46 protein-coding genes and 1 pseudogene (1 of these 47 running past the window's edge) are annotated in these 57,671 nt (G+C 46.5%); 20 read left to right on the plus strand and 27 right to left on the minus strand.

The window, feature by feature from the left end; all coding sequences use genetic code 11:
• A pseudogene (locus tag M1L23_RS00830) lies at positions 1-434 on the plus strand (IS256 family transposase); the annotation flags it as partial.
• Between the two features lie 264 nt (positions 435-698).
• Here the strand turns inward: M1L23_RS00830 and M1L23_RS00835 are convergent.
• The 6 genes from M1L23_RS00835 to M1L23_RS00865 all read right to left on the minus strand — a co-directional run bounded on the left by M1L23_RS00835 (position 699) and on the right by M1L23_RS00865 (position 9,093).
• Positions 699-2,900 (minus strand): TonB-dependent receptor domain-containing protein, encoded by a 2,202-nt coding sequence (locus M1L23_RS00835; protein ID WP_252625065.1) that lies wholly within the window; start codon positions 2,898-2,900, stop codon positions 699-701.
• A gap of 14 nt (positions 2,901-2,914) precedes the next feature.
• Positions 2,915-4,996 (minus strand): cytochrome D1 domain-containing protein, encoded by a 2,082-nt coding sequence (locus M1L23_RS00840; RefSeq protein WP_274707205.1) that lies wholly within the window; start codon positions 4,994-4,996, stop codon positions 2,915-2,917.
• A gap of 125 nt (positions 4,997-5,121) precedes the next feature.
• Positions 5,122-6,078, minus strand: coding sequence for a hypothetical protein (locus tag M1L23_RS00850; RefSeq protein WP_252625066.1), 957 nt, complete (start codon positions 6,076-6,078; stop codon positions 5,122-5,124).
• Complete coding sequence (locus M1L23_RS00855) at positions 6,078-6,464, minus strand: PadR family transcriptional regulator (protein WP_252625067.1); 387 nt, start codon at positions 6,462-6,464, stop codon at positions 6,078-6,080. The genes M1L23_RS00850 and M1L23_RS00855 overlap by 1 nt, the downstream gene beginning before the upstream one ends.
• A 575-nt stretch (positions 6,465-7,039) precedes the next feature.
• Positions 7,040-8,395, minus strand: a complete 1,356-nt coding sequence (mgtE, locus tag M1L23_RS00860) for a magnesium transporter (RefSeq protein ID WP_252625068.1) — start codon at positions 8,393-8,395, stop codon at positions 7,040-7,042.
• Positions 8,396-8,412: 17 nt separating this feature from the next.
• Positions 8,413-9,093, minus strand: coding sequence for a hypothetical protein (locus tag M1L23_RS00865; RefSeq protein ID WP_252625069.1), 681 nt, complete (start codon positions 9,091-9,093; stop codon positions 8,413-8,415).
• A gap of 377 nt (positions 9,094-9,470) precedes the next feature.
• Between M1L23_RS00865 and M1L23_RS00870 the strand changes: the two genes are divergently transcribed.
• From M1L23_RS00870 to M1L23_RS00885, 4 genes are all read left to right on the plus strand, one after another.
• On the plus strand, positions 9,471-9,740 hold the full coding sequence (locus M1L23_RS00870; protein ID WP_252625070.1) for a hypothetical protein: 270 nt from the start codon (positions 9,471-9,473) through the stop codon (positions 9,738-9,740).
• Positions 9,737-10,714, plus strand: coding sequence for a c-type cytochrome (locus M1L23_RS00875; protein WP_252625071.1), 978 nt, complete (start codon positions 9,737-9,739; stop codon positions 10,712-10,714). Before M1L23_RS00870 ends, M1L23_RS00875 begins: the two co-directional genes overlap by 4 nt.
• A complete protein-coding gene (locus M1L23_RS00880) occupies positions 10,711-12,381 on the plus strand; it encodes a cbb3-type cytochrome c oxidase subunit I (RefSeq protein WP_252625072.1) in 1,671 nt (556 codons plus the stop codon). The genes M1L23_RS00875 and M1L23_RS00880 overlap by 4 nt, the downstream gene beginning before the upstream one ends.
• Before the next feature lie 165 nt (positions 12,382-12,546).
• Positions 12,547-14,109: a sensor domain-containing diguanylate cyclase gene (locus tag M1L23_RS00885; protein ID WP_252625073.1), complete on the plus strand. Its 1,563-nt coding sequence runs from the start codon at positions 12,547-12,549 to the stop codon at positions 14,107-14,109.
• Positions 14,110-14,111: 2 nt separating this feature from the next.
• Here M1L23_RS00885 and zapE read toward each other — a convergent pair whose 3' ends face one another.
• Positions 14,112-15,254 (minus strand): cell division protein ZapE, encoded by a 1,143-nt coding sequence (zapE, locus tag M1L23_RS00890; protein ID WP_252625075.1) that lies wholly within the window; start codon positions 15,252-15,254, stop codon positions 14,112-14,114.
• A 179-nt stretch (positions 15,255-15,433) separates the two neighbouring features.
• Here zapE and M1L23_RS00895 point away from each other — a divergent pair, with 179 nt between their 5' ends.
• Positions 15,434-16,930, plus strand: coding sequence for an MDR family MFS transporter (locus M1L23_RS00895; RefSeq protein WP_252625077.1), 1,497 nt, complete (start codon positions 15,434-15,436; stop codon positions 16,928-16,930).
• On the opposite strand, the gene M1L23_RS00900 is transcribed toward M1L23_RS00895, so the two are convergent.
• The 6 genes from M1L23_RS00900 to M1L23_RS00925 all read right to left on the minus strand — a co-directional run bounded on the left by M1L23_RS00900 (position 16,927) and on the right by M1L23_RS00925 (position 22,724).
• Positions 16,927-18,141 carry a multidrug effflux MFS transporter gene (locus tag M1L23_RS00900; protein WP_338021824.1) on the minus strand — a complete coding sequence of 405 codons (1,215 nt, stop codon included), beginning with the start codon at positions 18,139-18,141 and terminating at the stop codon, positions 16,927-16,929. The genes M1L23_RS00895 and M1L23_RS00900 overlap by 4 nt on opposite strands.
• Before the next feature lie 109 nt (positions 18,142-18,250).
• Positions 18,251-19,000, minus strand: coding sequence for an outer membrane protein OmpK (locus M1L23_RS00905; RefSeq protein WP_252625081.1), 750 nt, complete (start codon positions 18,998-19,000; stop codon positions 18,251-18,253).
• Positions 19,001-19,003: 3 nt separating this feature from the next.
• A complete protein-coding gene (locus tag M1L23_RS00910) occupies positions 19,004-20,287 on the minus strand; it encodes a GGDEF domain-containing protein (protein WP_252625084.1) in 1,284 nt (427 codons plus the stop codon).
• Between the two features lie 256 nt (positions 20,288-20,543).
• Complete coding sequence (locus tag M1L23_RS00915; protein ID WP_252625088.1) at positions 20,544-21,695, minus strand: cytochrome P450; 1,152 nt, start codon at positions 21,693-21,695, stop codon at positions 20,544-20,546.
• Positions 21,696-21,737: 42 nt separating this feature from the next.
• Entirely contained in the window at positions 21,738-22,418 is a 681-nt protein-coding gene (locus tag M1L23_RS00920) for a dienelactone hydrolase family protein (protein ID WP_252625089.1), read from the minus strand.
• Positions 22,419-22,502: 84 nt separating this feature from the next.
• Complete coding sequence (locus tag M1L23_RS00925) at positions 22,503-22,724, minus strand: hypothetical protein (RefSeq protein WP_252625090.1); 222 nt, start codon at positions 22,722-22,724, stop codon at positions 22,503-22,505.
• An 86-nt stretch (positions 22,725-22,810) separates the two neighbouring features.
• Between M1L23_RS00925 and M1L23_RS00930 the strand changes: the two genes are divergently transcribed.
• Positions 22,811-23,251, plus strand: coding sequence for an RrF2 family transcriptional regulator (locus M1L23_RS00930; RefSeq protein WP_252625091.1), 441 nt, complete (start codon positions 22,811-22,813; stop codon positions 23,249-23,251).
• On the opposite strand, the gene wrbA is transcribed toward M1L23_RS00930, so the two are convergent.
• The gene (gene wrbA / locus M1L23_RS00935) at positions 23,235-23,834 is read right to left on the minus strand and encodes an NAD(P)H:quinone oxidoreductase (protein WP_252625093.1); all 600 of its coding nucleotides are present in this window, start codon (positions 23,832-23,834) and stop codon (positions 23,235-23,237) included. The two genes, M1L23_RS00930 and wrbA, sit on opposite strands and share 17 nt — an antisense overlap.
• A gap of 32 nt (positions 23,835-23,866) precedes the next feature.
• Positions 23,867-24,985 carry a GNAT family N-acetyltransferase/peptidase C39 family protein gene (locus M1L23_RS00940; protein WP_252625095.1) on the minus strand — a complete coding sequence of 373 codons (1,119 nt, stop codon included), beginning with the start codon at positions 24,983-24,985 and terminating at the stop codon, positions 23,867-23,869.
• Positions 24,986-25,153: 168 nt separating this feature from the next.
• Here M1L23_RS00940 and purM point away from each other — a divergent pair, with 168 nt between their 5' ends.
• Together purM and purN are read left to right on the plus strand one after the other, a co-directional pair.
• On the plus strand, positions 25,154-26,194 hold the full coding sequence (gene purM, locus M1L23_RS00945) for a phosphoribosylformylglycinamidine cyclo-ligase (RefSeq protein WP_252625100.1): 1,041 nt from the start codon (positions 25,154-25,156) through the stop codon (positions 26,192-26,194).
• On the plus strand, positions 26,194-26,859 hold the full coding sequence (gene purN, locus M1L23_RS00950; protein WP_252625102.1) for a phosphoribosylglycinamide formyltransferase: 666 nt from the start codon (positions 26,194-26,196) through the stop codon (positions 26,857-26,859). The genes purM and purN overlap by 1 nt, the downstream gene beginning before the upstream one ends.
• 14 nt (positions 26,860-26,873) lie before the next feature.
• Here the strand turns inward: purN and M1L23_RS00955 are convergent, their stop codons facing one another.
• A complete protein-coding gene (locus M1L23_RS00955; protein ID WP_252625103.1) occupies positions 26,874-27,656 on the minus strand; it encodes a DUF3108 domain-containing protein in 783 nt (260 codons plus the stop codon).
• A 180-nt stretch (positions 27,657-27,836) separates the two neighbouring features.
• On the opposite strand from M1L23_RS00955, the gene fadE reads away from it, so the two are divergent.
• Positions 27,837-30,266: an acyl-CoA dehydrogenase FadE gene (gene fadE, locus M1L23_RS00960; protein ID WP_252625107.1), complete on the plus strand. Its 2,430-nt coding sequence runs from the start codon at positions 27,837-27,839 to the stop codon at positions 30,264-30,266.
• Positions 30,267-30,346: 80 nt separating this feature from the next.
• Here the strand turns inward: fadE and M1L23_RS00965 are convergent, their stop codons facing one another.
• Together M1L23_RS00965 and M1L23_RS00970 are read right to left on the minus strand one after the other, a co-directional pair.
• Positions 30,347-30,913: a thioesterase family protein gene (locus tag M1L23_RS00965; RefSeq protein ID WP_252625108.1), complete on the minus strand. Its 567-nt coding sequence runs from the start codon at positions 30,911-30,913 to the stop codon at positions 30,347-30,349.
• On the minus strand, positions 30,910-31,842 hold the full coding sequence (locus tag M1L23_RS00970) for an isopenicillin N synthase family dioxygenase (RefSeq protein WP_252625110.1): 933 nt from the start codon (positions 31,840-31,842) through the stop codon (positions 30,910-30,912). The genes M1L23_RS00965 and M1L23_RS00970 overlap by 4 nt, the downstream gene beginning before the upstream one ends.
• A gap of 365 nt (positions 31,843-32,207) precedes the next feature.
• Between M1L23_RS00970 and M1L23_RS14930 the strand changes: the two genes are divergently transcribed.
• Positions 32,208-36,278, plus strand: coding sequence for a S8 family serine peptidase (locus tag M1L23_RS14930; RefSeq protein ID WP_274707206.1), 4,071 nt, complete (start codon positions 32,208-32,210; stop codon positions 36,276-36,278).
• Positions 36,279-36,348: 70 nt separating this feature from the next.
• On the plus strand, positions 36,349-36,810 hold the full coding sequence (locus M1L23_RS00985) for a hypothetical protein (RefSeq protein WP_252625112.1): 462 nt from the start codon (positions 36,349-36,351) through the stop codon (positions 36,808-36,810).
• A gap of 6 nt (positions 36,811-36,816) precedes the next feature.
• Here M1L23_RS00985 and M1L23_RS00990 read toward each other — a convergent pair whose 3' ends face one another.
• Positions 36,817-39,918, minus strand: coding sequence for an efflux RND transporter permease subunit (locus tag M1L23_RS00990; RefSeq protein WP_252625114.1), 3,102 nt, complete (start codon positions 39,916-39,918; stop codon positions 36,817-36,819).
• Positions 39,915-41,276 (minus strand): efflux RND transporter periplasmic adaptor subunit, encoded by a 1,362-nt coding sequence (locus M1L23_RS00995; RefSeq protein ID WP_252625115.1) that lies wholly within the window; start codon positions 41,274-41,276, stop codon positions 39,915-39,917. The genes M1L23_RS00990 and M1L23_RS00995 overlap by 4 nt, the downstream gene beginning before the upstream one ends.
• Before the next feature lie 216 nt (positions 41,277-41,492).
• Between M1L23_RS00995 and M1L23_RS01000 the strand changes: the two genes are divergently transcribed.
• Complete coding sequence (locus M1L23_RS01000) at positions 41,493-41,864, plus strand: hypothetical protein (protein WP_252625116.1); 372 nt, start codon at positions 41,493-41,495, stop codon at positions 41,862-41,864.
• Between the two features lie 11 nt (positions 41,865-41,875).
• On the opposite strand, the gene rrtA is transcribed toward M1L23_RS01000, so the two are convergent.
• Together rrtA and M1L23_RS01010 are read right to left on the minus strand one after the other, a co-directional pair.
• Positions 41,876-42,469 carry a rhombosortase gene (rrtA, locus tag M1L23_RS01005; protein ID WP_252625117.1) on the minus strand — a complete coding sequence of 198 codons (594 nt, stop codon included), beginning with the start codon at positions 42,467-42,469 and terminating at the stop codon, positions 41,876-41,878.
• A gap of 3 nt (positions 42,470-42,472) precedes the next feature.
• Complete coding sequence (locus M1L23_RS01010) at positions 42,473-44,917, minus strand: alpha/beta hydrolase family protein (RefSeq protein WP_252625118.1); 2,445 nt, start codon at positions 44,915-44,917, stop codon at positions 42,473-42,475.
• A gap of 228 nt (positions 44,918-45,145) precedes the next feature.
• On the opposite strand from M1L23_RS01010, the gene M1L23_RS01015 reads away from it, so the two are divergent.
• The 5 genes from M1L23_RS01015 (at position 45,146) to M1L23_RS01035 (ending at position 50,112) form a co-directional block, all read left to right on the plus strand.
• A complete protein-coding gene (locus M1L23_RS01015; RefSeq protein ID WP_252625119.1) occupies positions 45,146-45,736 on the plus strand; it encodes a hypothetical protein in 591 nt (196 codons plus the stop codon).
• Positions 45,737-45,852: 116 nt separating this feature from the next.
• Entirely contained in the window at positions 45,853-47,427 is a 1,575-nt protein-coding gene (locus M1L23_RS01020; RefSeq protein ID WP_252625121.1) for an AbgT family transporter, read from the plus strand.
• Between the two features lie 119 nt (positions 47,428-47,546).
• Positions 47,547-48,734, plus strand: a complete 1,188-nt coding sequence (gene argE / locus M1L23_RS01025) for an acetylornithine deacetylase (protein WP_252625128.1) — start codon at positions 47,547-47,549, stop codon at positions 48,732-48,734.
• Positions 48,731-49,336 (plus strand): ribonuclease HII, encoded by a 606-nt coding sequence (gene rnhB, locus M1L23_RS01030; RefSeq protein ID WP_252625130.1) that lies wholly within the window; start codon positions 48,731-48,733, stop codon positions 49,334-49,336. The genes argE and rnhB overlap by 4 nt, the downstream gene beginning before the upstream one ends.
• Complete coding sequence (locus tag M1L23_RS01035) at positions 49,333-50,112, plus strand: SDR family oxidoreductase (protein WP_252625132.1); 780 nt, start codon at positions 49,333-49,335, stop codon at positions 50,110-50,112. Before rnhB ends, M1L23_RS01035 begins: the two co-directional genes overlap by 4 nt.
• Positions 50,113-50,196: 84 nt before the next feature.
• Here the strand turns inward: M1L23_RS01035 and M1L23_RS01040 are convergent, their stop codons facing one another.
• From M1L23_RS01040 to M1L23_RS01060, 5 genes are all read right to left on the minus strand, one after another.
• The gene (locus tag M1L23_RS01040) at positions 50,197-51,786 is read right to left on the minus strand and encodes a dihydrolipoyllysine-residue acetyltransferase (protein WP_252625134.1); all 1,590 of its coding nucleotides are present in this window, start codon (positions 51,784-51,786) and stop codon (positions 50,197-50,199) included.
• A gap of 11 nt (positions 51,787-51,797) precedes the next feature.
• Positions 51,798-52,775, minus strand: coding sequence for a transketolase C-terminal domain-containing protein (locus M1L23_RS01045; RefSeq protein ID WP_252625135.1), 978 nt, complete (start codon positions 52,773-52,775; stop codon positions 51,798-51,800).
• Positions 52,775-53,959, minus strand: a complete 1,185-nt coding sequence (locus M1L23_RS01050) for a thiamine pyrophosphate-dependent dehydrogenase E1 component subunit alpha (protein ID WP_252625136.1) — start codon at positions 53,957-53,959, stop codon at positions 52,775-52,777. The genes M1L23_RS01045 and M1L23_RS01050 overlap by 1 nt, the downstream gene beginning before the upstream one ends.
• A gap of 159 nt (positions 53,960-54,118) precedes the next feature.
• Positions 54,119-55,168, minus strand: a complete 1,050-nt coding sequence (gene astE / locus M1L23_RS01055) for a succinylglutamate desuccinylase (protein WP_252625137.1) — start codon at positions 55,166-55,168, stop codon at positions 54,119-54,121.
• A 21-nt stretch (positions 55,169-55,189) separates the two neighbouring features.
• A complete protein-coding gene (locus M1L23_RS01060; RefSeq protein WP_252625138.1) occupies positions 55,190-55,918 on the minus strand; it encodes a DUF599 domain-containing protein in 729 nt (242 codons plus the stop codon).
• A gap of 160 nt (positions 55,919-56,078) precedes the next feature.
• Here M1L23_RS01060 and M1L23_RS01065 point away from each other — a divergent pair, with 160 nt between their 5' ends.
• Together M1L23_RS01065 and M1L23_RS01070 are read left to right on the plus strand one after the other, a co-directional pair.
• Positions 56,079-57,224 carry a patatin-like phospholipase family protein gene (locus tag M1L23_RS01065; protein ID WP_252625139.1) on the plus strand — a complete coding sequence of 382 codons (1,146 nt, stop codon included), beginning with the start codon at positions 56,079-56,081 and terminating at the stop codon, positions 57,222-57,224.
• 145 nt (positions 57,225-57,369) lie between these two features.
• Positions 57,370-57,671, plus strand: partial view of a GGDEF domain-containing protein gene (locus M1L23_RS01070; RefSeq protein WP_252625140.1) — the 5' end (the start) only. 607 nt of this gene lie beyond the right edge of the window; only the first 302 of its 909 coding nucleotides appear in the window; the start codon lies at positions 57,370-57,372; its stop codon lies beyond the right edge, outside the window.

The following is a 57,671-nucleotide window of genomic DNA, read 5'->3' on the forward strand; positions in this document are numbered from 1 at the left end:
ATTCTGGTGTTGTACAGAATAAGTCAGTGTACCTAGCGCTTGGCATCAACACTGACGGTGAAAAAGAGCTGCTCGGGCTGTGGATGGCTCAAACTGAAGGCGCTAAATTCTGGCTATCGGTAATGAACGAGCTGAAAAACCGTGGTGTAGACGATATCTTCATTGCCTGTTGCGATGGCCTTAAAGGCTTCCCAGAAGCCATTGAGGCGGTTTACCCGAAGACTCAAGTGCAACTGTGCATTGTGCACCAAATTCGCCACTCTCTGCGGTACGTAAACTGGAAACAGCGCAAGACTATTGCCGCTGATTTAAAACTCATTTATGGCGCGGCTACTCGCGCTGAAGCCGAGCAGGCACTAGAAAATTTCGCCTCGACATGGGACTCTGAGCATCCCACCATCAGCCGCTCATGGCGGGCNACCCATACGCAACTGGAAGCCAGCGATGGCACAGTTCGAGATTATATATCAGGATCGGATTTAACAGTGAAACCAGCCATTTACACAAAATCTTTTACAGTCTCAAAGATCCACTTTAACTGTAGTGGCATACCTATTTTTTTAGAATTAACGTAACAACTACAACATTTATATCGGGTATTTATCTATACGATCTGATGTCTTATCGCAACGGCATCGCCTACGGTGCGAATAGATTCACCCCGTACACTGGAAACGTCAAGCCCCGTCTAACTGTTCTTAAAACCGCGCGCTAATACCCAGCGCTACACTTCTACCTGGCTCGGCTAACAAGGGAATGTTTGGATCTGTTTCGTTCAGATCAATCACACTACTATTACGCCAGTAAGCTTTGTTAGCTAAATTATATAGGCCAACATTAATGTGCATGCGATCGGTTACATACCAGCGGCTAATAAGGTCGAAGCTGGCATAGCCGGGGGTAGCAAACAATGTGGCACCGTCGGCTGCTAACAGCTGTTGCTGTGCTTTGGCAACATTGGCTATGAACCGTGTTTCCCAAGCCATGGAGGGGCTAAAATAGGCCAATTCTATATTAGCGCTAGCAGGAGAAACGGAGCTTAAAGGTTGTCCCGTTTCATGGTCTTTGCTTTTTAACCATGACAGCTTTAACTGCGTATCTACATTCGCATGCAGGGAATGCTTGAAACGAAGTTCGCTACCTTTAATGGTGACTCGGTCGCGATTAATAGACTGAAATAATGATTCGCCTGTTTCAGGATTTCGCCCTAAAGGTGCACGGCTTTGAATGAAGTTTTTGTACTTGTTATAAAAAACAACCGCTTCAATGCTGGTAGAAGCGTGCCGCCACCGAAGTCCTGTTTCAAAGGTTTGCCCTGTTTCCGACTTTAAATCGGGATTAGAAATGGCCCGCACATTAAATTGCGGATAGTACAAACCTATATTCACGTCTGAAAAAGGCGGCGCTCGATGCCCTTTAGCATATTGAGCAAACCATTCGGCTTGGCTGCCTAAGGGCATAAGTAAGCCAAGCTTAGGTAACCAAGAATTGGTGGTTAAGGCCGTTTGCTCCGCATTTGGGAAGCGTTCATCAAACAATTGGTCGGCTTGTGGCGAAAGTTCATAATGCTCAAAACGTATTCCCGGGCTAATAACCAAGCCCCCCCGCCATAGTTCAATTTCATTGTGCAAATAAACGCTTGCTTCATTTATTTTAGTTTTGGGGAAATCACGCAGGGGAAATTGTTCACCAAGCAATACTTTATTATATTGTTGCGTAGCTAAATTAAGCTCTTCTCCATCACGTAAGTCGTTTACTTGGCTGGTTATCCATTCAAAACCATAACCAATTCGCTGACGTAAGTTAAACAGCTGCCCCTGCGACTCAAAGTCTGCGCTGACACCAATAGCTCGGTGGTTATAATTGAATGCGCGCCAGATATGAACTGGCTTAGCCGCGGCAAGCCGCTCTTCATAGGTGTCTTGTTGAGTATCGGTTTGCTGCAACCAAGTGCGCACGGTGCCACGGTTAATAAAGCCGAAGCTTGGCACATTCCAATCAAGCACGGCACGCTTTTGCTTTACTTCATCGTTGCCAAAAAGTCCGGTAGTTGTGCCTAACCTGCCAGTGCCTAATATAGCCTGTATGTCGGTTTCATAGGCTTCAAACAATTCGTTCAAGGTCAGCCGAATGTCGCCATAGTCGCTATGATAAGTGGTTCTTAACAACCACGATTTACTGTCACTTTCTTGTCGATCAATGGGTTGGGCCTTGCTTAAGCCCGCGACACTGGTTTCTTGTTTTTGTTGGTAGACACCTGCCAACAGTGTTGAAAAACGCCCAGCACGAAATGCATGTGCCACATTTGTCACATAACGTTCACTGTCACTGTTATAAGTAAATTGAATTCGGCTAGGGGTATCTTCTTGGCGTAATAGGTCGTCGACATTTAAGAGTTGAATAGCAGCAACGCCGCCCAAAGCTTTGCTGCCATATAAGGTAGACGCAGGGCCGCGGAGGAATTCAATATTGCTCACTAAACCAAGCTCAAGTAATCCGCGACCTGCGTTGCTGTAGCTGCCCACTGAAAAACTATCGGGAACAGGTATGTTATCCACCACAGTGACGCTGCGGTTACCACCTATACCCCGAATACGAAAGCTGCCATAACCAAAACGACTGCTGGCTTTGTCCACTTCAATACCCGGTTGATAACGTGCAATATCGGCGATATCTAACATGATGTATCGATGCAGCTCTTCCTCATCGATAACCGTTACCGTCCCTGCTATTGCCGATAATGCTCTGGGTTGTCGGTGAGCCACCACCGTGATCACTTCAACCCATTCTTGTTCAGCGGTTATTGTTTCGCTGTTTTCATGCTCTAAAGTAAAAGCGTGCGCTGTAGCCAGCGCACAATAACTTAGTACTACTGCACTTGGCAGCCAAGTATATTTCATTATAAACCCGTAAATTAATATATTTCATTACGCGTATTATAGTTATTAAACTTACCCGTTGGGGTAATAATTTTCGGGTCTTTAATCACATGTTTTAAGGTACGGGTTTTATCGTCAACTATAACAATGGCAGACTGTTCATTCATGCCGCTCCAAACGGAAAACCAAACTTCGTCACCTGCTTGGTTATATTCCGGCTGAACAATCCGTTTAGGGCCTGGCCCTAAGTCGGCCCATTCAGCTATGGGAAGTATTTTATAGCCTGCTTCTAAATTATTAATGTCAAACACAGCCACTGACTGGCTCTTAGACTCTTCTGGATGTAAGGGAGTATCAACCCATAAATTCACTGATTTAGGATGCGTTTTTACAAACAGTGAGCCACCACCTTGACCTTCAAGTATGCGTACCACTTTAAAGGCATGCTCAGGGTGTTTTTCTGGGTCGGTGCCTATTAAGGTAATGTTGGCATTACCCAAGGCACTTGTGGCCCAAACTGGCCCATATACCGGATCAACAAAGTTCGCTCCGCGGCCAGGGTGAGGAATACGCTCTACGGGTATTAATGCCGACAAGGTTCTTTTAAGTGAGTCTACTACTGCAATACGGTCACTTTCATTAGCCGCTGTTAAGAAGTAGCGACCAGAACTGTCCCAGCCACCATCGTGTAAATATGGCGCTGCTGAAATAGTCGTTTCAACCAAGTTGTCGATATCAGCGTAGTTCACCAATTTAATCAACCCTGTTTCTTTTATGTTTACAATAAACTCAGGGTGCATGTGTGACCCAACAATAGCGGCTACTCTCGGCTCTGGATGGTATTCTTGGGTGTCTACTGTCATACCACGCGTGGACACTATTCTTTTTGGCTCTAAAGTTAGGCCGTCCATTAATACATAATGTGGTGGCCAATAGGCGCCTGCAATAGCTATTTGGTCTTCATAACCTTTATAACGTGAGTTTTCGACCGAGCGTGCTTCTAGGCCAATTTTTATCGTTGCCACTACATCTGGTTTTTCTAAAAACAGGTCAATTAGGTCAATTTTTCCATCGCGGCCTATTGTAGTAAAATAGCGACCTGAACTAGACGCCCGTGAAATATGCACCGCATAACCTGTAGAAACATAGTTCAGTACTTTTTTACTGTCACCATCAATAATTGCCACTTCACCCGCATCGCGTAGTGTTACGGCAAACATGTTATCGATATTGTAATTATGCTGTGGACGAGTTGGCCGGTCTTCCGGCTTAATTAACACTGTCCAAGTATTCATCATGTCTGCCATACCCCATTCAGGCGGTGTTGGCGGCTCGTGTTGCAGAAAGCGAGCCATAATGTCTACTTGGTCATCGGTTAGTTCACCGGAAGTACCCCAGTTTGGCATACCACCTGGCGAGCCAAACTTAATCAGTGCCTTTAAATAATCAGTGCCTTTTTGTTGGGTAATATCGGTAGTTAATGGTAGCCCTGTGGCACCTTTACGCAGCACTCCATGACAACCTGCACAACGCTGAAAATAGGTTTCTTGCGCGTAGGAAAATTCATCTTCTGTTAACGACGGTGCCCCCGGAGAAATAACCTGCCGAGCGGTTTGAATTGGCGAGCCACCGCCTTGGTAATTAACTTCGGCAGCTGTTGCTCCTGCGTGTGGCTGGCCTGCGGCTCGGTCTTCTTTGCCTGATCCAGTGCGAATGTTAGTTACATCGTTAGTAGTAACAGAGCCATAGCTATTGCCCCAGGAACTTAAAACATAATTAGCAATACCAGCAATAACATCGTCACTTAAATACTGCATTGGCGGCATAATTGAATTGTAGGCCACTCCATTCACTTCAATGGGCCCGCGTTTACCGTTTATAATGGTGTCAATGACATATATAGGATTACCAGCTAGGTTCGGGTTTTGTGCTAATGGCGGAAACGCACCAGGCAACCCCCTACCTGTAGCTTGGTGGCACGCTTGACAGTGTGCCGTATAGTTTTTTTGTCCTTCCGCCGTATTTGCTTGTACCGAGCTACTAAATATAAGTGGACTTAAAGTAACTGCATAAAATAAAAGTCCATAAAACGATCGGTGTTTTAACGCTTTTCTCATGGCCTACCCCTTAGTTTAATGGCTTACATAAACCAAAATAATTCACAAGCTATTATGCTACTGGCACTAATAATATAATGAGTTGTAAACTAACTAACTATATCTCTAAGTGGGCATGTCTATACTTAATGGGTATAGCTTAGTTTTCGCAAACGCCATATATCACGCACCACCTCCCAAATAGTAATGATGGCAATAACAACAAATACTATCATTGCAGTACGTTCTATTTGCAGCAAAGTAAATACTTTCTGTAATGAAAATGCAGACTCTTGCAATAGGGGCGTTATTGTCGCAATAAATACCGCTAGGGCTGCAAAAAACGAATTTACCACCACATTCATTATCAATCGGGTTTTATTCCACAGACGGCTACGTAGTTGCCAAAGAGAACTGCCAATGCCAAACATAATAACTGGCGTACTCCATTGTAAAATAAGCATTAATTGGTCGCTCAGGAGCAAATTAATACTGGCCAGCTGCTCGGTCGGCATAAACTGCGGGTACCAAATAACCACCAACAAAAATATATAAGTGGCTAAGTCTGTAAATATGTCCTGTAACTTAATATGCTGCCAAGTTTGCCCTGCCGCAGGTAATTGTTCCGGTAGCCAGTTTTTGGTATTACAGCTTTTCGGCTCGGGCTGCTTCCGAGATATCAACCAATAACTTAGTGTAATCGCGGTAAAGGCAAAATACGCATCTTCCATAAAGCCGCGGGCAAGGTTAAATAAATAACCCACTAAACCCATGTTAGCACTGCCTAACCATGCCATAGAGCTAGTAATAACCTGTAGCACAAATAGCACACCTAATACCATAAACAGGGTATTTATATAAAGACTCATATAAGCCGAGCTAATTAACGGCAGCGGTGGCACAAACTGCTGCGCCACGGTGCGCGGATGGCCCAGTTGCTTTAATACTACAGACACTGCACTGGCTGTTAGCTCGCCTTGCTGTGCACTCATCGAATCGAGCTGGTCCATAATATTGGCATTTAGCTCGCGGCCAATTTCTTCACGCTTTTGTTCTGGCAGTTCACGCTGTACTGCCGCAATATATCGTTTTACAAGTTCCATTATGGGTTCCCCTCTGGCTTATTTGAGGCTTCTGAAAAATTGTTTATGTCGTCAACTAAGTCACCTAACACATTCGTCAGTGCGCCATTTAGCTGCTGCCATTCTTTGATCAGCGGTGTTAGTAGTGCTGTGCCTAAAGTGGAAAGCTGATAATAACGACGCTCTCGGCCTTCACTTTGTTGCCATTCACTATCGAGCAAACCTTGGTCGGCTAAACGGCGAATAAGCGGGTACAAGGTTCCTTCGTCAATATCAATACCGCCCTGCTGAAGCTGTTGGCGTAATGAATAGCCATAATGCGGCTGTTTTAGCGACCCTAATACCGCCAGTACTAGCACGCCGCGGCGCAGTTCTAAGCGCATTTTGTCTAATTGTGCTGTTGTCATTTCATTGCCCTTATACTATGCGCGTAAGTGTTTTTTCAGCTTTCTAGCGAGTAAATGCCACTCGGCAACCTAAAACGCTGAATATTAGAAACAAAAACGCCCGCATGGGCGGGCGTTGTAATTAACCAGTTACTGAAAAATAAGTTGCCGCAATTTATCAACCCATCGAGCCATAACCTCGTAGCCTGTATTTCATATCCGTATTAAGCATTAGCTAGTTACAAGCGCAGGCTTTCTTGCCATTTTCAAGAAGCCATTCGGTATAATTTCCCTGCTGACAACTGTTTTTTATTCGTAAACATTCTGACGAGTTGCGGGAGTATTCTTGGCCCGTAATCGCCCTTAATACCTTATCGGCTGTGCGTTCTGAAAAACTTTGCGAAGTGCAGCCTGATATAAGTATTAGCACCAAAATTGATATGTACTTCATTTATGCTCCCTCATTTAGAATCCCTCAATTATTTTAGTAAGTACTTTTTATGCCCCCGCTTAATGCTTATGCTTGAAAAAGGCCTTGTGTGATCGACATACATTTAGAGTTCTATTTACCGATAAAGTTTTTGCATAACCTAAATTTATCCAGCCACTGGTAAATCAAGCAGCCAAGTAGCAATACTAAAATAAATAATAACGCCAGCACCGTCGGCAATGGAAGTAATAAGCGGCGCACTCGCCGACGCTGGGTCCATATTAAAACGGCTTAGTACAAAGGGTAACGACATACCAATAACACTACCTACAATAACGATTATTTGCATGGTTAATGCCACTACAATGGCTATTTCCATGCCTCCGCGCCATACACCAAGTACCGATACTGCTGCCGCCATAGTTAAACCAAGTAAACCCGCAACAATAAACTCGCGGCCAAGCATGCTGGCCCAGTCTTTTAAATGTACTTCACCGGTACCTAACGCGCGTACCATAAGTGTTGCCGACTGCGAGCCAGCGTTACCGCCACTGTCTACCAATAAGGGCAAAAAGAACACTAATGCTATATAGGCCGATATGGTGTCTTCAAAATATGCTATTCCAGCCCCGGAAAATATATTACCGAACACTAATAACACCAGCCAAAACACTCGTTTTTGATATAACATTCGAATACTGGCTTCTTTTATATTCCCTACCAAACTACCCACAGCACCGGTTTTATGGAAGTCTTCACTGGCTTCTTCCGCGGCAATGTCCATGGCATCGTCGTGGGTAATAATGCCGAGCATTTTGCCGTCGTTATTAACCACCGGCAAAGCAATTAAATCGTATTTTGAAATAAGTTGAGCGGCTATTTCTGGTGGCGCTTCAGCACGAACTGAAATAGGCTTTTTGGTCATTAAGTCGGTAACTTTAGCGCTGGATTCGGCAACAATTAGGTCGCGTAATGAAATAGTACCTATTAATTGATTGGTATCATTCACAATATACGCTTGATAAATAATTTCTTTATCGGCTGCTGTTTCTTGCAACAATGCAATCGCTTGCACCGCCGTTAAGGCTGCGCCCAGTTGCACATAATCAGAGGTCATGACCGAGCCCGCTTCATTTTCTTTATATGAAGCTAAACGCCAAATGTCTTCCCGTTCAGCTAAGGCTATTTGCGACATCACAATCGACTGTTCTGCTGGCGTTAGGGTATTAAACAAGTCGGCCCGCTCGTCGGGCAGCATATTCAAAAACAATTCAACAAAAGGCTCGGAAGTCATGGCCGAGGCAACTTCCGACTGCTTCGCAAGCGTTAAATGGCTGAATATTTTCACCCGTTCGTTAATACCCATCAACTGCAATAGGTCACACACTTCATGGGCGCTAAATTCAGCTATGGCAGCACCAATGTCGGCACGATGATGCTGTGTTAGTAAACTACTCATTACTATCTGGTCTGCACTATTAAGTAGTTGCCGTAAAACTGTGTGTAAGTCATTTCCGTTCATAAACCAAAGCCCTCCACTTAACGTACGCTGAAATAATATACAAAGCCTGCAGAAACAAAGCTTTCACGGCCCTTTTCATGAAACTTATTACCGTAGCTTACATCGAGCTGTAAGCGATTAGGTTGCACTTCAATGAAGTAACCTAATTGATAATATGACCGCCCCGCCGCTTCTCGAAATAGCTCGGCAAAAACCCATTGCGACTGAACCAGTTGCCATTGCGCGGCCATGCTACTAGTCCAATTGTCTTGCGCCTGTGGGTGCAGCAAACGCCCCGCGTTAACGTGTATTAGCAGTTGATCGTCGAACCAGCTTTTAGTTAAAGCAAAATTAAAATGGGTGTCACCAGCCAAAGAGCTACCAGCGAAAAACTCATGCCCTACTTCTACAGTAAGACCATAATGGTTGGGTTCGAGGGGTTTAAGTTCGGTTTTTGCTGAAAATGCGTACTGGGTAGGTTCGCTATGGCCTGTTTTAGCTGCGCCTAACGACCATTCTACGCCTGCGATATTACAGGCAGGAAGCAGCCAAAATGCTGGCTCACCGTTTTCCCGCTGCCACCAGCTTTCCACTTGACAGTGATCAACAATAGTCGCGTCGTCGGTAACCAATGGGCGTGCCGCGTGGGCATTATTTCCAAGTAAACAAGCAACAACTGCTACCAGTACACCAATTAATACAACACAATAATTTCGCATATACCCTGCTACGTTTACTTTTAAAACACCCTTACTTTATTAAAGCCTTACACTTTACAAGGCTTTTGTTCATAAGCCTTAGCATATTAAAGTGCGCTATAAATTTGTCTAATTTGGCTTGCAAAGCACGTGGTACTAACAAATAAAGAAGAGATACCTCAATAGTAATATAAGCTTAACTGGCAAGCCAATTAAACCGCTTCTGCTGGTGCTTTTGCCCTCATTGTCGTTTTATTTACATAAGTATATGGCGCTACCGCTATTTTTTACTTCATTGCTAAATTCCGCTTTGTACACTATTTAAACGTTATTACAAAGATAATGCAGTTCCTTGTAAGAACATGATCCATGTCATTTTCATAAACGAGGGCCACATAATGCAACGGTTAACCGATTTTATTATCGCTTTCCTTTCCTCTGGGGCAGCGGTGTTGCTTTCACTACCATTTTGGCGCGACAACGAATATTTTGCCGAGTCTGACCTGTATTGGCAGATATATTTTATTCTTGGCTTTATTTTGGGCGTGTACGTTATTTATGTCTTCATTGGCAGTCTACGCATGCTGTTTATTCATGCTAACGACGAAGCGCAAGCCGCCCAATGCCAAGACCATCAATGTCAAAATAAGCAGGAGGGTGAGTCATGACTTGCACAACGTCCGACGACAAAAGCTGTGAAACACCACGCCGCCATGGGGCTTTATGGGTGTTAAGCCTGATGGTAGTTATTTTCGTACTACTTTCTTACTTTTCTTTTATTGATGAACGCGGCCAAGTTGTACCAGACCAAATTAGCTATAAAAGCTTTTCAGCAGATGAAGGCAAGCGAATTTTTCAAGCCTATAACTGCATGGGTTGTCACACTATTGTAGGTAACGGTGCTTATTTTGCGCCCGACTTAACAGAACAATATAAGTATACGGGCCCGGCATGGTTAGAAGCCTTTTTACCAGCCGCGGCAAGTTGGCCAACCGCAGCTGCTGTGCGCGTTCATTTAGCCACCCCAGAACAACTAGCACTTGCTGGTGTTAGCTCGTTTGAAGAGTACCTAGAAAAATATCCAGGGGCAGCTGAGCGCATAGACCGGCGCGCGGGCAAAATATCGCACATGCCTAACCTTGCATTTCGAGAGGGTGAAGTAGCGAAGTTGATTGCCTTTATGAAATACAGTTCAGCAATGAATAAAGAAGGCTGGCCGCCTGAAGTAAGAACCGGCAGTTTAGAAAACCGTTTAGCCCTTGCCTACGGCCCTGCCGTACTGCCTATGGCCGCAGCTGTTACCAGCGTGGCAGCTACTACCAATACAACCAACTTAGTGGCCTTGGGTGAACGCCTTACGGCTGAATATGGCTGCAATGCTTGCCATGCTACCGACACCAGCAGACGCATTGGCCCTGGCTGGGGTGATTTATTTAACAGCATGGTTGAATTAGCCGACGGCAGCACAGTTAAGGCCGACAAAACCTATTTAACTGAAGCTATTTTAAACCCGAATACCCAGCTAGTTGCAGGCTACCCTGCAGGGTTAATGCCCGCTTATAACAACCTAATAAAACCAGATGAGCTCGAAGCCATGGTGGCTTATTTAGCTTCATTATCTAATGTGGGGAACGAGCTATGAAAATCACTTATGAATCGCAACGGTTAAGCCTACGTTTCTTTTTGTTAATGCTTATTTTATTTGCTGGCCAAGTGGCCTACGGAATGCTGCTAGCAGTACAACAAGTTGATCCAACTATACTTGCTGGCACGTTAAGCTTTAACGTGGTGCGGGCGTCTCACTTAAGTCTTGGTATTTTATGGATTATTTGTGGCTTTATTGGTGCCACTGTGTTTGTTGCACCGCTGCTTTCAAAGCGTGAAATAGCTTCGCAGTGGTTGGTTAAGTTACTTTTTTACGCCCTTATTATTCTCGCAATTTGGAATATAAGTACGCAAACATTGGCCATGCAAGGTATTGCGGGTTGGTGGAAAGGCCAACCTTGGCTGCAAAATGGATTGGAATACCTTGAAGGAGGCCGTGTTTTCGGTATTGGGGTACTGGTGGGTTTTCTCATTTTCGCTTTTGTTGTATTGCGTACCTTCCCGAACTTTAGAAAGTGGAACGAAATTCATTGGGGACTTGGGCTAGGAATTAGTGCCTTAGCTGTTGTTTGGGTGTTTGGTCTTTTTTATATATCAAGAATAGATCTACAAGAATACTTCCGCTGGTATGTGGTGCATTACTGGGTGGAAGGCGTGTGGGAGGTTATTCACATAAGTTTAGTGGGTGTGTTAATTGTCATTATGTTTAAAGCCTCGGTACGAGCCGTAGGCTTTGCAGTGTTCTGGGGAATTTCATTTGTTTGGCTGTCCGGCTTAATTGGTAATGCGCACCACTATTTCTGGATAGGAACCCCTGAGTTTTGGCAGTTTTGGGGTTCGTTCTTTAGTGCTCTAGAACCATTACCCCTAATATTTTGTTTCTGGCATATTTATTTAGACGCCCATGTAAATAAACGCCCATTAGACAACGCCCCTGCTTTTTACTTCTTACTTGGCTCCACCATATTAGAGCTGGTAGGTGCTGGTATTTTAGGCTTTACCATGACCTTTGCTCTCACTAACGCTTGGTCGCACGGCACTTGGATTACTGCCGGCCATGGCCATTTAGCGTTATTTGGCACCTTCGGCATGCTGGGTATAGGGGCGGCCTATTGGGCGGTTGCCGCTATTCGTAATGTGCCCGACTTCGACCAACGCATTGGTCGTTTCGGCTTCTGGCTACTATTTATTGGTATGCTCGGCATGGCCATGAGTTTTGCTTTTGGTGGTGTTGCTCATTCATTTGTGGCGCGGGTGCTCGGCTTAGAATGGACCAGCGGTGACATTGGCCCTGCTATGTCAACGTTTAAGCTAATTTTACCCATATTTGGTTTTGTCTTTACCGTGGGTGCTTTGGTTATTGTGTACGACCTACTCACCCTTGGTACGCATAAAGCGCAGCCTTTCGAAGTGCCTAGTGCTACCGGCTGGCGTAAAGCAATGACAGGCTTTGAAGCAGGCACTTGGTTGCTATTCATGTGCTTTTTTGGCTTAGTGATTACCTTTGGTTTGCTAGCATTTAACTTACCGATAGTCCGCGAAGAAGGCGACCCTACCTTGCCGTACCTGTTGTCTGCCGTTGGCTATACGGGCCTGTTTGCCGCTACCATAGCTTTTGTAGCTCGCTTTACGGCCTCATTAGATTCACGCTTACGCACCACATACCCTGAAATTGCCACTCCCGACTTGGCAGTAGAAACCTAATAACCCAAGGCCAAGGACGGCCTTTAAATAACTGTACTAAAGTTAAACTTTTAACTCCCTTAATTGGCATAATTACTGTTATACTTAAAGCTAATCATTTAAATCGCTAGCTATGGCATTGCGTGAATTTCTTGCTTAAACGTACGACAGGATTATTGATCTCTCATGTTTTATCGCTGGCTAAAAAAACAAAAGGTTCGTAGCCTTATTCTTTCCCTTGGGGTTGCCAGTGTATTCATTACTTTAGGCAACAGCTTTTATGCCTCTTACGAAGTACAACGCGACCTCTTAATAGAAAACACCCTTGAAGCGAACAGGGTTTATGCCGCAAAGTTAGCTGACGTGGCCAATGCATTTATTAAAACCAGCCAAAGCCACCTTGCTTATAGTGCTGCTTTACTAAGTGCGCACATGAACAACCCCGAGCTACTAAATAGCGAAACCCTTCGTTTACATACCCAGTCGAATCAATTTAACTCCGTTGTAATAGTTAATACAGAAGGGGTTATTATTAGCTCGTCGCCACGCGCTATGGCTCTTGACGGCTTAAAAATTTCGACTGAAAATGCGCGGCAATCGCTAAATGCCAAGCGGCTTTTGGTTGCCAACCCTTTTGTTTCCCCCGCGGGTAACTACCTTGTTAGTTTGTCGCAGCCAATTTTTTCTCCCCATGGCGATTATTTGGGCTACATTAGTGCTGCCATTTATTTAGAACAAGACAATATTCTCAGGTCATTACTCGCTACCCACGACTACAAAGATGGCTCTTACTTGTATGTTGTTGATCGCAACCGAACCTTAATTTATCACCCCAATGCCGAGCGTATTGGCGAAGTAGTTACCATTAATAAGGCCGTGAACCAAGTTGTTCAGGGCATAGAAGGCACGCAGACCATTTTCAACTCAAAAGGCATCGAAATGCTGGCTGGGTTTGCCCCCGTAACTCAAGCAGGTTGGGGCGTAGTGGCACAGCGGCCACTAGAAGCAACCCTAGCACCACTCAATGGCCATATTAGTCGTATCGTTATTAAAAGCTTGCCTCTAGTGTTGGTTACTTTGCTCGGTATTTGGTTTGCTAGCACCTTAATTGCCCGGCCACTGCGGCACCTTGCTAAAAAAACCAGCCCTATTGATCCTGCACCTGTTCAAAACATGAACCATGTTCAGGCTTGGTATTATGAAGCTCAGCAACTTAAACAAGCCATTATGAACAGCATGGACGTGCTTAACGAGCGCATAACACAACTACATAGTGACAGCCAAACCGACCCTATGACAGGCTTACTCAACCGGCGTGGTATGCAACAGGTACTTGAACAACACGCAGCAAACAACATACCTTTTGCTGTACTTATGCTCGACATTGATCACTTCAAACAAATTAACGACACTTACGGCCATGATATGGGCGATAAAATAATTTGTTTGTTTGCCAACATACTCAAGGAATTTGAACGCCCAAACGACGCTTTATGCCGAAGTGGTGGTGAAGAATTTATAGCTTTACTACCTCATACCACACAGCAGCAAGCGTTCGAACTTGCAGAACAATTTCGCACCCATTTTAGCCAATATAAAATGCCAACCAACGTACAAGTTACCGTGTCCATAGGCGTGGCATATTGGCCCGGCTTACCTATGCCAATTCACAAAGTGCTAAAGAAAGTAGACGAAGCCCTATACCAAGCTAAACAAGAAGGCCGAGATAGAACTGTACAAGTTAATTAGAACTACTGGCTTGGTTTGAAACGCTGTAACTGCATTTCTTGCAAGCGGCTTAAGGTACGTTGAAATGGGAAGGACAATGCCCCTTCCGTATACAATTCTGTAAGTGCTACGGCCGCATTTATATATAAGGGCACATTGCGGTCGTAACACTCGTCTACTAAAGCAATAAAGCGGCGCACACCGTCGTCGTGCCGTGACAATAAGGGTAGCACTCGGTCGCCCGCCACCACCTGCACAACGCCGTCTTCGGTACCCCTAGCAATAGCGTTTCCTTGTGCCGCTGCCGTTAACTTAGGCACTTGATCAAGCAGGATATAGTTAAATTGATCACAAAGCTCAATAAAGTCTGCCGCGGCTAGCGGTTGCTCGCACAAGTCATGGTAATTACACCATAAAATATGTTCTGTGCGCTTAATAACTGCAATATTGCGGTGGCCTAATACTAACTGTTGAGGCCTATTTGCTTGTTCCCCTACTTGTTCGGTAAGGCTATTAAATACCTGCTTTAGTGCATTTGGCTGCTGCACCCAATAACGCTGGTAAGCCTTGCCGGGGTGTAATCGGTGGTCTTGGCCACCGTCAACATTAATAACTTGCAAATGTTGCTTTAGCGCTGCTATAGCGGGTAGCAGCCGTTCACGGTTAAAGCCGTTTTCATAAAGTTCGTCGGGGTGTTGGTTCGACGTGGCCACCAATACTAAACCCTGCACAAATAGCTCTTGTAACAAGCCGCTGATCAAAATAGCGTCGCCTATATCGCTTACAAACAGCTCATCGAAACAAAGCACGCGCACTTCGTTGGCCAATTCTTGGGCTAATAGGCTAAGTGGGTTTTCTTGGCCGGTCAGTTGAAATAAACGTTGGTGCACCCAGCGCATAAAGTGGTGAAAGTGCTGCCGCCGAGCCGGAATAGTTAAGCTGGCATAAAAGCGGTCCATTAGCCAGGTTTTGCCGCGCCCTACCGGGCCATATAAATAAACGCCCTGGGGCATGCCGGTATTATTTTCGAGCTGCTGATAGCAGTGCTCAAGGCTTGCTACTGCGGCGTGCTGAGCGGCATCGGTTTGAAAGCCATGAGCCAACGCTTGTTCATAGGCTTGCGCTGGGCTTAAGGCTTTTATTAATGTTGAATGGGACTTTAGCAAGGATTAGGTACCACTAAAACGTAGGCAACATGAATTATGGCTATAACCATACTACAGCTAATGAACATAAAGCCACTTTAACCTTGGCCAACTTTCTTTAGCCAAGCCCAATGCTTAATAGCGCCTGTATGTGTTAAATTAACCTTTTAAAGCTTACCCTGCCTGCTGTTGGAGCATTTGTGACAAACACCCCTGTACCTGCGAATCGCCGCCCATGGATTCTCGCCGCCCTTATGCTGTTTATGATGCTTGCGGCTATGGACGTTACCATTGTTTCCACTGCAGTGCCGCAAGTAGTGGCCGACTTAGGCGACTTCTCAATGTTTACCTGGGTGTTTTCTATATATTTGCTGGCCCAAACCGTTACCATTCCAGTATATGGCAAATTAGCCGACATTTATGGTCGCAAACCCATATTATTAATCGGTAGCGTTATTTTCTTAGCCTCGTCGGCGGCAGCCGCAGCAGCTTGGAACATGCACTCGCTTATTTTTTTTCGTGGCTTACAAGGGTTAGGTGCTGGGGCCATGATGGCCACCATTAACACCTTAGCAGGCGACTTATATTCCCTGCGCGAACGGGCCAAAATTCAAGGTTTTCTTTCCAGTGTGTGGGGTATTGCCGCTATTGCTGGGCCCATGCTTGGCGGAACCTTTACTGAGTATGTGTCGTGGCGCTGGATTTTTCTAGTGAACGTGCCTATTGGTGCCGTAGCTATACTGCTTTTAGTGCTATTTCTACATGAAAAGGTTGAGCCTAAACAACACCAGGTTGATTACCTTGGCTCGGCCGCTATTTTAGCCGCCGTAAGTACTCTTATTTTAGCCTTGTTGGAAGGTGGCCAAGCTTGGCCCTGGTTGTCAAAGCTAAGTTTCATTGTCTTTGCGCTAGCGGCGGTACTAACGGCCTTCGCCATATGGACCCAACGCCGGGCCGCAGAACCCATTATGCCCGTATGGCTATGGCGCCATCGCTCTCTTGCTGGGGCTAACCTTGCTATGATTGGCATGGGCTTTATTGTAATGGGTCCGGTAGCCTATTTACCCACGTTTGCTCAGTCCGTATACGGCTTAAATGCCATTGCCGCTGGCCTAGTACTGGCCGCTATGAGCTTAAGCTGGCCAACGGCTTCTGCCCTTTCTGGGCGGCTTTATTTACGCATAGGCTTTCGCAACACTGCTTTAATTGGCAGCGTGCTTATTTGCTTGGCTGCCGCACTATTTCTGGCCTTACCTTACCAAGCCCCAATTTGGACGGTAGCGGCCATTCAAGTGGTGATCGGCGCCGGCTTTGGCTTAATGTCTACGTCAATGTTGGTGGGTGCACAATCATCTGTCGACTGGGGCCGCCGTGGCGTGGTTACAGGGGCCAATATGTTTGCTCGGTTTCTTGGTCAAAGCTTAGGTGTTGCTGTGTTTGGTGTTATTTTCAATGCTAGCTTAACAAGCCGTTTAGCCAAGCCCCCAACAGAGCTTGGCACACATTTACCCACCAATATGGACACGGCCATAACCGCATTACAGAACTCTCAATTAGGTATCGACGCAGAAAGCTATTTACGCCACACGGTGTTTGCGGCCACTCACGACCTGTACACCGGCTTGCTAGTAATGGCGTTAATTACTTTTGCTATTGTACTAAGTAGTCCTAAACACTTTGGCGATGCCCGCGGCTAAACAGCTTTCTTATCGGCAAAGTGTTTGCCAAACAAGCAAAACACCAACGTACACGAACCAAGTACGGCAAAAGAAAGTGGCAAGTTAAGTAACGACGGGGTTAACAAGCTAACCGCAAAGGCCAGCACCCCGCCAATGGTAAACTGCATAACCCCTAGCAACGCCGAAGCAATACCGGCATTTTTCTGCACCGTTGCCATGGTGTTCGCAAACAAGTTGCCAGTAATAAACCCGGTGGTACCAATACTCATCGCTAGCAATAACGCATAGCTCCATAAGGCCACTTGCCCTAGTTGAATAAGCAGTGAAAGCCCAAGCCCACACGCCACAAAAGCAACTAAGCCAACATACAATAAAGTGCTCGCACTGTAGCGTTTTAATAAGCGCATATTTACTTGGCTCATGGCTATCATAGTGGCAGCATTGGCGGCAAACAAGAAACTAAACTGGCTAGGTGTTAGGCCAAAATTATCAATAAAGGCAAAGGGTGCCGAACTTACATAAATAAATATAAAGCCAAAAGTAGCGCCAATAGCTAATGTATAAAAGAAAAAGCTTGGTTGAATAAACTGCCGAGCATAGCCATGAATAATACTTAAAAACGACAACGGGGTGCGCTGCTGAACACTTAGGGTTTCGGGTAAATAACGCATGGTTAGCAATAAACTAATAAGCCCAATGGCGGCCATAACCCAAAATATTACCTGCCAGTCAGCATAAATAAGCACCAAGCCCCCAATCATTGGGGCTAAAATAGGCGCCAGCATCATTACCTGGCCTAAAATAGAGAAAATTCGCGCCGACTCTTGAGTATCGCAGGTGTCCGAAACTACCGCCCGCCCAGCAACTGAACCAGCACTGGCTCCTACCGCTTGAATAAAACGTGCCGCTAGCAACGCTTCAAAACTATTGCTTAAGGCAGCAGCAATTGAGCCAATAACAAATAAACCAAGCCCCGCTAATAAAGGTAAACGGCGACCATAACGGTCGAGTAATGGCCCATAAATTGCCTGACCAACCCCTAAGCCAAGTAAAAATATGGTCAGCGTTTGTTGCACTTGGCCAGCAGTAATGTCAAGCCGTGCGCCCATGGTTGGAAACGCCGGCAAATACATATCAATTGCAGCTGCAACCAATGCACTAAGCGACGCTAATAAAATTATAATCGGAAACCCTAACGAGTTTTTAGTAGTCGAGGTGGTAATAACAATATTCCTTAACGGCTAGCACTCAGGAACGGTGTTACTGAGGCAAGAATGAGGGTCGCAATATTACTCTTTTGGGCTAAGTTGCTCAAGAGCTGCTACCCCTGCGCAACAACTAGAAATGTGCTTTTAATAGCAAATTCATGTTCGACTCGTGGGTACGTAACATTGCACTGTCGGCTATACCGAATTTATTGTGCCAATACACGTACTCCACACCAAGGTAAATAGGGTTCTTTACCCCTAACAGCGGATGTATGCCCCACTTTAACTGCGCACTCATGCCTAAACTTGCACGTTGCCCACTGGTTGTATTGGTCCAGTCAAAAAAACCGTCGAATAAAAACGGTTGCTCAGCGAGTTCAAATGGTACTGCCCAAACACCGGTTAATTGCCAGTTATCGGCCGCATGGTCGTTATTACGGCGATAGCCATTTAGTTGCAAAAACTGAAAGCCAGGAGCCTTGAAGTCAATTCCTAGCCCATACAAAAAGTTGGTTTGAAATTCTGACATTTCAATTGTGGTACTAATCAATACATCGGTAATGAAACCATATTGAAATGTGCTTGAAGCCATTTTCGAAAGGCTAAACCGTGGCGACCATTCCGCATAGTTACTGCGCTCGCCACTGGCTTCTCGCATGTGATCTAGAAAAAAGAAGCTGTCACCCCAGCTGGTAGCCGCCGCATGTTCGAAGGTAAATACCTGCTGATGCGGGCTGCCCAACCGATAGTTGTTCCCTTTTAAATACGTCGCACTAAAGTCGTGCCACAATACTTCTGCCTGTGCGTTAGCTGTAGCCAAGGCAAAACCTGCCAGTGTTATAGCGTGAATAACACAACTACGGTGATTGGTTATTTTCATTCTTTAGGTTTCTCGATAAAACTGTACTAAGTTACCACCCGCATGCTTCGCTTTATACAGCTGCTCATCGGCCCTGCGAATAGCTTCTTCGGGTGTGTCGCTCGCAAAAACTGGCGCAACCCCAAAGCTCATACTAAGCTGAGACCTATTATGACGACTGTAAATATGGGTAATATTTAAAAGATAAATGTCGGCAAGAATACTTTGAATGGTGGTTATTTGTATATCTTTATTTGTAATTGGTAAAATAATGGCAAGCTCTTCACCCCCATAGCGATACACTCTTCCCTGAAATTTTTTACTTAGCAATTTAGATATTTTTTGTAAAGCAACATCACCAGCCTCATGACCATAATTGTCGTTATACAATTTAAAGTCGTCTATGTCGCCAAGTACTAACCAAGTGGTTTTCCCTTCTGCGATGGCTGCTGCTAAATCACGGTCAAAGGAGCGTCTATTCATTAACGCTGTTAGTCCGTCTAAATGTGCTAAGCGATCGAGCAATTTGTTAGCTTCAGCTAACTCTGCCGTTCGGTTAGCAACTTCAAGCTCAAGTTGTTCCTGAGCCCGAATAAAGCGCCCAGCCACCGTACGAAATGCTTGTAATACTAAGCCTACTTCACCGCGTGATTTTATTTTCTTAGCACTTTCGCTAACCACGTCTTTATAGTTTTTTGCATCAATCATCGACGCCACATTAGCCATATAGCGTAGCGGGGTAGATACGTCGCGATTAATTAACCAGTAAACGATGCCCAGCGTAATCAGCACTAATAATAGGGCTCCTAGGGAAAACTGAATGGGCAACATTAATGCCTGTTTGCGTATTTGGCTTGTTGGGTAAGAGGTCACGTACCACCAGCGCGCACTAGCTATGTGGTTAACGATCAGTACCCGACCGTCAACTAGGTTCGTTACTACATTTTTATTTATGAGCAAATTATTGTCACGTAAGGCTTCAAACAGGCGTGAGGCAGCTAAGTCGTTATAGGTGCTTGCAGAGCCAGGCTCGGGCGTACCTATGGCTTCTAAGGAAATATTCGAGGCGCCAACCAGGCCTTCCCAGGTTGGCCCTAGTTCATTAAGGGTGTATTGGGCAGCTAATGTGCGTAGTTTAAGCTCGTCACTAATTGGGCTTGTTCTCGGCCCCACAAATGCGGTCATGCCATGAAAGTAACTTTCAAAAAACGACTTGCCGTGAAAAAAGTCTGCTTTAAGCCGCAATACGCCTGGCGATGTTTCCTCATACCAACTGTCAAAACGCGCTACCCATTCCGGGTGTTGCATAAATATTTTATAACGCTGTAGAAACTCGGCACTAAGGTTATCGGCATTACGCTCTACATGATCAAGAAATAGCTGGGTACGCCCAACTCGGCTTTCAATGTCATGCTGTAAACTCTCAATAATTGATGTTTTTGAGCCCGTGTAGGTAAAGTAGAAGTTAATCGCTCAACTGAGGGCTATAACTTATTAATACTCTTTCAGCTTTTATAGATCAACAACTTTATATAGCAATATGTACTAAAAGCTTACATTCAAGCTAACTAACCACAATGGGAACAAAGTGATAGCCGCCCACCGGGGCTACTTCGCGCTCAAGCGCAAGATTTGGCGCTTGCTTTATGCTATCAATGCCTTGTAACAATGCCTGTAACGCAATACGCAGTTGCCATGTTGCTAAAGTTCGGCCCGGACACACATGTTTGCCAATACCGTACACTAGGTTATTCGCCGCATGTTGCTTTGGTTTAAAACTATTTTCAGCAAATACTCTGCTGTCACGGTTGGCCGAGGTCCAGTTTAATTTTACCCGTGCGCCTTTGGGAATGTCGCGGCCAGCAATATGCACCGGGCAGGTGGTTACCCGGCGGTTAGAAATAAAAGGGTTGTCTAACCTTAATACCTCATCAATAAATAGCTCAAGCTCTTTATTCGAAGCCTGGCGTAATTGCTGCAACAGTTCAGGGTTATGCGCCTGCTCGGTAATTAAGTAAGCCACTAAAACACCTATACACAGCGCCATAGAACCAAGATCACCACCGGTCCAATTACGTAATATAGACACCAGTTCAGCTTCGCTTAACAAACGCCCATCAATTTTTTCTTGGCATAGTTGTTGGGTTACAGTTAAGGCTTCATTTGCCGTTGGTTCAATGGCTAATACGGAACGAATAATAGTGTCGAAATGTTCCGCCGCAGCGGCTGTTTGTGCCTGCTCTCCGGAACGGGTAGCGGCGTGGTTTTGCTGCATCCATTCTAATAGCTGCGCTTCTAACGCTTGCGGCCAACCAAGCCAAGCAAACTGTGCGCGTACCGCAAATACAGCACCAATGTCGTGTACCGCATCAATAACCGTTCCGCTTCTAGGCAGGCTGCTAACGAGCTCGGCCGCTATACGTTCGAATTCTGGTACAAACGGGGCTAATGCTGCTGGGGTTAAATACTTATCGATAAGCGCTCGATAACGACTATGTTCGTCGCCGTCTAAACCGTTTGGCACTTGCAAATAACGCGACACAGCACTGGAAAAGCGCTCATGGTCAAGCGCTGCAGCTACCACTTCAGCGTGGCGCAGCAGCACCCACTCACCTGCGATATTTTTAACTATGGCATGTTGCGGGCGCAATTCGTCTGTATAAGCTCGTAAGTCGCGGCCAACGGCCGATAAATCATCTGGCATGTGGTCTGTCATCACAACTCCTGCATATTTTACTGAAAGTGCGCCCTAACCCACTTAGTTTAGTTCGGTTTGAAAAAAGCTGAGCATTTTAGCCCAGGCGTCTTGTGCCGACTCTTGGTGAAACACCTCCGGCCGAGTGTTATTAAAAAATGCGTGATCAACACCAGGGTAAATATGTATTTCTACCTCTTTACCTGCCGCTTTTAAATCACTTTCAAGTTGGCGGGCCGCTGCCGGTGGCACCGAGCTATCATTTTCAGCAAAGAAACCCAATACCGGCGCTTGCAGAGTTGCTAAATTTGGCTTTACGTCTGGGTGAATACCGTAGAAGTTAACACAGGCGCCTACCTTATCGTTCGCACAAGCAGCGTAAAGCGACAGCTGGCCGCCCATACAAAAACCAACCGTGCCGACTTTGTTACCTGTGGTTGCTTCATGTTCAAGCAAATAATTAACCGCACCGCGTAAGTCGTTTTCGGTCCGTTCTATATTTATTGCCATCATTAACCGCCCAGCATTATCGGGGCTAGTGGTCGATTCGCCGTGGTATAAGTCGGGTGCTAAGGCTACAAAACCGGCAGCAGCAAAGCGATCACAAATGTCTTTAATATGATCAACTAACCCCCACCACTCTTGCAAAACAATAATGGCCGGACCTTTGCCAGCCGCTGGTGTAGCTAAGTAACCCTGACTCTGGGTGCCATTACTGTTGAATTCAATCATTTGACCATTCATAGGTACACTCCTTAAATTGAGCTTTTACTTATTAATGGTCATTATCTTAGCAGTTAAGAGAAAAACGTGCAGAACTTAGAACTTTTAATGCAGGGCTAAGCCAAGCTCTTTTTGAGCAATTAAACGTAATACATACGACAGCTTGAATAAACCAGCAAACACAATTTGCATCATGTGCATTATGGCTACAAAGCGCAACGGGAAAGCATCACCCCGTATCCAAGCAAGGTACGCCGCGGTTAAAAAGCAAAGCAAAGTAAACACCATAGCGCCGTTAGCGGCAACCAGTAACTTTTTCGGATTCATAAATAGACATTCCTAATGCATGTTTATATTGCGCATTATTAATGTATATTAAGTAGAATTCAACCCTTCGAAGTAGAAAAAAGCATATGCAGTTAAAAAAATACACCGATTATGGCTTACGCGTTCTCATGTACTTGGCTTGCCAGCCTGCCCAAGCCATGACCAGCGTGCGCGTAATTTGCGAGGTGTTCAATATATCGGCCAACCACGTAAACAAAGTGGTGCACCATTTAGCCAAGCTTGAATTAATTGAAACTCGGCGGGGCAAACATGGCGGCTTCATGTTAGCTAAGCCAGTAGAAGCTATTTCACTCGAGTTTGTTGTTCGCCAGTTAGAAGGCGACGAAGAATGGATAGAGTGCCACAGCCCTGCCTGCGTGGCACTACCTGCCTGTACTTTAAACAGTATTATTGGAGAAGGTAAAGCCTTGTTTTATAGGTACTTAAGCAATTTCAGCCTAGCCGATTTAGTTACCAACAACAAAGCAGAGCTGCAACAAATATTTATTACTAATACGCCAGCTTAGCCGCTAACTTGGCAATGTGCTCCCCTTGAAAGCGGGCACCGTCGAGCTCGTTATCACTTGGTAGGCGAGAGTTATCACCCGCAGCTATAGTGGTTGCCCCGTAAGGTGAACCGCCGGTAATTTCGTCCATGCGGGTTTGCCCAGCAAAACTATAGGGTAAACCTGCCACCACAAAACCAAGGTGTAACAGCACCGTGTGAAAACTAAGCAAGGTTGACTCTTGCCCGCCATGCTGAGTGCCGGTAGAAGTAAACACCCCGCCCACTTTGCCAATGAGCTCACCGTTGGCCCATAAGCCACCGCATTGGTCGAGAAAGTTTTTCATTTGTGCCGCCATCATGCCAAAACGTGTGGGCGTGCCAAAAATTATAGCGTCATACTTTTTCAAGTCGGCGGGTTTAGCAATAGCTGCCGGTTGATCGAGCTTATAACCCGACTTCGTGGTAACTGCTTCAGGCACTAATTCGGGTACCCGCATAATGTCAACGTCGGCACCGCCTTTTTGCGCCCCTTCTGCCACGGCCTGCGCCATGGTTTCAATATGTCCGAAACTGGAATAATACAGTACCAATACTTTTGCCATATCTTGTTTCCTTATATTTGAATTGTCCCTAACTATATTGACAGCACCACTGCCGTTCGCAACCGATTCGAACCATAACCAAAGGCGCGCAAAAATGTAGCAGTAGGTACTGGCAAGTATTGCCGTTCTGATTCTGTTTGCCAAGGCAGCAAGTCGTCGTCTGGGTCGTTAATATAAACAAACTCCTCGTCGGCGGCGGTTACTAATACCCAATGGGGCGCTTTCATTTGATCAAACTGGTAGGTACTAATCAGCGTAAGAACTAATTTACCTGCGGCTAAATCTGCCCGTAGTTTGTCAAGATCATAGTCGCCCGTATGCACAGGCACTTTAGCCTTTTTTAGAGTTTCAATGTCGGCCTGTTGAATGCGCTCCATTACCGAGCGCTTTTCTGTATTACGCACCGAATCAAGCATCACAGGCCCTGCCTGGCTCACCCAAAGTTCAACCTTTAGGCCGCGTTTTATAGCGGCTCGGGCAAGCCCGTGAGGGCCACAACCACCATGGCCTGAAGTCATAAATATGGTGGTGGCTTCACGCCAAATTTCAAGTTCTTCAAAGTCTGGATGGCGTAAAGGCAACTTAAAGTACGCCAACGCCATAAGTAAACAGGCGGGGCCGCAAGTAAAGTCGGTGCTTTGCGCCACATAAGGCACTAACCGTGGTACTTGCGAAGAATTAAAGAAGTGTAACTGCTTTTGCAGTACTAACGCGTCCGACTTGTCGTCGAAGTACGCAGTTTTTAGTCCAAGTTGAACATAGCCACGCTGGCGAAAGAATGCTAAACCGTCGTTGTCGGCGGCAGGCACTTCTAACCGTAAAAATAACGCATGGGCCTCGCGGGCTTGGTTTTCTGCATAGGCTAATAATTCAGAGCCTAAACCTTGCCGTTGCCAATCGGGATCAACCGCTAATGAGTATAAACGTGCCAGCTTGGTGGCTTTACGATACAACAGAATAGCGTAACCAACACACAGCCAGCTGGCTTCTTCAGCCACTTCTAAAGCAAATAGCTCGGCTTGCTCATGTTGTATAAAACGCCGAAAGCTACGCCGGCTAATCGTATCGTAAGGCGCTCCACGCTGATTAATAGACTGGAGCGCAACAAGATGGTCTTTATGTGCGGGAACAATGCGTCGAATGGTAGTCATAACAATGCCTAGCGGCGTGAAAACTGTTATATTGGACGCCATAAATAGGCGCTGTGCAACAGCTTTCGGAAAATATATTCGCTTTGCCATTCAAGCTTGCGCCTACTGCTGCTAAAATACCCACCCGACAAAGCCACCCTGCCTGCGAAGGCGAATTGAGGACTTCTCGTGAGCGAACAAAAACCGTCGTTAAGTTATAAAGATGCTGGCGTTGATATTGACGCTGGTAATGCCCTTGTGGAGCGTATAAAACAAGTAACCCGCCGCACCCACCGCCCTGAAGTAATGGGCAGTATTGGTGGTTTTGGTGCCTTATTCGAACTACCTACAGGCTATAAACAGCCCGTTTTAGTTTCTGGTACCGACGGCGTGGGTACTAAACTACGCCTTGCCATTGACCTGAAACAACACGACACCGTAGGTATCGACTTAGTTGCCATGTGTGTGAACGACCTGATTGTACAAGGTGGCGAGCCTTTATTTTTTCTCGACTATTATGCCACCGGCAAACTAAACGTTGACGTTGCCGCCGCTGTAGTAAGCGGTATTGGCGAAGGCTGTGTTCAAGCTGGCTGCGCCTTAATTGGTGGTGAAACAGCCGAAATGCCAGGCATGTATGAAGGCGACGACTACGACCTAGCCGGTTTTTGTGTAGGTATAGTAGAAAAAAGCGAAATTATTGACGGCAGCAAAGTAAAAGCCGGCGATGCGTTAATTGCCGTTGCTTCAAGTGGCCCCCACTCAAATGGCTATTCGCTTATTCGTAAAGTAATCGAAGTAAGCAACGCCGACGTTAATGGCAATTTAAATGGCAAGCCTTTGTGGCAACATTTAATGGCCCCTACGCGCATTTATGTAAAACCAATTTTAGAACTTATAAAACAACTTCCAGTGCATGCCATTTCGCATATTACCGGTGGTGGCTTCCAAGAAAATATTCCCCGCGTACTACCTGAAGGTACCAAAGCCGTGGTAAACCGCAGTAGCTGGACTTGGCCCGACGTGTTTGGTTGGATTCAAGACAACGGCAATATTGCCCGCGACGAAATGTTCCGTACTTTTAACTGTGGTGTTGGCTTAGTAATAGCTGTACCCGCCGACCGAGCTGAAGAAACCGTCGCCTTTTTAAATAATGCTGGAGAACAAGCTTGGGTGTTAGGTCATATTGCCAACAAAGCAAACGATGAAGCGCGAGTGGAATTTGTTTAATGAGCCTAATTGCTAGCCAAAACAAGCGCATTGTTATTCTTGTTTCAGGCTCGGGTACCAATATGCTTAATATTGCCGAGCAATGCGCAGAACAGCGTGTGGCCGGTAAGGTTGTGGCGGTTATCGCCAATAAAGCCGACGCCAGTGGCATAGCCAAAGCCGCTGAGCTCGGCCTTGAAACTGCGGTGTTAGCCCACCGCAACTTCACTAGCCGCGAAGCCTACGACCAAGCCCTAGCTGAATTAGTAACAAGCTATCAGCCCGACGTTGTGGTGTTAGCCGGTTTTATGCGTATTTTAACCGCCGAGTTTGTGCAGCCGTTTCAAGGCCGCTTGCTCAACATACACCCGTCGTTACTGCCTAAATATAAAGGTCTGCATACCCACGAGCGCGCCCTAGCTAATGGCGACACAGAACATGGAGTGAGTGTGCACTTTGTTACTGAAGAGCTCGACGGTGGCCCGGTTATTTTACAAGCAAAAATACCCATTTTCGACGGCGACACCATAGACGACTTGCAACAGCGCGTGCACGAGCAAGAGTATCGAATTTATCCGTTGGTGGTAAATTGGTTGTGTAACGAGCGTTTGCGCTTGACCGCTGCTGGTGCTGAACTAGACGGCCAATTACTTGGGCCTTCTGGCTACGCAGCAGAAGACGAGTAAAGGATATATAAAGCTTAATTATATTCGAGTGTGCGAAGCATTAGCTTCGCCTGCTCTTTCCCTTCTTTCAATTGCTGCATTTGCACTAAACTGTAGTTATGCAGTGGCGAAAACCAAAAATAAGTTTCACGGCGATCTGTTTCCCGTACCCGCATCACCCGTATAGTGTCCATAGTTCCATAAGGCACCTGCACGGTTTCATAACCCATGCTACGAAATGTGTACTCGGTGTTACGACCACGTTCGTCAATAAGCTGGTATGTCCATTCAGCGCCTATTCCTGAATTACTGCCTGCAACATCTATTTGTAGCTGATGCAATACTGCGTTTGAATCTAGCAGCCCTTCTTTCCATTCTGCTTCAAGTGAACTATCCGCCTGCTGCACTAACTTTTTATTCGCATAATCAAAAACAACCGCAAAAAACTGACCAGAGCCCGTACCGGTGCGGTTATATTGAAACGCCAATGGCACCACCCTATCGCCAACAATGCGAAAGTTGGTTTCATGGGCCCTGCGATCAGAAAATATCAGCAACGACGCATCGGTAAAGGTTTGGTAAGTCCAAGTGCCATCTACTGCTGCAGTTAACGTGCGGCCGGCATTACCATGGGTACGGCCACGGCGCGATAAAATGTAGTCTGCATGATAAGGCCGCGTCAATTTTGCTGCTCGCTGTGCATTTACTGAAATATTAGCTTGATTGTTTTCAGCCTGCGCAATAACTGCACCGCTACAGGCTATACCTAAACTAAGAAGCGCATTTAGAGTAACTACTCTATACCACTTATGCTGCATGTGTATTCCTTTGGTTATCGTTGCTTATGTGCAAGTTCAGGCTAGTAAGCTTGCCATAGCACCATTGATAAACATAGACACTTATTATTAGCACCAGTTCCCTACACAAAACTTGCAAAACTATACTTTTTGTTCTACCTTGCAGGCTACTGGTCAGACCTCGAATTCAGGAGTAATAAAATGAGTGTCATTATCTGGTGTGTTGCCACATTAATTGTTTTAGCTGTACTTATTTACCATCGTGTTTCATTAATTTCTTTTGCTATAGGTACTGCCCTTATGCTGGCTATTGGTACCGCGTTGGAATTCTTTCACTGGGTTCCGTGGGTTATAGCTGGCGTTATTTTATTGCCTTTGTTACTTACGCCAATCCGTAAGTCGGTTATTACTGCCCCTATTCTGAATGTATTCCGCAAAATTATGCCGGAAATGTCTGAAACAGAAAGTGATGCCCTGGAAGCAGGTACCGTGTGGTGGGACGGCGAAGTATTTCGCGGCAACCCAAACTGGAAAAAGCTGCATAACATTCCAGCACCTCGCTTAACGGAAGAAGAACAAGCCTTTTTAGACGGCCCTTGTGAAGAAGTATGTAAAATGACCAGCGACTGGGAAGCAACCCACGAGCTGGCCGACTTACCTGCAAACGTTTGGCAGTACTTAAAAGACAACAAGTTTTTCGCCATGATCATTAAAAAAGAATATGGCGGTTTAGAATTCTCAGCCTATGCTCAGTCACGGGTGTTACAAAAAATTGCTGGCCACTCTACTATTTTAGCCACCACCGTTGGTGTGCCTAACTCATTAGGCCCAGGTGAACTGCTACAACTATATGGTACCGAAGAGCAGAAAAACTATTACTTGCCCCGTTTAGCCGTTGGTGAAGAAATTCCTTGTTTTGCTTTAACCAGCCCTGAAGCCGGCTCAGACGCAGGCTCTATTCCCGACACCGGTATTGTGTGTAAAGGCGAATGGGAAGGGAAAGAGATCATTGGTATAAAACTGAACTTCAGCAAGCGCTACATTACCCTTGCCCCGGTGGCTACGGTTATTGGCCTAGCCTTTAAAATGTACGACCCCGACAAACTCATTGGCGATAAAGAAGACATTGGCATTACCTCTGCCCTGTTACCACGCAATATTGCTGGTATGGACATTGGCCGTCATCACTTACCGCTAAACGTACCCTTTAATAATGGTCCTATTTTCGGCAAAGACGTATTTATACCGCTCGACTTCATTATTGGTGGTGTCGACATGGCCGGTAAAGGCTGGCGGATGTTGGTTGAATGTTTATCGGTAGGGCGTTCTATTACCTTACCTTCAACCAGTGCCGGTGGCGCTAAGTCGCTTGCTCTTGTTACCGGTGCCTACTCGCGCATTCGTCGCCAGTTCAAAATTCCAATTGGTAAAATGGAAGGTATCGAAGAAGCCATGGCACGCATTGGTGGTAACGCTTACCTAATGGACTCGGTAACCAAAATGTCGACCACGGGTATCGACTTAGGTGAAAAGCCTTCGGTTATTTCAGCTATTGCGAAATACCACATGACCGAAAAGCTGCGGGAAATTATGGACGACGCCATGGACATTCATGGTGGCAAAGGCATTTGCTTAGGCCCGAATAACTATTTAGGCCGTGGTTATCAAGGTGTACCTGTTGCCATTACGGTTGAAGGCGCCAACATATTAACCCGTAACCTAATGATTTACGGCCAGGGTGCAATTCGTTGCCATCCATTTGTATTAGAAGAAATGAAGTCTGCTCACTTAGATGACAAAAAAGAAGGTTTACGTCGTTTCGATAAAGCTTTGTTTGGTCATATTGGTTTCGCTTTTAGCAACTACCTGCGCTCGGTTTGGTATGGCTTAGGCGGTTATTGCTTCATTAGTGCACCGGTGAAAGGCAGCACCGCGAAGTATTACAAACAAATGACACGCTTTAGTAGCAATTTAGCCTTGCTTTCCGACGTGGCCATGGGCGTATACGGCGGCGACCTTAAACGTAAAGAGCGTGTATCTGCTCGGTTAGGCGACATGCTTAGCTACTTGTATATTGGCTCGGCCATATTAAAGCGTTTCGAAGACGAAGGTCGTCAGCAAGGCGACTTACCGTTTGTACATTGGGCTATGCAAGACACTCTTTACAAACTACAAGAAAGCCAACTGGCGCTATTAGAAAACTTCTCGCCGGTGGGCGGTTTCATGAAGTTAATTATGTTCCCCTTCGGTCGCTTTGTGAAAGCCCCTTCCGACTTGCTCGATCACCAAATATCGCGCATTTTAATGGAGCCGAACGAAGTTCGCTCGCGTTTAGGTGAAGGCCAGTTCCTTTCTTCAGAAGGTTCGTTTGGTTACCTTGAAGGTGTATTAAAAGACATCGTTGCTTCCGAGGCATTGCATGCCAAGGTAGTAAAAGCGTCTGGCGAGCGTATGCCTTTTATTTACTTAGACAAAATAGCGGCTAAAGGCAAAGAGCTCGGTGTACTCTCCGATGCAGAAATAGCTTTACTAGAGCGCGCTGAACAAGGCCGTATTAAAGTCATTAGTGTGGATAACTTTGACATTGAATACATTAAGGCCGGTGTTAAAGGTAAAGATAGCGCTGCGTAGTATTAGCTAATTTTATTTAGTGCAATAAATAAAAACCGCTCCTAGGAGCGGTTTTTTATCTCTGTTCACTAGCGTTTCACTTAGTTAGCGGCTTCTTGCGCTGCCCGCTCTTGCCGTGACTGCGCAGACAATTCAGCTAAGCTATTTGCCCAGCTTTGTACCCAATCGGGTAATTCTGGTTGCTCAATATGACCATTACCCGTGGCATCTAATAACTCTTGGGGTGCTAAGCCACCGGTTTTCTTATTCCAGAACATACCCCGTATCACTACAATAGCCGCCACGCGGTTTTTATTATCAAGAATTTTATGCTCTATATAAGCCCACTTATGGTCCCAACCCAATAGCCGAGACTCTACATAGAATCGGTCAAAGGCTTTTAATTGGCGAATAAATCGTGCCGTTACGTCGCCAACCACTGGAATACACTTTCGTACCCGCGCAACTTTAAAGCTACCGGTACGAATAAACCAGTCCATACGGCCTAAGTCAGCAAAAGTCAGATAACGGCCGTTATTTACATGCATGTTTAAGTCTAAATCATTCGGCAACGCTCGTGATTGCACCCGTAGCGTTGCCAGGGGGTGGCAACGCGGCTCGCGCCAGCGCTTCAGTAAAAGCCAAATTAAACGGCCAAGCAAACTCATTTAATTAACCCTATTTCACGTAACCGTTCCATTAAGTAATCGTTGGCAGAAATGGGCTCATGCTGTTTCGGGTTCTCAGCCGACACACAGCTTTCAAGCGCTTCGATTATAACGTTGGAGTTAAAGTGTAAAAAGAACGGAATAGAATAACGGCTTTTACTATTAAAGGGTGCCGGTGGATTCACCACCCGGTGTGTGGTTGAAGGCAATACACCATTAGTTAAGCGTTGTAACATGTCGCCCACATTACAAATAATAGCCCCTTCTAAAATAGTTACTGGAATCCAAGCGCCGCTTTTGGCCAATACTTCCAGCCCAGGCTCGCGCGAGCCTATGAGTAGCGTAATTACGTTAATGTCTTCATGGGCTGCAGCCCGAACCGAAGGCGTACCCTCATCAATAATAGGCGGATAATGCAACGGTCGTAAAATCGAGTTACCCATGTTGGTACGAGTTTTAAAATAGTCACGGGGCTGCTGTAAATATACTGCAATGCCTTCAAGCACCCGGCTACCTAGCTCGTCTAGGGCTGCATATAAGCTCAGCATTTGGGTTTTAAATTCAGGTAGTTCTTGTGGCCACACATTGGGCTTTAATGCTGCATCGCTTGGCGTTCCTTCCACTTCTCGTCCCACATGCCAAAATTCTTTTAAGTCTACGTGCTTGGCATCTTTTGCTATTTCCGTACCAAATGGCGTATAGCCGCGCGCACCGCCACCACCTGCTTGGTGATATTGCTGCTTAGTTTCGGCGGGTAAAGCAAACAATTGCGCGGTAATATCCAGAGCCTGATGAATTTGCTCAGCGGCAACACCGTGGTTAGTTAAAGCAACAAAGCCATTGCCTTCATAACCTTCGCCAAGAGTTTGCACAAACAATTCGAAATCTTGCTCATAAAGAGCCACATCTACATGGGGAATAGAACTCATTTTTTGATAACCCTTAAACGTTTTAATTAACCCTTTGATCCTATACGTACCACGCCTTAGGTACAAGGTTAGACCACTGACAATAAAAACTTTTACTGTGCTCAACAACACCACAAGCCTAGTTCAAACCAACCCCTTCAATTGTTACTAAATGTTACAAATGTAAATTGTTATTATGCAAAAAACCTATAGCCAATGCCGCACAGACCCAAATTTAAGCCAACAACTCCCATACAAAAAATGTCATTAGTCCTTCCATTCAAGCCTTTCAACGGCTATATTCAAGACTCGCTTTGCGCCCACTACAGGTGCAAAACAAAAAGCATAACAAATGCGATATCTAATCTTTGAAGGAAGGATAGAGAATGAAAAGCATTAAGACGAGTTCACCTAAACTTAGTCTTGTGGCAACTCTTGTAGCTTCAGCACTTTCATTTGGTGTTTCTGCAAATACGTTGACCCCAGTACAGGCTGAGTTAACCGCCACGCTTGTTGAGCGCGGTAGTTCAGAACAAAAAGTCACGCGATTAGCGCAACAGCAGTTCCCAACATATTATATTGTTGAGTTACACGATGCGCCCGTTGCAACTTATAAAGGCGGTGTAGCCGGCTATGCAGCAACACACCGTAGTGCATCTGACTCAGCTCGACTAGACTCTAAGTCGAACGAAGCACAGTCCTATGCATCCTACTTAAACGAGCGCCAAACAGAATTATTTAGCGCGCTTTCGCAAAAGTACCCACAGTTGCAAGTTGAGCGTAGCCTCAATGTGCTCATGAATGGTCTTATCGTTTCACACCCAGGTGAAGTTGACCTGAAGGCCGAACTACAAGCAACGCCTGGTGTTAAGCGCGTATACGAACATGAAATGTTCTATGCTCAAACAGACACGTCGCTTGACCTTATTGGCGCCCCAGAAGTTTGGGAAGCCATTGGTGGTAGCGCTGGCCGCGACCGTGCTGGTGAAGGCGTAAAAGTAGCTATCATCGACGGTGGTATTCGCGCTGAACACGCCATGTTCCAAAGTAATGGTCATGTGCGCCCTGAAGGGTTACCGAACGACGACTACTGTTCATTAATAGAAGCTAGCTTCTGTAACGACAAGCTTGTATTAGCTCGTTATTACACCCCTACTTTTGCTGTTCACCCAGACGAAAATATTAGCCCACTCGACCTTGGTGGCCACGGTACGCACGTAGCGGGTACAGCTGTTGGTAACCCGGTAGCTGCTAACTTCCAAGGTGTCGACGTTAACATTTCTGGTGTTGCCCCAGGCGCAAGCTTAATGGTGTACAAAGCACTATTTAGAACCCCAACAAGTCCAGGTGGTGGTTCTAATATCATGCTAATTTCAGCACTAGAAGACGCCGTTGCTGACGGTGCTCATGTAGTGAATAACTCATGGGGTGGCGGTGGCGGTGCAGCAGATCCTGCTGGCAGCCCTTACACAACAGTTATTGCCGCAGCTGAAGAAGCCGGTGTACTAATGGTTACCTCTGCGGGTAACTCAGGCCCTGGCAGCACTACTATTGGTTGCCCAGCCTGTGCTGAGTCTGGCTTAGCGGTAGCAAATACCCAAACCGGTCGCTTTTTTGCCGACTTCACTACTACAGCACCCGGCCTAGACGGCGTACCTTCTATTATGGGTAGTGGTGACTTCGAATGGCCAACTGATCCTGAAGTAGAAGAAAATGCACCACGCATTGCTATTACTGCAGAAATCAACTTCTCGGCAGCCGTAGACGAAAATAACGTTGAAGGTTGTAATGCTTTTGCAGCCGACAGCTTTAAAGACCAAATCGCGGTTATTCCTCGTGGTAGCTGTGCATTTACTGATAAAGCCAACAACGCACAAGCCGCTGGTGCGGTTGCTATGATCCTTTATGATAACGCCGCAACTGGCATTATCTCCATGTCTATGCCTGGTGCAAGCTTACCTTCAGTAGCAATCTCGAAGGAAAATGGCGCAACTATGTTCGCTAGCTGGCAAGAAGGCGACACAGCAACAATTTCACCAGAACCAACAACTTTTGTTGACGAAGCTTCAACTGATATTATGTCAGCATCAAGCTCGCGCGGTCCAAATGGCAACGCTAGCTACCTGAAGCCAGACCTAGCTGCTCCTGGCACTAGCATTTTGTCGGCCTATGTTCCAAACGACGGCGACGATGGCTACGGTGCACTTTCTGGTACTAGTATGGCAAGCCCGCACGTAGCAGGTGCTGCCGCGTTGGTACGTCAACTCAACCCGGGTTTAGACGCTAAACAGGTGAAATCAGTACTAATGAGCTCAACCAGCTCAGGTGTGCGGATGGAAGACGCCACTACTTTAGCAGGCCCGTTCGAACGTGGTGCAGGCCGCTTAAATGTTGCTAATGCAATTAAAACAGCAATTACCTTCGACACTGCTTCTATTGCTTCTGTAGGTTGTGTTATTAGCTGCGAATTCGACCGCACTATAACTAACTTGCTCGACTCTGAAGGCACTTGGAATGGTACTGTTAACTTTACTACACCAGGCGTACACGGCACTTTAAGCGAAACGAGTATTACTCTAGACGCTGAAGGTGAAGCCAGCTTTACCCTAGCGGTAGATGTTACTTATGCCGAGCCAGGTTGGGCATTCGGTGAAGTACTATGGAGCGACGCTTCAGGCCAGTTCGCAGACGCGCGTATGCCGATTGCACTAGTTGCTCAGCACACCGCCGACGCACAGGTAATCTCTACTGTTGTAGCAGACGCTGCTAACCTAACCACCGCAACCCCAGCTACCGTTAAGTCGCGTGTTGGTAATAGCGGTAGTTCGTTACCAGTAAGCTTTACTATGCTGATTCCAGAAGGCACCACCTTGGATGAAAGCTCAATAGTAAGCAATGGCTTAAATGCCTCACAAGTAGGCTTTAGCATAGCGCAAAACAAGCAGTCGATGACATGGGCTGGTACTCTAACCGATAGCGCAGGTAATATTACCTTAGCTAACAATCCGTTCCCGTATGCAGGCTGGTCGTTAACTGATATTCCTGTAAACAACGCAGTTATTCCTTGCGACGCTGGTTGTGACGAAGTTGTATATAGCTTCCCAATTGGTAACTATGGTGGCTTTACTTATGATGGTAACTTTGTAGGCACCATTCGCTTTAGCGAAAACGGTATGATTAGTGCAGCTGCACAAACCTTCGGCCTGTCATACCTAAACCAAAACATGCCAAGCCCAGTAGCACCTAACGGTGTACTAGCTCCGTTCTGGTCTGACTTTGAAGTTGGTGGTGATGCCGGCGGCTCTATCCTCTACAATATTTTAAGTGATGGCGTAGATGATTGGTTTGTTATCGAATGGAATGATGTTGCACAATGGGGTGATACCTCGGGTAAACGCTTTACCTTCTCAATCTGGATAGCCTTAGAAACAGATCGAGTATATTTCAACTACATTGACATGCCAGCTGTTCTTGGTTACGGCAGTGTTGGGTTCGAAGATGTACTTGGACAGGTTGGCTATACTTCATACTTTGATGGTTCAGGACAAGCGCCTGTTTCAAACCAAGCTCGCCAAGTTGTGTTCCAGCGCGGTGTGAAAGGTTTCATGGAGTTTGAATATGACGTAACGCCAAACAATATTGGTCAAGCCAGTAATGTTACTGCGGCGGTTATTGAAAACGAAACCATTGAAATCGACTTAAGCGAAAGCTTTAACTTAGGTTTCACCACCACGTCAAACACCCGCTTAACAGCTGAAGGCAACACCTGGACCGCTGTACAGCCAATGACCTTTAAGGCTGAAGGTGAAGGTTCTATTGAAATTGTTACTGCACCAGCAAACGGTACGGTAGCACCAGTAGTAACCGACCCAGAAGAGCCTGTAGAGCCAGTTGAGCCAACTGCAATGGGCGTAGCTGCACAGTCGCTCGTGTTTGTATACACACCTGAAGCAGACTTTGTAGGCGAAGACAGCTTTACTTACCGTGTGGTAGACGCCAATGGCGCTGCTACAACAACAGGTACAGTAACTGTTATGGTGGCCGAAGCTAATGTTGCTCCAGTTGCGGCAGTAACTGGTGGTGGCGGTAAAGCTGCTGCTGGTACAACGGTTACTTTAAGCGCTGCTTCAAGTACCGACGCCAATGACGACGAGCTAAGCTTTAGCTGGACACAAACAGCTGGACCTTCAGTAACTATTAACAATGCCAACACTGCAGAAATGTCTTTTGTTGCGCCTACACTATCAGCACAAGCTACACTTACTTTCGAAGTAACTGTGTCTGACGGTGAGCTCAGCGACACGGCATCTGCTTCGGTAACTGTTGAAGCTAAAGTTGAAGAAGAAGCTCCTAAGAAGAAGAGTAAAAAGTGGTACGAAGGTAGCTTCGGAATTTTCGCAGCACTTCTAGCCTTACCTCTTGTGTTTGTTCGTCGTCGTCGTAAACTAAACGTTTAAACGACCGTTCAACACCTTTAACGAAGGGGCCTTGCGGGGCCCCTTTTCATTGCATGAACAGGAATACCAAATGAGAAAAAAAATTCGTAATTTAGCCGGTGTGTGCTTAATTAGTCCGTTACTACTGCTAACCGCTTGTAATAATGACGCCGCTAAATCAAACGCAAGCCAAGCGCAGGCTGAAGTTGTGGCTGAACCTTTATTTACCGCCCCCCTGCCTGCGGCAGAAGGCTTAGCCGGATTACTAAGTGACATTCGTGCTACCGCAGGTGTTGCCTATGCACAAAACTTAAGTAGCTGTAAACTAGCCGAAGTAGGCGTTAAAGCCTGTGGTGGCCCTGAACGCTATATTATTTATTCTACTGAAGTAGCCGACGAACAAGCCCTACTCGAGCTTATTTCACGTTATAACGAAGCCTCGGCAGCTTTCAATCGTGACAGTCAATTAATGTCAGACTGTAGTATAGCGCCGCGGCCACGTATCATTCTAAATAACGGCATTTGTGTACCTCAAGCGACTTCACTGCAGTAACACGGTTTAGTGGCTGGACGGCTCTTGCTCTTGCGCCAGCCCCCAATCATCTAGCAGCACATAAAATGCCGGAATTACCACAATGACAAGCACCGTGGCACTTAACAAGCCAAATACTACCGCAATTGCCAGAGGCTTTATCGAGCCCGCTTGAGTACTGGTTTCGGCTAACAAGGGTAATAAGCCAGCAATGGTTGTGGTAGATGAAATAAGTATGGCGCGAAGCCTGTCGCGGCTTGCTTGCCCTGCTGCAATTACTGTAGTTAAGCCCTGCTGCCGATTCGTTTTAATAAATTGAATAAGCAAAATAGCATTATTAACCACAATTCCCGCCAACGACGCAGCTCCGATAAGTGACGGCATCGACAAGTAATAGCCCATAAACACATGGCCCCAAAGCACACCAATAAAGGCTAAGGGTATCGACAGCATAACAATTAGGGGCTCTACATAACTGCGAAACTGGAATGAAAGAATAATAAAAATACCCACAAGGCCTATCAGCAACCCTCGGCCTATCGACCCCCCGGTTTCAGCCGAACGGGCTACTTGGCCTTCAAATACCACATGTATATTGGGGTAACGCATTTCAAAGTCTGGCAGCCAGCTTTTCTTTAGTTCACCCACAATAACTTGTCCACTTGAAAGCTGAGCATTTACATTAGCTTCTACTGTTACGGTGCGGCGGCCGTCAATTCGATTAATACGCGACCAGTCGCGCCGCTCTGTAATGGTGGTTACCACGTCAAGAGGTACCTGCTGGCCATTAGGTAAAATAATGGTGTGATCAGCAATATCGTCAAGGCTACTTCGGTTTGCTTCACTTTGCCGTACCACTATTTGTACGTCATGGTCGCCAATACGCTGTCGATCAACAATGTCGCCAAGAAATGCGGCCCGTAATTGCGACGCCACGTCTTCAGCTGTTAAGCCCAAACCATGAGCCCCTTCAGCTAAAGCAAAGGCCCGTTGTGGCTTTCCTAAACGTAAGTCGTCTGTAACGTTATATACGGCTGAATAATTGCTTAAAAACTGTGCCAGTTCCGCCGAGGCCGTTTTCAGCTCAGCTAAGTCGTCGCCTTGTAAACGAACTTCAACGGGTGTGCCCGAAGGACCAAAGCCTGGCTCTTGAATAATTAAGCGTTCAATTCCATTAATCACACCTATTTCTTGCTGCCAAGCCATTGTCAGCTCATTCAAAGTTATACTGCGCTGCTCGGCGGTTAATAGGTCAACAATAACCGTTGCCACATGCGGGCCCGCTTCATGGGCGCTACGGTTGAAATTAAATCGTGTTTGCATGGCAACAACTAAAGCAGCATCACCCGGTTGCAAGGGGCTATATTTCTCATTGAGTCGCTGCATGGCCGCTTCGACTTGTGCGGTTACTTCTTCCGTACGCGCAAGGGGCGTACCTTGTGGCATCAAAACTCGCGCTTCAAGCACGTCACCGTCAATTTCTGGCATAGCCTCACTGCCAATATGCCCGCCAGCAATGTAGCCCACCGAACCAAGAATAAGCACAATAACAGCAGCCAACACACCGTACCTAAACCGAATAGCGTGATCCGTAAAGCGACCAACGGCTTCACGAAAAGTGTCGAAGGCTTGGTCAAAGCGCTGTCTTAATTTCGATGCTTGCTTTTGCTCTAATTTGGCAACACTGCGTCTTAAATGATGAGGCAAAACCCAAAAGGCTTGAATTAAGCTAGCCGTTAGGGCTGCCACTAATACAATAGGCAATACTTCCAATACCGCCCCTAACTCTCCTACTAAAAATGCAAGGGGTAAAAACACTGCAGCAGTAGTTAAGTATGACGAAAATACTCCTGGCAAAACCTGCCGAGTACCTTCCACTACGGCTTCGAAAGGCGACTTACCCTGTTGCGCTAAAGTTGCAATGTTGTCGGTAATCACAATGGCATCGTCCATAACAATACCAATGGCCATCAACAAACCAACTAGAGTAATCATATTTATGCTTAAGCCGGTAAAGGCCATCACAATAAAGGCGCCCATAAAAGCTGCGGGCAACCCTAAAACAGCCCAAATGGCCAAGCTAGGGCGGAAAAATAAGCTCATTACCAGCACGACCAGCAAGAAACCCATCACCCCGTTTTCAACCAACATTTTAAGCCGGTCGCGAACAATGCTAGTCATGTCTTGGGTTACGGTTAGCTCCATTAAGCCATGGTAGTGCTTGCTTTCATCTGCAATTAACTGATCTAGCTGATCTTTCACTTTAAGCGCATCGGCCTGTAATGCCTTACTTACTTCCAGCACTACCGCGGGCCGACCATTAAAGTGTACTTTTTCTTCCGCCCGCTCACCTACTTCACGCAGCGTGGCAATTTGGCCTAAAGTAATTTCACCGCCGTCACTATCAGAGGCCACCACCAGTAAAGCTAAGTCGGCTAAGGAACGGCGTTGATCGGTAAAGCGCAACAGCACATCGCGATCGCGGGTTTCAAGCGTGCCTAAAGGTAAATCAATGTTTTGCCCAGTTACACGCCTAGCTAAAGTACGGGCAGAAAGGCCATGTTGACCAAGCACATCGCGGGGCACACTTACTTGCCATTGCCGTTGTGATACCCCATGAATAGCCACTTGGGCAACACCTTCAAGCGCCATTATTTTAGCTTCTAAACGTAAAGCGTAGTCTTCCAGCTGGTTAATCGGCAAGTCGCCGCCTACTGCAACCGCAGCAACTAAATCACTGCGGTGAAGTTCACGAACAATGGGAGGCTCGGCGCGAGCGGGTAAGTCAATAATGGCATTTACTTCTGTTTGCAGCTCGGTCAAGAAGCGAATGGGCTCGCCTTCGGCCATCATTTTTGCCGTAGCTGTAGCAATATTGTCTTGCGCGGCACAGCGAAATTCATCTAGGTATTCAACCCCTTTCACCGCATCATATAAGCGCCGACAGATAGCGTCTTCAACGTCAGCCGCACTGGCCCCACGATAAAGCATAGAAATTGACACTTCCGTTGGCCGATAGTCGGGAAAGGTTTCACGTTTTAAGGCGGGAGCCGCAAAAATACCTGCTGCCAAAATAATAAGCATGAGCAAATTAGCGGCGGTTGGGTGGCCTGCAAACCAACGAATCATTGCTGCTCTCCTGCCGCTAGGCTAACAATACGGTGCTCTAAGGCCTCATTACGTTGGGGTAATACCAGTGTGCCCTGAATCGCACTGGCAATGTCGTCTACTATCACCAACTCTCCGGGCTCAATTCCTGCAGTAATAACCGCTAGGCCATTTTGCTCAAAATCAACTTGCACCACACGCCGTTCAAGTTGCTGTTGGCTATTCACCAGCCTTACTTCACCTTGATGAACAGCACTGGCCGGTATAGCAAGTAACGGTGCCTCACTATGGGTTGAAATAACCACCCGGGTATACATATCTCTTTGTAACGCCGGTTTGTGCGGCAGCTGTATATTTTCATAAGGCCGTTCTACCCGAACCACCACCCGCACCGCCCGGGTTTTAGGGTCTAAACCACTGGCTATACGTACAACCTTACCAGGCCAAGCAACACCTGTAGCGCCCACTAGCTCTAAGCGCGCGTCGAGCACCGACAAATCAAGCCTCTCGGCTATAGTAATGGCATCTCTCGACTTGCTCGACACGTTACCCAGTAAACGGCTCAACTGCGAAAAAGGTATTCGCGCTTCTACTTCCGCCGTACTAATATTGTCGGCTTGAAAAAGTCGTTGCCCTACAGCCACAAACTGATGCAACTGTACTTCTACTGGCCCTAACCTAAGGTCGTAGGGTGCTAAAAAACGGGTGTCTTGCAAGTCTCGTTCACTTTGCGCCAAACGAACTTTTGCTCTTGCTAGGCGGGCAGTTAGCATGTCTAACTGGGCTGGTATTAAACTTAAATTATTTTCTAAGGTAGTTACCGCTTGGCGCTGGGCAAGAGTAGCTCGGTGCTGTTCGTCTAGCCGTGTTTGCGACACGGTACCTACTTCGGCTAAACGTTGTTGGCGGCTTAGCTCTTGTTCCGATAGCGCCAAACGTGCTTGCTCTAACTCTAGTAAACGCTGTGTATTTAATTGTTCTAAATTTAACTTTCGCTGCTCGGTTTGCACACTATTAATCTCGGCTTGCGCATCGGCAATCGCCAGTTCATAGCGGCTTGGGTCTAAAGCAACTAATAAACTGCCCGCAGAAATAATAGTACCGCTTTCTAATTCCGCATGACGCTCTACTACTCGGCCCATTACATTGGCAGTGGCCTGCCACGTTTCAGTTGGCCGCGCCACACCATGGCCCCGTGCTTCAACACGGAAAGGCAATAACTGTGCTTCAATTACTTGCACCAAAAGAGGATCATTCTTTGTTTCCACCCATTCTGGCGATTGTCGGCTAGCAATAAAAATAACAATCAACAATGCACCTAAAAACAAGCCAACCAAAACCGGTGAGCCTTTTAAAAAGGTCTTAAGTTTATTTTTCATTATACTGCCCTCGAACAGCAACTTAATAAAAATAGTTCAAATACAGCGAGTGCAGCAAGTCGATTCATAAAACCCTCAAGAAAAGATAGTAACTGGTTACTATCTTAAATGAATGGGTCAATTTGTCAAACTCTGCACCATTCTTATTCTGGCTATAAAAATCTCTAACCATGCTAAAATGAGCACATAAATTAATTTTATTAACGTGAGCGTGGCATGCGGCGCACAAAAAACCAGCAAAAAATAACTAATGGCAAAGAATCAAGGCGCTTACCGCGCTCTGTGCATATATTAGGGTGGACGTTAATTGCCTCGGCAGCCCTCATTTTTGGCCTGCCAATTATGTATGATATTTATTTAAGCGTAACCCCAGCACTTGATTCTCATTTAGAACAAAAAACGCAAGCTCTAGCCGAGCAAAGTGCCATAATATTTGGTCTTGCCATTTTAATTCTTGGGGTTTTGCTAGCGGTGAAACGCTGGCGGTGGGAACGTAAACGCGCTCGGTTAAAAGCCATGGTGCGTGAGTACCAGCTGCGTAAACACGCTAAAAACAGAAAGAATAAACAGCCACGGAAGCGAAAGTGAATTTTCGAGCACTAGCCACGCTGCCAGCGGTTATTGCTAACAAGGGCTAGCAGTATGCCACCAACCACCCCGAAGAAATGCGCCGCTACTGCTAGGTTGTCGGCGCTTACACCAGAAATAGACACGGCACCAAACCTTAAGTCGTAAGCCACTTTGACAACAACCGCAACCAGCAGTAGCCAACCAAAGGGTACTTTGTGGCGAATGTCTTGCACCCCGCCCCAGGCAAAAAGCCCATATAAGGTGCCTGAAAAACCCACATAGTATTCCACCTTTGGATCAAACCAGAACATACCTAAGTTACTCGCTACGGCAATAGCAACAATAATCACGCCATAGCGCCAGCCGGTGGCATATTCAGCAAACAGCAACCAAACTAACCACACGCCAGCCACATTCATAATAAAATGCCCAAGCCCCCAGTGCACCGCCTGCCCCGTAAGCAACCGCCACCATTGGCCTTGAATAATCAGCTCGCGTTCGAAGGTTAGCGTAAGCTTGGTTGCGTCAGGTAAAAAAAACACCAGCATAAGTAACAGCGACACCACTAGCGGTGGCACTGTGTACTTCGCAGACCAAGGTAGGTTTTTAAATAAGGTTAACAACGCTTACTCGCTGGCTGGGTGTAAATAGTTCCACCACTCGGGCTCGCCTTTTAAGTGCTTGTCGAAAAAGGCCATGTAGGTGTCCCACCAACGAAAACGTGCGTCGCGCGGAATAATATGGTGATCAGCCCCCTTAAATTCCACCAGCTCTACTTCTTTACCCAATATTTTTAATGCCGTATACATTTGGTGGCTTTCGCCCGGTGGCACGTTGGTATCAGAATCGCCATGAATTAGTAACATGGGTGCAGTTACTTTGTCCGCATGGAACACCGGACTCCGCTGGCTATATAGCTCGGGGTTATTCCAAGGGAAAGAGCCTTTGGTCGCCTCGCCTGAATACAGGAAGCCCCACCAGCCTTCGCCCCAGTACGACGTTATATTACTAATACCTGCATGCGACATAGAAGCACTGAATATATCTGTTTGTGTAGCCAACAACATGGTCATAAAGCCACCGTACGACGCCCCTAAGTGGCCTACTCGGGCCGGATCAACAAAGTCATGGGCGGCTAAAAACTGCTTGGTACCGTCGATAATGTCGTTAGCCGTGTATTCACCCCAAGCGTTCACATGCCGAGCTGAAAATTCTTGCCCAAAACCAGTGGCACCTGAAGGTTGAATTACATACACCACATAGCCTTGTGCAGCCCACTGGTTAAATGGGTAACGTCCCGTAAAAGCCCGTTGCACCGGCGAGGTACCGCCGTAGTAATAAACTAACGCCGGATATTGTTGCTTAGGGTCGAAGTTTGGCGGCAAATGAACTCGGCCATAAATAGTGTCGTTCGCTTGGTTTTTAAAGTTCCACTCACGAATGTCGTGAATATGGTTGTTGCTATAATATTGCGCACTGTCCCACAGCACTTTAGGGGTGCCTTGCCCTAACTGCACGCTAGCTAAACGACTAGGCGCTGTCGCACCGGTACCAGCAAAATAAATGGTTGGGATTGCTTCTTCGCTAGCACTAAAACTGTTCACCACATCAAGCCCAGTATTTACCCGCTGAAAGTCATTTTCTTGCACGCGATATGAATACAGCTGCGTCGTGTCATGTTCTGTTACCGAAAGCAGCAGGTTGCCATTCGATAAGCCTTGCAAGCTTCCAATTGCTGGGTTGAAGTTACGGCTTAAGGCTACTACTTGGCCATTGCGCTGTAAGCGATATAGCTGCCCGTCGTAGTTATTCGCTAACCAGCCTTCCGGCAAATTACGCCCTGCGCCATTCGCAAATTCCGGCCCCGCTACCACATAAATATCATTACCCACATAAATAGCGTTATTTAGCGTGCGGTGTTCACCAAGCTCTACCACGGCGCCAGTTGTTATATTTAGCTCGCGCAAGGCGGTTTTGCTATGGGCCGGCTCAGTGTAGTCAATCAGCCTTTCGCTGACTAAAATACGCTCACCGTCGTTATTTACACTCCGCAAGCTAATCGACGATTGGCCTGAGCTTATTTGCTGTAATGCTTTGTTGTTTACATTTAAAGTATAAAGCTGGCTATTGTCACGAAAACTCGACCAACGATCTTCTAAGGCACGATAATGTTTAATCATATCGCCGTCTTGCTCGCCTTTTTTATTCCAGCTTAAAAGCAAAGTGTCTTGATTTGCCCAGGTTATATTCCGTAGCCCCTTAAGCTCGGCGGTTAGTGTTTCTTGCGACAAGTCGTTCAGGTTTAAGCGTTGTACGCGCTCGCCCTGAATAAAGGCTAACTGCTGGCTATTGTCATGCCAAGCGAACCCATAAGCTCCTGCATTATCCCAGCGATACAGGGTGCGTTGGTTTTTGATGTCGAAAACTTGTAAGTCTACCTGCGCCTTATTACCAGTGGCTGGCGTGAAGTGCTGCTTGCGCCAAACCATATATTGGCCATTAGGCGACACCTCAACCAAGGTGACGCTAGGAGTGTCGAACATTTGCTCTTGGCTTATGCGTAGCCTGCTGGGTTTACTCGTATCGAGTAAGTCATGCTCTGCCTTACCTTCCCAAGTTAAGTCTAAACTTGCCCAGTCACTAGCGTCTTCAACTAAAACCAGAAGCTGATGGTCGCCGGTGCGCAACGCAAGTTCAGCACTGGCGCCACTACTTTTAATGCGCTCACCGTTCATATAAAAAGTTACTTTTTCAGCACCTGCTACGGTTACTTTTCCTTGAGTAAAGCGGGTGGTAGCTAAAGGCACTTGCAGCACAGGCAAAGTACTTACTTGGCCAGACTTATCGACTAAGCGGCTACCACTAGGTAACTGGTGCACCCAAGGCTGTACAAGCGAGTCGCGAAGCTCATTTGCTTGCGCGCTTTGGGCTAAAGCAACCGCCCCAGCAGGCTGTTCAATTTCATGCACCCAAACTTGGCTGCGTTCAACAGCGGCAGCAGAAAATGCAAACATTAGCCCTGCAACAAGGGCGCTTAATTTTAATGTGTTGTTCATAGCCTTAATGGTCATGGAGGCAACCTTTTATGTAGGTAAACACAAACAAAAATGTGTTCTAAGTTTTATGGTTTTTTCTATCATACCGTAAACTTTCTGGCCTTGGGTATGCTGTCTAGCTTTAATTAAGCCCAGCTCAGCGTTCGCCTTAACAGAATGCTTACGCAGTACAGTCAAGAATTAGCTTTTACCATGGTATACTTGCCCCATAGCTACACCCACTTTTTCTTGCGGAGACTTTTCATGTTGGCACACAGCTTCCAAAAAACCACTGGCGCATTACTAGTTGGCGCTGCACTCATGCTCTTTGCCTTGCCAAGCCAAGCGGTTACGCTTAGCCAGCCTAGCTATACCCATGTGTCTGCGGCTTACACCGACAGCAATGGCAGTAGCAGTGGTTTATTTATTGATGTGGAATACGAGTTAGAGCATAAGTTTTTTGTAACTGGCACCTACCAGAACACTAAATACTCAAGCTACCAAGGCAATAGCCGTCGCGAATCGGTACTAGACATTGGCGCCGGTAAATATTTCACCATTGCCGACGGTGTTACCTGGGACTTTTCTGGCTCTCTTGGCCGCTACACTCCAAGCAGCAACGTTTTTAATAATGGCACCAACTTTTATACCTTAAACACCGGCCTGCGTAACCGTTTTGACGCCTTTGAAACCCGTTTAGGCTACCGCTACATTAAGTTTTCTGGGTTAAATTCAAACCACGGTGTGGTGGCGTCAATTTGGTACTACTTTAGTCCGCAAATGTCGGTGGGAATGACCTTTAACGACGTGTATTCAAAGTCGACCTGGGGCTTTGGCGCACGCTTTTTGTTTTAACTGGACAGACTTCATACAATTGTCTCTACCCCCAGCGCACTGTTCCATGTATTCTTGATTAGTTCCTTTAACCAATTATTTACATAGAACACGTGCGCTAACCACGGGGATAAGCAATGAGCAATAATAAGCAAATTACAGGGAGTGACCAAGACGGTCTTTTAAACCGTCTGTTGAACAAAGTTGAGATCGTCGGTAACAAATTACCTGATCCCGCTGTCATGTTCGCCGGTCTGATCGTCATTATTTGGGGTCTTAGTTTTGCCCTATCTTTTTATACCTTTAGTTCGCCTTTACCTGGGTCTACGGAAGCGGTTCAGGTAAATAACCTTTTAGCACCAGACCGCCTTGCCAACTTTCTTTCCACCATGGTTACCACCTTCACTGGTTTTGCGCCCTTAGGCGTGGTGTTGGTGGCTATGTTAGGTGTGGGTGTGGCCGAGCAAAGTGGCTTTATTAATGTAGCTATTAAGCTCATGATCGACGCCACTGCGAAAAAGCTATTAACCCCGGTGCTTATCTTAGTCGCCATTATTAGCCACACGGCCGTAGACGCGGGTTACGTGTTGGTTATCCCGTTAGGCGGCATGATTTTCTACGCTGCAGGTCGGCACCCCTTAGCCGGTATTGCCGCTGCTTTTGCCGGGGTTTCCGGTGGCTTTAGCGCCAACTTTATCCCGAGCGCTATCGACCCAATGATCATGTCGTTTACCCAAGTTGCCGCTGAAATGATGGACGAAACCATTCAGCTTAACCCTTTAAACAACTGGTACTTTACCGCTGCATCGTCATTTTTAGTTATCGCCGTAGGCTGGTGGCTAACCGATAAGGTGATTGAACCACGTTTAAAAAATACTGCCATCGACGGCGACACAGACAACATTCCAAAAATTGAAGCCGTTACCCCGCGTGACCGTAAAGCATTTTACTCGGCCGTATTAACTATGTTAGCCGGGGCTATATTCCTGGTGGTAGTAAGTTTACCCGAGGGCTCGGCCTTACGTGACGCCGATGGTGAATTAGCATCTTTTACCGCACCACTAATGCAGTCAATTGTGCCGCTTATTTTCTTGTTCTTCTGGATTCCAGGCATTGTCCACGGCTATGTGGCTGGGGTGTTTAAAGAAAGTCGCGACGTTATTAGCGCTATGACACGCTCAATGGAAGGTATGGCTTACTATGTGGTTATGGCCTTCTTCTGTGCACTCTTTATTAAGGCCTTTGGCGACTCTAACATTGGCATTATCATGTCAATTAATGGTGCTAACTTCCTGAAAGCACTTGCTTTACCAGGCAGCGTTACGCTAATAGGAATTATTTTCCTAGTAGCGTTTATTAACCTGTTTGTAGGCTCGGCTTCAGCTAAGTGGGCACTTATAGCACCTATTTTCGTACCTATGCTCATGCAGCTCGGTTATTCGCCCGACTTAACTCAGGCGGCTTACCGTGTTGGTGACTCGGCCAGTAATATTATTACCCCACTGCTGCCCTACTTCCCGCTAGTGGTGGTGTACTGTCAGCGTTACGTGAAAGGCACCGGTATTGGCACCTTGGTTTCTATTATGCTGCCTTACTCCATAGCGTTACTTATTGCTTGGTCGGGCTTCCTAATCTTGTACTGGACGGTTGGTTCAATGTTCGGTATTCCATTAGGTATTCAGGCGAACTACTTGTACCAAATGGCCGGCTAACGGTTACTTAGCACCTGCAATGAGCACAAAAGGAGTCGCTTTGCGGCTCCTTTTTTATGGCTAAGTGATAAGATAACTAGCATATTGTCATAATTATTCATTCATACTGCGAGGGCCTTATGGCACGTATTCCAGCTTTTCTCGATATGTACCGCGCTTTAGTAGCGTCACCATCCATTTCGTGCTTAAACCCCGACTTAGACATGTCGAATAAAACCGTTATTGACCAACTGGGTATTTGGCTTACCGAGCTTGGTTTTAAAGTTAGTATAAAAGAGCTCGAGTCGCAGACGGGTAAGTTCAATTTATTAGCCCGCATTGGCCCTGAACATTTAAGCGGTGGTTTATTGCTGTCGGGCCACACCGACACGGTACCTTGGGACGAAGGTCGCTGGAGTAAAAACCCCTTTGAACTAACCGAAGCCAATAACAAGCTGTATGGCTTAGGCACCGCCGACATGAAAGGCTTTTTTGCTTTCGTGCTCGACACCCTGCGCGACATGGACCTAACAAAATTAACTAAGCCTATTTATGTTTTAGCCACCGCCGATGAAGAAACCACTATGGCTGGGGCCCGTGAACTTCACCGCTTTGCTAACCTAAAGCCTGAATTTGCCATTATTGGCGAGCCCACTAACATGGTACCCGTGCGTATGCACAAGGGGCATGTTACCGACTGTATACGGGTTACTGGCCGCAGCGGCCATAGTTCCGACCCAGACGCAGGTTTAAATGCCATTGAAGTAATGCATAAGGTTACTCATGAGCTGTTACAGCTCCAACAGCATTTGCGCGACACCTACAGCGAGCCTGCTTTTAGGGTACCGCACCCAACCCTAAATTTAGGCTATATACACGGTGGCGACGCCGCCAACCGTATTTGTGCCTGTTGTGAACTACACATGGACATGCGGCCATTGCCCGGTATGCCTATGGATTACCTTGATAACATGCTAGTGCAGCAACTTAGCGAACTACGCAAGCAATATCCTGGTGCTATTGACATTACTGCCATGCACCCACCAATTCCCGGTTATAGCTGCCCGGCCGATGCAACCTTAGTGAAGCTGGCTGAAGAAATCAGTGGTCATAAAGCCGAGCCCGCCAACTACTGTACTGAAGCGGCATTTATTAATGATCTTGGCTGTGAAACCATTGTTATGGGCCCGGGCTCTATTGCCCAAGCACACCAACCGGACGAATTTATTCGCCTCGACGAAATTAAACCTTCATTAGACATGCTCAAACAACTTGTTCAGCGCATGTGCTTTACGCCAGTAACAGCAAACAAACAGGCTCAGCTATGAACACCTATGCATTTCCATTAATTTGTGGTGCCGATGAAGCAGGCCGTGGCCCTATTGCAGGCCCCGTGGTGGCAGCAGCAGTTATTTTGCACCCCGACCACCCCATTGAAGGAATTAACGATTCAAAGAAACTCAGCGAAAAGAAACGTAACGCTTTAAGTGAAGAAATTAAACAGCACGCCCTTGCTTGGGCTATTGCCCAATGCGACGCTGACGAAATAGACGAGTTAAATATATTGCACGCTTCGCTATTGGCCATGAAACGAGCCGTTGAAGCCTTAAGTGTGCAACCCGAGAAAGCCTTAATCGACGGCAACCGTATTCCAGTCGGTTTAGCCATGCCGGCTGAAGCCATTATCGGCGGTGACGCCCATGAGCAATGCATCGCTGCCGCATCTATTTTGGCTAAAGTTGAGCGCGACCGACAAATGTTGGAGTGGCATGAGCAGTACCCACAATATAACTTTAAGCAGCACAAGGCTTACCCAACCAAGCAACATTTAGAACTTATTCAAGAGCACGGCGTGTGCAAAATACATAGAAAAAGCTTTGCCCCCGTAAAAAGACAACTAGAACGCGACATGGGAGAAGTGACGTCATGAGTCAACTACAAGGTAAAACGGTTTGGTTAACCGGTGCATCTTCAGGAATAGGCCTTGCCTTAGCCGAAGCGTTAGCAGCCAAAGGTGCCAAGTTGATTTTAAGCGCCCGCAGTGAAGCCACATTAAAGGATCTCGCTGCCCGCTTACCAGGCGAACACCAAGTGTTACCCATCGATTTAATGCAGCCTGAGGCGGCCTATGAACAAGCACAAGCCTTAGTAGCTCAACAGCCAATTGATATTTTAATTAACAACGCGGGTGTGTCGCAACGCAGCTTAACCCTTGAAACCAATTTTCAGGTGTACCGCAACTTAATGGAAATTAACTACTTTAGTGTGGTGGCACTCACCAAAGCGGTATTACCTAACATGGTAAAACGAGGCGATGGCCATATTGTTACGGTGTCTTCAGTGGCGGGTAAAGTAGGTACCAAGTTACGTAGTGGGTATGCCGGCTCAAAGTTTGGGGTGATTGGCTTTATGGACTGCCTAAGGGCGGAAATGGCCGACAAGAATGTGCGCTGCACCACCATTTGCCCAGGTTTTGTGCATACTCAAATTGCCCATAATGCGCTGTCTGCTGACGGCAGTAAGCTAAACCAATCAGACCCAGATAATGCCGGCGGTATTTCTGCCGAGCAATGCGCCAAAGAAATTGTTGCTGCCATCGAAAAAAATAAAGCCGAAGTTGTGGTTGGCTCTGGCGTCAGTAAATTAGCCCCACTGTTGCAACGTTTCTTCCCAGGCTTAGTACGCAATATGGTTGCCAAACGGTAATTTAATTAATGCACAAAAACAAAAAGGTCTGGCATTGCCAGACCTTTTTTATTTCACCTTTTATTTCACCATGCATATTCGTGCTTAACGCATGACCGTTAGCATTTGCATTGGATCTTCTAAAAACTGCTGCCAACGTTTGTTAAAGTTAGCAATTGTCGCTCCGTCGATAATACGGTGATCACCTGACCAACTTGCTGTCATAATATCACGCCCTACCACTGTGCCGTCTTCAGCAAAACGCGGTAAGGTTTGTACTTTACCTAAGGCCACAATAGCTGCTTCTGGCTTATTGATAATAGGCGTAGTCACTGTACCACCAACAACACCAATATTAGAGATAGTAATCGTACCCCCCTTCATATCTGCAGGGGCTACTTTACCTTCTCGCGCACTTGCGGTTAAGCGTGCTACTTCTGCCGCAACCTCTAGTAACGACAGCTTTTGCACGGCTTTAATATTTGGCACCATTAAGCCTACTTTCGTGGCCACTGCCATACCAATATTGTGGTCGTCGAAATAGGTAATTTCTGTTGCGTCTTCGTTTAGTTGCGCGTTCATAATTGGGAACTCGCTCAACGCTAACGACATAGCCTTAATGAAGAACGGCATTAAAGTTAAGCGCACACCTTGCTCGGCATACTGGGCTTTAAGCTTTGCATGCATTAAACGCAGTTCCGTTAAGTCGAACTCTTCGGCGTAGGTAAAGTGCGGAATGGTTTGCACCGACTCAGTCATTAAGCGTGCCATAACCGCACGCACACCACGCATTGGCTCGGTACGAGTACCGCCGGCTGTAGGTGCCACTGCAGGTGAACTTGCTGCTGCAGTACTGGCTTTAGCCGGTGCTGGGGCAGCGGTTAAGTCTTCTTTTAAAATGCGGCCCTTTTTACCCGAGCCCTGCACTGTGGTTAAGTCAATGTCTTGCTCGCGAGCGCGGCGGCGTACCGCTGGGCTTGCGAGCACTTTACCGGCTACAGCTGGCTGGGGCGCTTCAAATTCACCACCCGCACTACGTGCAACTTCCGTTGCTACTGCTGTAGGCTGCTTAGCAGTTGGTTGAGCGACTGTTGTGCTAGCTTCGCCTGTTGATAGTGCAAACAGTGGCTCACCTACACGGGCAATGTCGCCTTTATTATAATAAAGCTTGCTCACCACGCCGTCAGATTTAGCGGGAATTTCTACCACCGCTTTATCGGTCATTACTTCAACAACTACTTGGTCTTCAACGACCTTGTCGCCTTCTGCAACACGCCATTCAACTATTTCACACTCAACGGTACCTTCACCGATATCGGGCAAAATAAAGTCGTTAGCTGAAGCCGCTTTGGTTTCAGCTACAGGTGCAACGGCAGCAGCTTCAGCTTTCGCCTCAGTTACAGGTTCAGCTGCTGCACTTTTTGTTGCGTTACTTGCTGCGTTGCTTACTGCGTTACCAGCGGTATCAATCGCAAAAATAGGCTGACCTACATTAGCTATATCGCCTTTGTTGTAATACAACTTGGTGATAACGCCATCGAATTTCGCGGGTATTTCTACCACGGCCTTGTCGGTCATTACTTCAACAACCACTTGGTCTTCTTGAATGACATCGCCTTCTTTCACGAGCCACTCAACAATTTCGCATTCAACAATGCCTTCACCAATATCGGGCAGAATAAAATCTGTACTCATGGTTACTCCTGTTAGTAGTTCAGTGAGCGTTTAATTGCTTCATAGGTTTTCAAGTGATCTGAGAAGTATTCTTTCTCATGGGCCAATGGGTATGGCGTGTCTAAACCAGACGCACGCATAACCGGCGACTCCAAATACAAGAAGCATTTTTCTTGAATAGTGGCCGCTACTTCGCTACCAAACGCCATAGTATGAGGCGCTTCTTGGCTTACCACTAAACGACCGGTTTTCATCACTGATTTTGCTACTGTTTCTACGTCCCAGGGCAAAATACTACGTAAATCGATAATTTCAGCGCTCACGCCGTCTTTATCAGCCATGGCCACTGCTTTTTCAATCACTTCAACTTGTGCGCCCCAGCCTACTACGGTTACGTCGGTGCCTTCTTTTACCACTTCGGCTTTACCTAGTGGCAACATGTACTCTTCTTCAGGAACTTCACCCACAGCCGCGCGGTATAAACGCTTTGGCTCCATAAATAATACTGGGTTAGGATCAAAAATAGCGCTCAATAATAACCCTTTCGCTTGGTAGGGGTTGCGGGGTATTACAATTTTTAGCCCTGGAGTATGAGCAAAATAGGCTTCTGGCGACTGAGAGTGATAATGGCCACCATGAATACCACCACCGTACGGGGTACGAATAGTAAGGCCGCCAACATTAAACTCATTACCTGAACGGTAACGGAATTTGGCCGTTTCATTCACAATTTGGTCAAAGGCTGGAAATATATAGTCTCCAAACTGGATTTCAGCAATCGGGAACGAGCCCTGCGCTGCCAAACCATTGGCAAAACCAATAATTCCTTGCTCTACCAGCGGGGTATTAAAACAACGGGCGCGCCCATATTTTTCTTGTAACCCGCTGGTGGCGCGGAATACACCACCAAAGTGCCCAACGTCTTCACCAAAAACGCAAACTTTGTCATTCTTGGCCATCGCAATGTCGAGTGCACTGTTAACGGCTTGTAATAAATTCATCTTGGCCATTACTTCACTCCTGCCGCTGTTGCTGGATATGCTTCTGGATACTTACGAATATGCTCTTTTAACGCTGCTAACTGTTCTTTTTGCAAATCAGTAGGCGTGTCGTACACATCGGTAATTATTTCGTCTACATGTGGAGCAGGAATGGTTTCAGCTTTTTTCAGCTCTTCAAGCACGGCTTTTTTATGTGCTTCCATTTGCTCTGCAGCAAGTTCTTCGGTCATCCAGCCTTTCGCCACTAACCATTTTTGGAAGCGCAGCATTGGGTCTTTGTTATGCCACTGCTGCTCTTCTTCCTTGGTACGGTAACCCGACGGATCGTCTGAAGTTGAATGCCCCGCCATACGGTACGACATAGCTTCAATTAATACCGGCTCGCCTACTTCAAGGGCTATGCGGCGCGCTTCTTGCGTGGCTTTATACACGGCAAAAATATCGTTGCCGTCAACCCGAATGGCTTTCATACCATAACCAGTGGCACGGGGTGCAATGCCGTCGCCCGCATACTGTTCGTTTGCAGGTGTAGAAATGGCATAGCCATTGTTACGGCAGAAGAAAATAACTGGCGCTTTAAATACTGCAGCCATATTCAGCCCCGCATGGAAGTCGCCTTCCGAAGCAGCACCTTCACCAAAATAAACCAGGGTACAATTCTTATTACCTTCCAGCTTTTGGCCATAGGCGTAACCCGCCGCTTGCGGTATTTGTGTACCTAATGGCGACGAAATAGTCATAAAATTAAGAGCCGCTGAACCATAATGCACTGGCATTTGGCGTCCTTTACCTAAGTCGCGCTCATTCGAGAACAACTGATTCATAAAGTCTTCAACAGTAAACCCACGGAAGGCTAAAGCACCTTGCTCGCGGTATTGGCTCATAATCATGTCTTCAAACTCAATTGCTGCAGCAGAACCAATACTGGCCGCTTCTTCACCTAGTGAAGAAAGATAGAAGCTAATACGCCCCTGTCGTTGGGCAGCAAACATTCGTTCGTCGAGCAAACGAATGAATTGCATGGTGCTGAACATTTTTAGAGCTAACTCTTTACTAACTTCCGGCAGTACTGCGCCTTTATGCACGGTACCGTCTTCTTTGAGCAGCTGGAACATTGGAATGTTCACCGCATGTGCCGGTATCACCGTCAGGGTTGAGGTGACTTTGGTTGTTGGTGTAGTTTCCTTCGTCATAATGTTTTTCTCATGTTGACCTTTGCGCGCAACTTTACCTTTACGTAAAGGTCGTTGCAAACGCAGAGCGATATCAGTTGCCTAACCAAGTGTTCATTTGTGCGTACAAGCCATAGCCCATGCGCCTTTGCGCAAGGAATTTAGGCACGCCCAAGCTGATCAGACCAGATCTAAAGACTCCGTAGGAATTGCCACTACGGTTAATAATGCCCGCTGCCCTAAGGCCACTTTTGCATTAGGAAACACCACCGACTCGCCCTCAACTTCAACGGGGTAAGTAAGTTCGCCGTCCCGCGCTAAGTCATAACCAAGTGGAAACTCTGTGAAATTTGCCACGTTGTCAGGAAAGTTTAGTTCGAAATTTTCCTGCGTGCGGTTAATACTGCGCAACACTTGGTAAATAAGCACGTCATCGGGGTCTAATTGGTCTAACTCTAAGGTATCGGTAATTAATGCTTCTAACATGGTTTTCACCGAAGCAAAGCGGCTCATGTCATTTTGCCCAAACGGCCGCACCTTACCTAATTCAAGAGTAAAGGCGTTGGCGCCAAATTCATTCACGGAAAAGTAAGAACACGTAGTGGTGGGGCCATCGTGCAATAAAATAACCGGCACCCCCATTGCCTTTAATAACTGTAGTTGCCGCGCTTTATAAGGTTGGCCATTTTGGTATGGGTAAATAGCAAATTTTTCATGGGCCGAGTCGCGAATAGCCGTATGCATGTCGTAATGCAGGCGCTCCCGCGGTGGTTCATTGCCGCTAGCTTGAAATGCAATACCTTGGTTATAAAATCGCGCCACATAGCTTTCAATGTTTTTAGTGCGCTCACGCTCTTTATTTACCAATCCAGGCCCCGTGCTATGAGCGCCGCTAAATAAACGGTTCATGTTTTCTTCAACAAAGCGGCGGCCAACATTAATAGCCGCTGGGTTTGCAATTAAAAACATGAGCCGAGAGCGCGACACCAATTGCCCATTTCGTAATCGTTCAATTAGGTCATCGCAAAGTTCAATTGGCGCTGTTTCGTCGCCGTGCACCGCACAAGACAAAATAATATCGCAGTTATTTGGGTTTGGTGGGGTAAACACAATCACGCCACTGTCCCATATTTCCACCAAGGTGCCATTAGCTAGCTTAACCGGTGCTAACGCCTCAGCGTGCCATTCATTTGCCCGTGTCCATGCTAGAAAACTAGTCTGCAAAATCAAACCTTTCTCCTGTTTAAGCGTTTATAAATCGCCCGGCGCTTTTGGCCCTGGCACATAATTTCGGGTGGCTAATAATGCCCGTAACACCCGCGAATGATATTCACGACGATACAATATGCCGGTAACAATAACTGCCGCTACAATAAGCAGCCACGGGCTTACAAACCAACATAAATAGCCTAGGGCAAAGTAATAAGCCCGTAAACCGTAGTTATATTCATGGCCCGCTTGGTCAATAATTTTAGCGGTATTAACAGCGAACCTAGCTTTTTCTTCTTCGCCTACGGTGGCTTTACTCACCGACGGCGCCATGCCTAATAAAATAGACACAAAACCAAATTTACGCACTGCCCAGGTAAATTTAAAAAATGCGTACACCATAATCATCGACAAGCCCCCTAGCTTTAACAGCACTAAGGAATGGCTTTGTTCTACCGTAAATGGCAATTCATGTAACACCCGCACAAAAGCGTCGTTCGAAGCGGTTACAGTAAGCACCCCAGCCAACACAAAAATAGTCGACGAAGCAAAAAATGTCACTGTGCGCTCAACGTTACCTATTAAGGCCGCGTCGGCTATGTGTTGTTCTTTGTATACCACAGCATTCATCCACTCCACCCGTAAGGTGCAAAGAATGCTCGACAAACAGTGGTGGTTCTTTGCTCGTTTACGAGAAAACCGAGCATAACCAAACCAAATACTAAAAAACAAAATGAAAGCCACGGCGTCCACCAGTGGAACCTGTGTCATAATAACAATCCTTACCTAATGCCAGCTTGGGTGAGCACATACTGGTTTAGCAACATGGCTCACAAAAATCATATGTAAAAAAACAGCGTCTTAGTTTAACCTGTTTTCAGCTCATTAAAAGCAACTTAGCCCTAACAATGTTGGAGTAACCATACAAACCATGATCTCTTCGCGCGAACCAGCATTATTGCTCACGGGTGGTGGTGCCCGTGCGGCCTACCAAGTAGGTGTGCTAAAAGGCATTGCGGAATTAGTACCTCGGGCTCACCCGTTACCTTTTCGCATTCTTTGTGGTACTTCAGCAGGCGCTATTAATTCCACTGGGCTAGCTAGTTACGCGTCCAATTTTCGCTTAGGGGTAAAGCATCTCGAACGTATTTGGGGTAATTTTGAAACTCATCAAGTGTACCAATGTAGTACCGGCGAGCTATTTGGCCAAATTCTTGGCCGCGTGGCCCGTGTTTTTCAATCTGAAACAACCGAACGCCCAGCTGTTAGTATGTTTAACAACCAACCACTACGGGAATTGTTAAATGAAGTGATAAATTTTGAACGCATTAGTCGCCATATCCACAATGGCCATTTGCGTGCAGTGGCCATAACCGCGTCGTCTTATAATTCCGGCGACTCGGTCACCTTCTACGAGGGTATTGCCAAGTATCAAAACTGGTCGCGTGCCAAACGCCGAGGGTTTCGCACCCGTTTAAACACCGAACATTTAATGGCCTCGGCTGCTATTCCTTTAGTGTTTCCCGCTATCCAAGTACAACGGGAATATTATGGCGACGGCTCGGTGCATCAAATGTCGCCCTTAAGCCCAGCCATTCATTTGGGCGCTAGTAAAATAATGGTAATAAGCCTTGGCCAACCGGAAGCTAAACACAGCCCGCAAGGCCCTTATGAGCCTTCCAATGCTACTATTGCCGGTCATTTACTTGACACTATTTTTGCCGACACCCTACATTCAGATCTAGAACGCTTAAACCGCGTGAACGAAACTATTCATCAACTTGAACAAGCCAACGTACCACATCCGTCGTTACGGCGTATTCACTCGTTACTGATCCATCCACAGCATAACTTTAACGACATTGCTCACAAGCATTACCATCGCTTGCCAAAGCCCGTACAGCACTTATTAAGCTTTGTCGGCGTTGATCGCGACACCCCATCGAGTATTGTCAGTTATTTATTGTTTGAAAAAGAATACTGCCGAGAACTAATGCAACTAGGCTTCGAAGACGCAAAAAAACAAGCCGACGACATTCACCAGTTTTTAGAGCTCGGCGGCATGCCTGTCGAATAACTGGCAGATTCTTGCCGCTTGCTTTAAACCGCCCTGCCATAAGCCCGACCAACACCAACTTACCATTACATAATCAATAACTTAGCAACAGTGGCGCAATCTTTGCTTATACCTTCAAGAAATTAATAAGAATAAGGTATATCCCATGGTTATTGTTGAACAGCAAAGTGACCAAAATGGTGTTCAGGTGTTGGCTTCCACACAAGTTTTTCGGCAACAGGGCCAACTTAGTGAACGCTTGCAAACCACACTCGACATCGAGCAGTTACTAACAATGTATGGCCAAGAAACTCGGGCCCAATTAGGTGTCGACAGCTTAAGTTTTGCCGCTGACGAGCTGATTTTTGCCGTATTTGGCCATATAGAGCAAAAGCCACAGCACAATGCCGCCCTTTATGCCGACGGGGAATACCTTGGCCAACTGGTGTATAGTAAGCACGCTGGTTT

This window comes from Aliidiomarina quisquiliarum (genome assembly GCF_023922585.1).
In the GTDB taxonomy this organism is placed as follows: Bacteria; Pseudomonadota; Gammaproteobacteria; order Enterobacterales; family Alteromonadaceae; genus Aliidiomarina; species Aliidiomarina quisquiliarum.

Bases quoted from the DNA above. Each gene is read 5' to 3' on its own strand.
- mgtE (WP_252625068.1), bottom strand. From the start codon at position 8,395: ATGAACGGAAATGACTTACACACAGTTTTACGGCAACTACTTAATAGT.
- M1L23_RS00870 (WP_252625070.1), top strand. From the start codon at position 9,471: ATGCAACGGTTAACCGATTTTATTATCGCTTTCCTTTCCTCTGGGGCA.
- M1L23_RS01040 (WP_252625134.1), bottom strand. From the start codon at position 51,786: ATGAGTACAGATTTTATTCTGCCCGATATTGGTGAAGGCATTGTTGAA.
- M1L23_RS14930 (WP_274707206.1), top strand. From the start codon at position 32,208: ATGAAAAGCATTAAGACGAGTTCACCTAAACTTAGTCTTGTGGCAACT.
- M1L23_RS01015 (WP_252625119.1), top strand. From the start codon at position 45,146: ATGTTGGCACACAGCTTCCAAAAAACCACTGGCGCATTACTAGTTGGC.
- M1L23_RS00995 (WP_252625115.1), bottom strand. From the start codon at position 41,276: ATGAAAAATAAACTTAAGACCTTTTTAAAAGGCTCACCGGTTTTGGTT.
- M1L23_RS00905 (WP_252625081.1), bottom strand. From the start codon at position 19,000: ATGAAAATAACCAATCACCGTAGTTGTGTTATTCACGCTATAACACTG.
- M1L23_RS01035 (WP_252625132.1), top strand. From the start codon at position 49,333: ATGAGTCAACTACAAGGTAAAACGGTTTGGTTAACCGGTGCATCTTCA.
- M1L23_RS00840 (WP_274707205.1), bottom strand. From the start codon at position 4,996: ATGAGAAAAGCGTTAAAACACCGATCGTTTTATGGACTTTTATTTTAT.
- M1L23_RS01010 (WP_252625118.1), bottom strand. From the start codon at position 44,917: ATGACCATTAAGGCTATGAACAACACATTAAAATTAAGCGCCCTTGTT.
- M1L23_RS00865 (WP_252625069.1), bottom strand. From the start codon at position 9,093: ATGCGAAATTATTGTGTTGTATTAATTGGTGTACTGGTAGCAGTTGTT.
- M1L23_RS00925 (WP_252625090.1), bottom strand. From the start codon at position 22,724: ATGAATCCGAAAAAGTTACTGGTTGCCGCTAACGGCGCTATGGTGTTT.
- M1L23_RS00915 (WP_252625088.1), bottom strand. From the start codon at position 21,695: ATGACAGACCACATGCCAGATGATTTATCGGCCGTTGGCCGCGACTTA.
- M1L23_RS00875 (WP_252625071.1), top strand. From the start codon at position 9,737: ATGACTTGCACAACGTCCGACGACAAAAGCTGTGAAACACCACGCCGC.
- M1L23_RS01060 (WP_252625138.1), bottom strand. From the start codon at position 55,918: ATGACACAGGTTCCACTGGTGGACGCCGTGGCTTTCATTTTGTTTTTT.
- M1L23_RS00940 (WP_252625095.1), bottom strand. From the start codon at position 24,985: ATGACTACCATTCGACGCATTGTTCCCGCACATAAAGACCATCTTGTT.
- rnhB (WP_252625130.1), top strand. From the start codon at position 48,731: ATGAACACCTATGCATTTCCATTAATTTGTGGTGCCGATGAAGCAGGC.
- wrbA (WP_252625093.1), bottom strand. From the start codon at position 23,834: ATGGCAAAAGTATTGGTACTGTATTATTCCAGTTTCGGACATATTGAA.
- purN (WP_252625102.1), top strand. From the start codon at position 26,194: ATGAGCCTAATTGCTAGCCAAAACAAGCGCATTGTTATTCTTGTTTCA.
- M1L23_RS00955 (WP_252625103.1), bottom strand. From the start codon at position 27,656: ATGCAGCATAAGTGGTATAGAGTAGTTACTCTAAATGCGCTTCTTAGT.
- M1L23_RS00965 (WP_252625108.1), bottom strand. From the start codon at position 30,913: ATGAGTTTGCTTGGCCGTTTAATTTGGCTTTTACTGAAGCGCTGGCGC.
- M1L23_RS00920 (WP_252625089.1), bottom strand. From the start codon at position 22,418: ATGAATGGTCAAATGATTGAATTCAACAGTAATGGCACCCAGAGTCAG.
- fadE (WP_252625107.1), top strand. From the start codon at position 27,837: ATGAGTGTCATTATCTGGTGTGTTGCCACATTAATTGTTTTAGCTGTA.
- M1L23_RS00880 (WP_252625072.1), top strand. From the start codon at position 10,711: ATGAAAATCACTTATGAATCGCAACGGTTAAGCCTACGTTTCTTTTTG.
- M1L23_RS00855 (WP_252625067.1), bottom strand. From the start codon at position 6,464: ATGACAACAGCACAATTAGACAAAATGCGCTTAGAACTGCGCCGCGGC.
- M1L23_RS00910 (WP_252625084.1), bottom strand. From the start codon at position 20,287: ATGCAACACCCGGAATGGGTAGCGCGTTTTGACAGTTGGTATGAGGAA.
- M1L23_RS01045 (WP_252625135.1), bottom strand. From the start codon at position 52,775: ATGGCCAAGATGAATTTATTACAAGCCGTTAACAGTGCACTCGACATT.
- M1L23_RS01020 (WP_252625121.1), top strand. From the start codon at position 45,853: ATGAGCAATAATAAGCAAATTACAGGGAGTGACCAAGACGGTCTTTTA.
- M1L23_RS00990 (WP_252625114.1), bottom strand. From the start codon at position 39,918: ATGATTCGTTGGTTTGCAGGCCACCCAACCGCCGCTAATTTGCTCATG.
- M1L23_RS00930 (WP_252625091.1), top strand. From the start codon at position 22,811: ATGCAGTTAAAAAAATACACCGATTATGGCTTACGCGTTCTCATGTAC.
- M1L23_RS01000 (WP_252625116.1), top strand. From the start codon at position 41,493: ATGCGGCGCACAAAAAACCAGCAAAAAATAACTAATGGCAAAGAATCA.
- M1L23_RS01050 (WP_252625136.1), bottom strand. From the start codon at position 53,959: ATGACGAAGGAAACTACACCAACAACCAAAGTCACCTCAACCCTGACG.
- M1L23_RS00850 (WP_252625066.1), bottom strand. From the start codon at position 6,078: ATGGAACTTGTAAAACGATATATTGCGGCAGTACAGCGTGAACTGCCA.
- M1L23_RS00985 (WP_252625112.1), top strand. From the start codon at position 36,349: ATGAGAAAAAAAATTCGTAATTTAGCCGGTGTGTGCTTAATTAGTCCG.
- M1L23_RS01065 (WP_252625139.1), top strand. From the start codon at position 56,079: ATGATCTCTTCGCGCGAACCAGCATTATTGCTCACGGGTGGTGGTGCC.
- M1L23_RS00835 (WP_252625065.1), bottom strand. From the start codon at position 2,900: ATGAAATATACTTGGCTGCCAAGTGCAGTAGTACTAAGTTATTGTGCG.
- argE (WP_252625128.1), top strand. From the start codon at position 47,547: ATGGCACGTATTCCAGCTTTTCTCGATATGTACCGCGCTTTAGTAGCG.
- M1L23_RS00970 (WP_252625110.1), bottom strand. From the start codon at position 31,842: ATGAGTTCTATTCCCCATGTAGATGTGGCTCTTTATGAGCAAGATTTC.
- M1L23_RS00885 (WP_252625073.1), top strand. From the start codon at position 12,547: ATGTTTTATCGCTGGCTAAAAAAACAAAAGGTTCGTAGCCTTATTCTT.